The organism is Thermovenabulum gondwanense (assembly GCF_001601575.1).
GTDB classification, from domain to species: domain Bacteria; phylum Bacillota; class Thermosediminibacteria; order Thermosediminibacterales; family Thermosediminibacteraceae; genus Thermovenabulum; species Thermovenabulum gondwanense.
Genome location: NZ_LOHZ01000019.1, coordinates 1 through 57,671, shown reverse-complemented (window position 1 = coordinate 57,671; position 57,671 = coordinate 1). Strand labels below are relative to the sequence as shown.

Sequence of the window (57,671 nt, the reverse complement as noted above, 5' to 3'; positions counted from 1 at the left end):
CATCCAAAAATATTATAGTGGGGGCCTTCTTTTTAGCTTCCTCAAATACCTGCCTGAGCTTTGCCTCGCTTTCACCGTAGTATTTGTTCATTATTTCCGGACCGTTAACCAGTATAAAGTGAGCTTCCGTTTCTGCGGCGATGGCTCGAGCAATAAGGGTTTTCCCGGTACCAGGAGGACCGTATAAGAGTATACCCTTTGGAGGCTCTATTCCCAGTTCGTGAAAAATGTTAGGGTATTTTAAAGGGAGTTCCACAATTTCTCGAATTTTTTTAATCTCCTTTTCCAATCCTCCGATATCCTCATAGGTGATATTTCCCCTGCGACTCTGAGAATTTTCCGTTCCTTTTATTCGAACGATGGTTTCACGGGTTATTATTACCGCACCTTTTGGGGAGGTACCTTCTATGGTAAACGCTTCATCTGTTCCACTGAACTGGGTTATGGACACCTGATCCCCTGCGATTACTGCCCTGCCCATAAGAAATTTTTTTATAACCTGAACTTCCTTATCTGACCCCTGCCATCCGGTTAAAACCGGAGAAAGAACGATGAATTTGGCTTCCAGTGCTTCACAGGGAGCTATTTCCACCAGGTCCCCGATTCCTGCCCCGGAATTAAACCTTATTACACCATCCATCTGAATGCAGCCGGGAAGACAGCTTTCGGGGAAGCCGGGGACTACCCTTGCTACAGTAGTGCGCTTTCCCGTAATTGTAACCACATCATTTGGCTTTAGCCCCAAGGCTGTCATCGCATCGGCAGGTATTCTGACCATACCCTTTCTTGCATCCTGAATTTCCGCCTCTATCACCTTAAGCTTGAAATTTTCGGGGAATATCAAATTTTACTCACCCCCTGATTTTTTTTGAGAAAATAAGCCTCCCGGGATTTCTCAATATGTTTCCGGGCTATTTCTTCTGCAAGTACAAAATCGCCTTCGGCTATGGCTTTTGCAAGATTTTCGTGTTCTTCAGTAGCCGCCTGCATACGTCCAGGGACGCTGTATCCTATTTTTGTAAAGGCGGCAATGTAGTCCACCAGAAGGTTTATCATTTGATAGAGCCGGGGGCATTCCGCTGCTTCGTAAATGATATTATTGAATTCTAAGTGAAGGACCTGTAAAGTCTTTTCATCCTTTTGCTCTAAGGCTTTTTTCATTTCTGTGATAATTTCGTTAAGCCTGTTAAGTTTTTTAGGACTTATCCTTTCTGCAGCAAGCCTTGCTGCCAGCCCTTCTAAAACCGCCCGAATGGCATAGATATCCTGAATATCCCGCTCGGAGATATTAGATACGATTACGCCCTTTCTGGGGATATGGCGGACAAGTCCTTCCTGCTCGAGTTTGCGAATGGCTTCCCTGACGGGTGTGCGGCTCACACCCAGCTGCCGGGCAATATCCCGCTCCACAAGCTTAAGGCCCTGGGGCAGTTTGGCGTTTAAAATGTTTTCTCTTAAGATTCTATAAACTTCTCTGCTAATGGGTGGGTATTCTTGAAGCTCTATGGGGCCTAATAGGTTTTCCATTTTTTCACCCCTTTTCTCAGCTTTTCAAAGGTAGCAGGTTGTCTTGTAAACCCAGTACAATTTATACTGAATATAAGACTCCGATATTCCAGGAAATAATCAAATAAAAATGGAATAATATTACACATTTTATAGGAGGATTTTATAAGAGCAATGTCGAAAAAAATTAAAATAATAAATGTGGAAAGGAGAATTTTTGCTGAAATTAAGAAATATTTATCGAATTTTGGTCTTTTTTGTGATATTTATAGCTTTATTATCGTATTCAAAATCGTCGGAGGCCGGGGATGAAAAGAGGAAATTATATATCTCAAGAGGGGAATTTGCCAAATTGCTTGTTCAGGCGGCTTTTCCCGAAGCAAACTCTATAAACGGAGGAAATATTATTTTCAGGGATTTAAAGATGAATTCGATACATGCCCCTTTCATTTTGTTCCTTTATCATAAGGGAATTATAAAGGGGTATCCCGATGGCACGGTAAAACCTGAAAAACTCATTACATACCCCGAGGCCCTTGCTCTGATTTTAAGAACGCTGGGGATAAAGGATTTGGCAGGGGAAAATGCAAATTGGGAAAAATCCTGTGTGGAATTGTCGGTAAAAGAAGGGTTAATAAAAAGCTGGACTTATAATAGCGAAAGAAAAATATTAAGCCAAAAGGATGCGGAAGAATTAGTAAAAAATATTTTTTCTGAAAACAGTTATGCAAAAACCACGGTAATGGAAGCATTGAAAAATAAAAATGCCCTGGAAAATTATAAAAGAAGAGATGTAATGGATTTGGTCTATATAAAAGGAAGGGAAGAGCTTTCTTTTGAGAATGAGCTACAAACAACCCTTATAAATAAGGTTTTTCATCAGAAAATGATGACAAAGGCTGAAAACGGCATGATATATAATGATGGCATCAATGGTATGGAGATATATATTGATGAAAATTACAATTACATTAATCTAAGCGATACGGCGAATATGGGAAATAATAAATGGATCAGGGTCAATACAAGTGTAAAAGATTTTAATATTCCTGTTTTCATTGAAAATTTCGATTTTAAGGAGGGCTTTTTTATTTTAGAAGACCGGCCTTCCGAAGGTGTTTCAAGGATTAAATATTACCTGCCTTCTATTGAAAATAATGGGTTAAAGGATTTAGAAAAAATCGGGATACTACCGTCCTCTATTTTACAGTCTCAAAAGGATTTTACTGTGGAAAAAATCCAGGGGGAACTTTTCATAGATGAAAACAGGAACCTTTTAAAGGAGATTTTCGAAATAAAGATAATCATAAATTCTACCGATAGTATTACATTAAATGGATTTAATGAATATTTTAATACAGGGGAAGAGGAGCAAATAATTATTCCTGATGAAGCTAAATACGCTCCTTATTATATAGATATGAATTAATCAATATTTTTGGGCTGAAAGGGGATAAAATATGAAAAAAACCATGGGGAAATTTAAGTACATATTGACAACTCTTATAATATTGATTTTCTGCTTTTCTACCTATACCCCGTCCTATGCGGCTACCGCCAGCGTAATATTAGATGGAAGCCTTTTGAAATTTGATGTAAATCCAATTTTAAAAAATAACAGGGTTTTCGTCCCTTTCAGGGCAATAAGTGAAAAAGTGGGTGCAACCGTCAACTGGGATAATAGGGAAAGAAAGGTTACGGCTTTTAACAGCGAGTTTACGGTGGAGTTGAAGCTGAACAGCAAGGTTGCTTTAGTAAACAATAAAACCTTCACTATGGATGTTTCTCCAATACTGTATCAGGGGAGGGTGCTTGTCCCGTTGAGATTTTTTTCCGAAGCCTTTGGCGCTACTGTGAACTGGGATGAAAAAAGCAGAACGGTTAATATAATTTCAAAGCAAAAGGTTTTAAAACACATCCTGGGGTATTATTACTCCTATTCATTTCAGGATTTTTTAAACAACGCTGACAGATTAACCTCCGTGGCTGTAAAATGGTACACCTTGGATGACAATGCCAGGTTGACCAATTACGATAATAAAAGATTTATAATGACTCCCCAGGACTATCAAGAAGTATTCCGAATAGCAAAAGAGAAAGGGATATACGTTTACGCCCTCGTTTTTGAGAGTGACAGGCAAAAACTTTCTCAAGCCCTCGCCACACCGGAAAAAAGAAAGGAAATTGTCCAAAGCATAGTGTATGAAGTTCAAAAAGAAGGGTATGATGGAGTAAACTTAGACTTTGAATACTTAAGTCCCTCCGACAAGGATAATTTCAATGAGTTTGTTAAATCCCTATATAATGCCTTGAAAGAAAAAAATAAATCTTTGAATCTCTCGTTGCCGGTAAAGACCGAGGAAAGGGACTGGTGGCCCGGCTACGATTACGAGACTCTTGGTAAATATTCCGATTTTGTCGTTCTCATGGCTTACGATAAAAACCCTGCAAATCCGGAACCGCAGGCAGGAGTGGACTGGGTAGAGCAAATACTTGATTACACATTAAAAAGAATCCCTGCAGAAAAGGTGGTTCTGGGCATAGGTTATTACGGATACGCCTGGGCTAATGGGAAAAAATACACGGTGCTGCCTTCAAGGATGGGATTTAATTACACCGGTACCCTTTATGCCGATGAGCTACAGTCAAAATACGGGCTGAAGTTTAATATTGATGAAAAAACTTTAATGGCTTATGGAAAATTTACCGATGAAAACAATGTTACCTATCAAATATGGATGGAAAGCGACGTGGCGGTAAAGAACAAAGTAATTAGCGCGGTGTCTAAGGGGCTAAAGGGAGTTGCGGTTTGGAGGCTGGGTTATACTACAAACGGTTTCTGGGATGCGGTTGGTGAAAAAATGGTACCGTTGAAAAAGTAAATTTATCCCGCTTTTGGCGGGATTTTTTTTATATAAAAAAATGCCTTTTTGTGATATTATTTACTTTAAGGGTGATCTTATATGGTTATTGCTCTTATAGGGAAAAGCGGAACTGGAAAAAGTTATAAAGCCCTGATGATTGCAGCTTTAAATAATGCGGAAATAATTATCGATGACGGACTTGTTATATACAATAACAGCGTTGTAGCGGGAACCTCGGCAAAAAAAGAAAAAACCAGGATTGCGGCGATAAAAAGGGCGCTGTTTAAAGATCCTGCCCATGCGAAAGAGGCGAGGGAAAAATTGCGGGAAATAAGCCCGGGTAAAAATATTCTGGTTATTGGCACTTCCGAGAATATGGTCAGGGAAATTTGCAGGACTCTTTCGCTGGACCTTCCCGATAAAACCCTTTACATTGAGGAAATATCTTCGGATAAGGAAATTGAAACAGCGAGGTTTCTAAGGAGCAAGGAGGGAAAACACGCCATTCCTGCTCCCACTCTTGAGGTGAAAAAGTATTTTTCCGGATATCTCTTGGATCCTATGAAGATATTTTTTAGAAGGGGAAAGGTAGAATTTGAGAAGGAAAGTACGGTGGTCAGGCCTACTTACAGCTACCTGGGAAAGTATACCATCTCCAACGTGGCGGTAGAGCAGTTAGCGCTTTTTACAGCTAACAGCATCAGCGGTGTTGCAAAAGGTGGAAGGGCTATACTGGAAAATTACGAAAGCGGCATTGTAATAAATTTGGAACTAAATTTAGAATACGGATATAAAATTGATGAGCTGCTTTCGAAGGTTCAAGAAGAGGTAAAAAAAATTGTGGAATACTGCACAGCTTTAAATGTGTTAAGGGTGAATGTAACGGCTAAAAAACTAATTATATAAATATTATTACTTTATAGAAGGAATCTTCAATTTGTTTGTAGAATATTTTTTTGTATTTTGTATATAGTATATATTTTTCAAAGTATATATTTTATTTACGAAAGGGTGAAAAGAATGAAATGCAATAACTGTGAAGAACAGGGTCTGGAAAAAAGATTTAAGGATGATGAAGTGGACCTTTCGGTATTAAAGGAAGCATTGAAGGATTACCGGGAATCCAGAAACAATTTAATCACAGCCCTTCAAATAGCCCAGGAAATTTACGGGTATTTACCCAGGAAGGCCTTATACTTCATTGCTGAAGAGATGAAGGTAAAGCCGGCAAAGGTTTTCGGGGTAGCTACTTTTTACACCCAGTTTCGTTTAAAGCCTATCGGTAAGCATCTAATTTTACTGTGCCAGGGTACGGCCTGCCATGTAAATGGTTCGGAATTTATCCTGAGCGCTCTTTGCGATGAACTGAAGATTGAAGAGGGAGAGACTACCGATGACGGACTGTTTACTCTTCAAAATGTAGCTTGCTTAGGGTGCTGCAGTTTGGCCCCCGTCATGATGATTGATGGAGAGGCCTATGGCAAGCTGACACCGGACAAAGCCAGGGAAATTATACGGGAAATTTACAGTAAAGAAAAGGTTTGAAAAATTTGGAGGTGTGCAGGGTGAAGGTATTGGTAGGCCTTGGAAGCTGCGGAATAGCAGCCGGGGGGAATAAGGTTTTACAGGTGCTGGAAGAGGAAGTAAAAAATTCGGGGATTAATCTTGAGATAAAAAAAGTCGGTTGTATTGGTCTTTGTTATTTGGAACCCATAGTAGAAGTTATTGACGGGGAAGGGAAAAAGACCACCTATGTCAGGGTTACTCCCGAAGTTATGAAGGGCATTTTCAAAGAACACATTTTAAACAATAAGGTAGTTGAAAATAATGTGATTTCCGGAGAGGATATCGAATACCTGACGGGGCAAAAAAGGATAGCTTTGAGAAACTGCGGAATTATCAATCCCGAATCTATCGATGAGTATATAGAAAGCGGCGGTTATAAAGCCTTAGAAAAGGTTTTAAAAGACATGAGCCCCGAAAGGGTTATAGAAGAAATGAAAATTTCCGGTCTAAGGGGCAGGGGTGGGGCCGGCTTCCCCACATGGTTTAAATGGAATGCCGCAAGGCAGGCACCGGGATCTCCCAAATATGTGGTCTGTAATGCGGATGAAGGAGACCCGGGCGCTTTTATGGATAGGAGCATTCTGGAGGGTGATCCCCATTCGGTTATAGAAGGTATGGCCATTGCCGGCTATGCCATCGGAGCGGAACAGGGGTATATTTACGTAAGGGCTGAATATCCTTTGGCTATCAAAAGACTCCAGATAGCTTTAAAACAGGCAAAGGAAAAGGGCTTTCTCGGGAAAAACCTTTTTGGAACGGATTTTTCTTTTGAAATAAAGATTAAAGCAGGAGCAGGTGCTTTTGTCTGCGGTGAAGAAACCGCGCTTATTGCCTCCTTGGAAGGAGAAAGGGGTATGCCCAGACTTAAGCCACCTTTCCCGGCTCAGAAGGGTTACCTGGGTAAACCCACAAACATTAATAACGTGGAAACCTTTGCCAATGTGCCCTGGATAATACTCAACGGCGGAAGCGCCTTTGCAAAAATTGGCACGGAAAAAAGTAAAGGGACGAAGGTATTTGCCCTTGCCGGTAAAATTAAAAAAGGCGGACTGGTGGAGGTCCCAATGGGAATTTCCCTCAGGGAAGTTATATTTAACATAGGAGGCGGCATAAAAGGAGACAGGAAGATTAAGGCTGTTCAGCTGGGGGGTCCGTCGGGAGGATGTATACCCGAGGCTTTGCTGGATACCCCGGTGGATTACGAATCTATTGTAAAAACGGGTGCCATCATGGGATCGGGTGGTATGATTGTTATGGATGAAACCACCTGCATGGTGGATATGGCAAGGTATTTCCTTGCTTTTACTCAGAAGGAATCCTGCGGAAAATGCACTCACTGCCGTATTGGAACAAAGCGAATGCTGGAAATCCTTGAAAGAATAACAAGCGGTAACGGTAAAGAAGGAGATATTGAGAAGCTTGAGGAATTAGCCCTTAATGTTAAAGAGGGTTCCCTTTGCGGTTTAGGCCAAACGGCTCCCAATCCGGTGCTTACTACCCTGAAGTATTTCAGGGACGAATACGAGGCTCACATTTACGATAAAAAATGCCCTGCTAAACAGTGCAAAGCTCTTATAACTTTCATCGTGGAGGCAGAGAAGTGTAAGTCCTGCGGGCTGTGCGCCCGTAAATGCCCTGCAAATGCCATCGAGGGAGAAAAGGGGAAGCCTTATAAAATTATCCCCGAAAAATGTGTAAAATGCGGCACATGCATTCAGGTCTGCCGTTTCAACGCAATTAGAGTAGAATAGGTTTGGAGGGGGAAAAATGGAAGAAATCAGGCTCAATATAAATGGACGGGAAGTGAAGGGCCGTAAAGGTCAAACCATCGTTGAGGTAGCCCGGGAAAACGGCATTGAAATTCCTACCATGTGCTACGATGAAAGGGTAAAAATTTACGGCTCCTGCGGAGTATGCCTTGTGGAAGTGGAAGGAGCCCCCAAGCTTTTAAGGGGTTGCGCTACGGAAATTTCCGAAGGAATGATAATAAGGACAAATACCGACAGGGTAAGAAAGGCGAGAAAAATAGCCTTTGAACTTCTGCTGTCAAACCATATAGGAGATTGCCGGCCACCATGCCAGCAGGCATGTCCTGCCCATACGGATTGTCAGGGTTATGTAGGGTTAATTGCCAACGGCCAATACGAGGAAGCGGTTAAACTCATTAAAGAACAGCTGCCGCTGCCTGCCAGTATAGGAAGGGTTTGTCCTCATCCCTGCGAGGATGCTTGTCGCAGGCAGCTTCTCGAAGAACCCGTTGCTATCGCATGGTTGAAACGGTTTGTGGCGGATGTAGACCTATCCTTAGATAGCCCTTACATGCCGGAGATTGACCTACCTACCGGCAAGAAGGTAGCGATAGTGGGTGGAGGCCCGGCAGGACTGAGTGCTGCATATTACCTTGCAAAGGCCGGGCATAGGGTCGTCATATATGAGGCAATGGAAAAACTGGGGGGGATGTTGAGATACGGCATACCCCAGTACAGGCTTCCAAAAGAAGTGCTGGATAAAGAGATAGAACTCATTTCCCGAATGGGAGTTGAGTTTGTCACAAACTGCAGGATAGGAAAGGATGTTTCGCTGGATTATTTGAGGAAAAATTTCGATGCCGTATTTGTGGCAATTGGAGCATGGAAAAGCTCCAAACTGGGCTGCCCGGGTGAAGAGCTGGAAGGAGTGCTCGGCGGGATAGAATTTTTAAGGGCTGTAACAAAGGGCGAGCCTATTGAAATTGGCGATAGAGTAGCCGTTGTAGGTGGCGGAAATACCGCAATGGATGCAGCAAGAACCGCACTGCGTTTGGGAGCAAAAGAGGTATACGTGCTGTACAGGCGAACAAAAGAGGAAATGCCCGCAAATGAAGTGGAAATTGTGGAAGCTGAAGAAGAAGGAGTTAAATTTATATTCCTGGTAGCTCCAAAGGAAATAATCGGCGAAAACGGTAAGGTTATTGCAATAAAACTTCAAAAAATGAGGCTTGGAGAACCGGATGCCTCGGGCAGGAGGAAACCCGAACCGATTCCCGGAGAAGAAATGATCCTGGAAGTGGAGACGATAATTGCCGCCATAGGGCAGGAGGTAAATGCCGAAGGCATTGAAGGACTTTCTCTAACCCGCAGGAAAACCATAAGTGCCGATGAAAAAACTTATGCTACCAATTTACCGGGTGTGTTTGCCGGCGGAGATGCCATTAACGAAGGTCCGGGAATTGCTATTGAAGCAATAGCTGATGGTAAAAACGCAGCCGAGGTTATAAAAACTTATCTGGAAGGCCAAATTATACCCATCAAAGAAAGCTATATAGTTAAAAGGGAAGGCTTGACCAGAGAAGATTTTGCCGATAGGGAAATAGAAAACCGGGTGCATATGCCTCATTTATCACCCCAGGAAAGAAAAGGGAATTTCCTGGAAATAGTGAAAGGTTTTACCGAGGAAGAAGCACGGAAAGAGGCAATGCGGTGCTTGGAATGCGGGTGCAAGGATTACTTTGAATGTAAATTGATAAAATATGCCAATGAGTACGAGGTAAACCCCGAAAGGTTTAGCGGTGAGGCCAAAAAATACAACTATAAAGACGAACATCCCTTTATAATAAGGGACCCTCAAAAATGTATACTTTGCGGCTTATGTGTAAGGGTCTGCGAAGAGGTAATGGGCGTTACTGCATTGGGGTTTGTAAACAGAGGATTTGAAACGGTAATAAAACCTGAATTTGAACTACCCCTGAAGGATACCTCCTGTATTTCCTGCGGACAATGTGTGGCCGTTTGCCCGACGGGTGCACTTCAGGAAAGATTCTTCGTTAAAAAACCGGTACCGGTAAAGACTGAAAAGAAGGAAACGGTATGTTCCTTCTGTGGTGTGGGATGCAGTACTTTACTTGATATGTCAGGAGAAAAGGTTTTAAGGGTACTACCTGATAAGGAAAGCAGGGTGGATGAAGGGCATCTTTGCGTTAAAGGGCGTTTTGGCTTTGACGCATTGTTAAAGCAAGAATTAATAAAAACTCCGATGGTCAGGCTGAAGGATGAAATTAAAGAAATAAGCATTGATGACGCCGTAAATTATGTAAACAGAAAAATTCAAGGCATAAAAGCCCGATATGGGGAAGACAGCATTGCTATTTTTGCATCACCCGGGATGACCAATGAGGAATTGTATTTAATTAAGGAACTGGCTCAAACAATTAAAACTCCTTATGTGGCTTCTTTTGGAAATTCTCCCGGGGGAATTAAAGAGGTTCTCGGTGTTGATGGTTCGACGGTAACCCTGGAAGAGGTTACTGCAGCGGATGTAATACTTTTAACCGGGTGTCATTTAATGGAAGATTATGCCGTCGTGGGGGTTAAGGTAAGGAAGGCACTGGGTCGCGGCGGAAAACTAATTGTGGTGAACGAAGTAAGGACGATAGCCGATGATTGGGCTGATCTTGCAGTAAGACCGCAAAACAACACCGAATTTATCAAAGCCCTGATAAAAGGGTTATTAGAAGAAGGAGTGAATCCCGGTATTATTAACCTTGAAGGTTTAGAAGAATTGAAAAAATCCGTGGAAGATGCTTCCATCACCGATGAGGTAAAAGAAGTTGTCAAACTCTTCGGTAAGGCAAAAAATGCCGTAGTTATTTTTGATCACGACAGATTAACAAAAGAAGCCGAAAAACTTCTCGCTCAGTTAGCGGTGATCTCCGGACATTTGGGCAGGCCCAGGAACGGGTTGTTGATGTTGAGGAGTAAAAACAATTCTCAGGGAATCTCCGACTTAGGATTGAATCTGGATAATGAATTCCTGTTGAAATTAATAGAAGATGGTAGAATAAAAGCCGCCCTTATTTTTGGAGAGGATCCGGTAGCTGAAGATAATTCATTGAAAGATATTTTTGCAAGACTTGAATTTTTAATGGTTCAGGACTCAACCCTTACGGAAACTGCAAAACTTGCTGAAGTGGTGGTGCCTGCCCAATCGATTCTTTCCAAAAAAGGAACCTTCACCAGTTTTGAGGGCAGGATTCAGTGGTACGAAGGACCGAATAAGGTGGAAAACATCGAGGACTGGAAATTCATTCTGAAGCTTGCCAATTCTTTGGGTTACGGCAAAAACTTCTCTAAGGTGGAGGAAATAGATTTTGAAATTTCATATCGGGTGCCGGCTTATAAGGATATCAGGCTTGCAGCTTTGAGAAAGGGCGGAGTGATGAAAAAAGCCGGGATTGACGGTATAAGGCTTTCAGCAGCTCGGAATACGAAAATGTTTAAAGAAAGGAAACTGACCGATGCCCTGGAGAGAAAATTTATTAAAAAATTAATTGAAACAGGGATTCTCAAATAGTATAATTTTATAAAAAAAGAGCCCGTATTTTTGCAAAAAAATACGGGCTCTCCTTGTTAATTTTTTGTAAAAAAAGAGGAATTCTCCTAAAGCCGTTGAATATTAATATGTTATGAAATTAAGCTGGGAAAGGGATGTTACTATGAAGGTCGGGGTACCAAGGACACTTTTTTATTATGCTTATTCGCCGTTTATTTGTAGTTTTTTTGAAGAACTCGGCGTGGAAGTGGTGGTCTCCGAGCTGACTTCAAAAAAAATAATAGATGAAGGAGTAGAGGATGCGGTTTCCGATGCATGTGTTCCAATAAAACTTTTCCACGGTCATGTAAAGAATTTGTTAAATAAAGTCGATTTCGTTTTGGTCCCCAGACTCGTCAGTGTAAACGATGAGTCGACTTTTTGTCCAAAATTTTTAGGACTACCCGATATGCTGGAAAGCTCCCTACCCGACTTTGATAACATGCTGGAAGTCAGGGTAGATACGAAAGGTAAAAGAAGTGAACTTTTCAAAACCTGTTTAAAAACTGCCGGTACCCTGGGAATTGGTTTTTTTAAAACTTTAAGAGCTTTCAATAAGGCCTTAAAAAATTATGAAGAATACAAACGGAAATTTAGGGAGGGAACCATACCATATCTCGGTGTGGAATCTCGGGACAAAAATAGCGACGTAATCATCGGGGTGGTAGGTTATCCTTACATATTATACGATTCCTACCTCAGCCTTGATATCATAAAAAAATTAATCTCAATGGGATGCCATGTGGTAACTCCCGAAATGCTTGCGGAAGAGGAAAAAAGGCGGGAAGATTTGAAATTAAGAAAACTGCTTTTCTGGACTTTTAGCAACGGGGTATTGAGGGCTTCCTACAATTTTATAAGGGAAAATAAGGTAGATGGAATTATACATGTGACAGCTTTCGGGTGTGGTCCTGACTTTATAGTGGATAAGCTTTTAGAATTGGAATGCAAAGAAAAAAATGTTCCTTTTCTTACCGTTACCTTAGACGAACACACCGGACAGGAGGGCGTAAATACCCGATTGGAAGCTTTCGTCGATATGATAAGAATTAAAAAGGCAAGAAAAGAGGCGGCAGTGTCATGAGAAAGGTCTCCTTTCCTTTTGTGGGAACGGCAAATATACCCTTTGAAAATCTTATGAGAGCCTTCGGCAATGATGTTATACTGCCTTCAAGGCCAACAAAAGAAACATTAAGCCTCGGGACAAAGTACGCACCGGAATTTGCCTGCCTACCCTTTAAAATAGTTCTGGGCACATACATCGAGGTTCTGGAAAAGGGGGCAAATACCCTTGTCTCCACCGGGGGGGTGGGGCCCTGCAGGGCCGGGCTGTATACCGCATTGCAGGAAAAAATTTTAAAAAGCCTCGGATATGAATTTGAGATGATTACTCTGGAACCCCCCAGCCGTTATCTTAAAGATTTAATTCAAAATATAAAAAAATTAATAAATGTAAAATTGAGCTTTAAAGATTATATAAGAATAGCAAAATTTATCTGGAAAGAGCTTCAGTTACTCGATAAAGCCGAAAAACTAAGCCATAAGGTCAGGCCTTTAGAGGTGAAAAAAGGGGAGGCTTCTCTTGCCTATAAAAAAGCCGTGGATCTGGTGAGAGAGGCAAAGGATTTGAAAGAGCTTTTAGAAGTGGAAAGAGAGATTGAAAACCTTTTTGATAAAATTGATAAAAAAGATATTGACCCGATAAAAATCGGCATAGTGGGAGAAATATACGTACTTCTTGAACCTTCAGCAAATTTAGAGATAGAAGAAATGCTCGGCGATCTGGGAGTATATGCCGAAAGATCCATGTTTCTTGCAGGATACACCTTTTATAATGCCATTATGGATTTATTTAGAAGGCCCGGAGAAATGGATGTAAAAAAGGAGGCTATGCCTTATTTTAAAGAAATGTGTGGAGGGCATGGAAGGGAATCTGTAGGAAATGCGATTATTTTTGCAAAAAGGGGATTTGACGGAGTTATTCAACTTTCACCTTTCACATGTATTCCTGAAATAGTTGCAAAGAGCATCTTACCCAGGGTGTGCGAAAAATACAACATAGGTTTTTTACCCGTTACTTTGGATGAACAGACCGGCAAGGAAGGGTTAAGAACCAGAATAGAAGCTTTTGTGGATCTACTTTCGGCCAGGAAGAAGAAAAATTTCATAAAAGGAGATGCTAAAAATGGCGCATTATTTGGGTATTGATGTGGGCTCGGTTAGCACAAATATTGTTATAATTGATGACAATGGAGAGGTAAGGGAAGCCATATATCTCAGGACCCAGGGACAGCCTATAAAAGCTGTCCAGGAAGGGCTCAGAATGCTTGCCAATAAGGAAAAGGAGTACTGTATTAAGGGTGTGGGTACAACGGGCAGCGGAAGGCAATTGGCAGCGGTAATAGTAGGTGCGGATGTGGTTAAAAACGAAATTACAGCCCATGCGGTGGCTGCCCAGAAGGAAGTTCCTGATGTACAAACAGTAATAGAAATCGGTGGACAGGATTCAAAAATCATAATTTTAAGGGATGGGGTTGTAACGGATTTCGCTATGAACACAGTATGTGCGGCGGGCACAGGATCCTTTTTGGACCAGCAGGCTAACAGGCTCGGAATACCTATTGAAGAATTCGGTAGTTTGGCGCTAAAATCTCAAAATCCTGTAAGGATTGCAGGAAGATGTGCCGTTTTTGCCGAATCGGATATGATACACAAACAACAACTGGGACATAAATTGGAGGATATTATAAGAGGTTTATGCCAGGCATTGGTCAGAAATTACTTAAACAATGTGGGAAAGGGGAAGGAAATACTGCCCAGGGTGGTATTTCAGGGAGGGGTAGCTGCGAATCTGGGTATGAAAGCTGCTTTTGAAGAAGCCCTTCAAATGGAGGTTTACGTCCCAAAATACCATCACGTAATGGGCGCTATAGGTGCAGCCCTCCTCGCAAAGGATGCCGGAGTAAAAAACACTAATTTCCGAGGGTTCAGAGCCAGTGAATTATTCTTTACAGCGGACAGCTTTGAGTGCCGGGGTTGTTCCAATCGCTGTGAAGTGGTAAACATCAAGATGGATGGTAAGATAATCGCCCGCTGGGGGGACAGATGCAATAAATGGAAGACAATGGAAAATAGCTTCTAAAGGCAATAGAGCCTGCTGATGGTTAACTATCGATACCCATGCTTTACGGTACCTTGCTAATCATCAGCAGGCATTAATATTTTTCCTCCTTGGGCTTTGAGTTATAAAAGTAAATTTTAGCAATTCTGTAGAAAGTCGACAGGAAAATTAAATACTAAAAAAAGGAAATAATAAAAAAAGGTCAAATACTAATAATAATCCCTTTTACCTAAAATTTAGAGGTGATGCTACCGGTGTATGAATTATTGGCCCAATTAGCAAAGTACCTGATTATTGGGCTTTTATATTATCTATTATATAATTTTTTAAAGATAATGATTATGGATATAAGAGAATACGACCAGGAAGGACCGGGATATTTTTTACAAACCGAGGAGGGAAAGGAGATTCCTTTGTTAAAGGTTACAACCATCGGCAGGGCTGTGGATTCCGATATTGTGATTGATGATCCTTATTTATCCAGCAAACATGCCTTAATATACAAAAAAGGCAATTCGCTTTATATTCAGGATTTAAAAAGTACAAACGGAACTTTTTTGAACGGAGTAAAAATTAGAAAACCGGTGAAATTAAAAGAGAATGACGTGCTGGTCCTGGGCAGTAAAAAGTACATCTTAAAGAGGAGGGAGTTAAATGAGCCCTCAGATTGAAAATATTTATAATAAATCGGCTGCAGTATTTGCAATCACCGGTATAGTGAATTTTCTACTCCTCTCTTATTTCAATAAAGCCCTGGGACTTGGGATTTTTTACAGTGCGTTAATTTTTTTAGCGGTGTTTTTCCTTTGCTATATTGTAAATTATAAATTTATTGAAAGTTCGGATACTTATTTATTCATTATTCCAAGTCTTTTAGTGGAGCTGGGACTTACAATGCTCTGCAGAATAAACCCAGACCTGTTTAAAAGACAGTTATTGTTTTATATAGCCGGTAGTTTCCTTTTTATTTTTTCTACATTGCTTACTAAATATTTTATTAAAAAAATTAATAGCCCAATGTTATTTTTTATTCTAACTTTTATTTTTTTACTATTACCCGTATTGTTTGGTGTGGAAAGGGGCGGAGCCAGAAACTGGATTTTAATTAATGGGTATTTTTCTTTTCAACCTTCCGAAATAGCCAAATTATTTTATGTATTTTACCTTGCTTCAAACCTAAGGGAAGGAAGGATAGAAAAATTACATAGATTAATATTGGAAATATTTTCAATTATAGTATTATTGATTTTAACCAGGGATTTAGGAGGAGCGATGCTGTTTTACTTGACGGCATTATTTATGATATTTATAGCCACCTCCAGGTATGATTACTTTTTGCTGGGATTCATAGTAATCGTACTGCTGGGAGGAGCAAGCTTTTACCTTATGCCTTATGTCAGAGCAAGGGTTCTTGCATGGCTGGATCCCTGGCAGGATGTTCCTGGAAGGGGTTACCAGATAGCCCAGTCATTGTTCGCCATCGCTCAAGGAGGTTTTTTCGGTACGGGGCTGGGGTTGGGACATCCCGACTATATTCCGGCGGTAGCTACCGATTTTATATTTTCGGCCTTCACCGAGGAGTTCGGATTCTTGGGCGGGCAGGCCCTTATATTATTGTATTTTTTGCTTGTTTACAGAGGAGTAAGAATATCCCTTTTTTCCAAGGATCCGTATTTGTCCTTAATATCGGCGGGATTGACAGTGTTCTTCGGTTTACAGGTTTTTACCATTATAGGCGGGGTGATAAAGCTTATCCCGGTAACGGGGGTTACACTTCCCTTTATGAGTTATGGAGGCAGTTCAATGATCATTAGCTTTACGGCTTTCGGAGTATTAAATGGAGTTTGGATATCTACGAGACGGGAGGAGGTGATGGAATAATAAAAATGAATAATTTAAAAAAAAATATCAAAACTACCTTTTATATATTCTGCCTGTTATTTTTATCTTTAATGTCTTATTTAACCTATTTTCAGCTCTATGAAAGGCAAAAACTTATAGAAAGCTCCTACAACAGGAGGCTGTGGGAGCAGGAGACAAAAATTAAAAGGGGTACAATTTACGATAGAAACGGTGTTACCCTTGCAGAGACAATAGATTTAGGTACCGAGAAAAAGAGAATATATATAAGCGGTGAAGCTTTTGGCCCTTTGCTGGGTTATTCCTCGATGAAGATAGGGCGCTCGGGGCTTGAAAGCGCATTGAATGGAGAGCTTCTCGGGATTGCCCAGAAGGAACCCTTATCTTTGTTGAGACAAAAAATATACGGTTTATCTCAGGGGAATGATGTGTACCTTACCGTAGACGCAGAGCTTCAAAAAAAGGCTTATAGTCTATTGGAAGGGAAAAGGGGGGCGGTAGTAGCTTTAGAGCCTGAAACGGGAGCCGTACTTATAATGGTAAGTTCACCCGGTTTTGACTCAAATAAAGTAGAGGAACAATGGGAAAAACTGAAAGGCGATAGGGGCCTTCCTTTGTTAAACAGGGCTTTAACCGGACTTTATCCTCCGGGCTCTGCTTTCAAGGTGGTTACCCTGAGCGGGGTGCTTGAGAATTTTACCGGTATAGAAAAGGAAAAATTCGAGACAAAGGGTTACATAAAAGTGGGTGGCAGGGTTATAAAGGATGATAATTCAATCAAACCGGGAGAATACAGCCTTAAGGAGGCTTTTGCAGTATCCAGCAACGCTATTTTTGCAGGGCTGGGATTGAGGCTGGGGAGGGATAAGCTTTTAAAGATAGCCGGGGATTTTGGGTTCAATTCAAAAATACCTTTTGAAATGTATGTAAAAAAGAGTCAATTTCCAGGGCATTCCCTGATGGATAGCGATGTACAGTTAGCCGAGGACTCCATAGGTCAGGGGAAGGTTCTGACCACTCCGCTGTTAATGGCATCGATAGCTCAGATAATTGCAAATCACGGGGTTTACCACAGCCCCTATATAATTGATAAAGTAAAAACCCCCTTGGGACAGGTGAAGGTAAATAATTTAAGGACTGTAAGGAAAACGGTGATTTCACCCCAGACGGCGGATATTGTGAGAGATTATATGGTGGAAGTAGTGGAAAAGGGTACGGGTAAAGCGGCAAGAATGAAGGATATTAAAGTGGCGGGTAAAACGGGAACGGCGGAGAATCCCCATGGAGAGCCTCATTCCTGGTTTATCGGATTTGCTCCGGCCCAGGATCCGGCTATAGCCATAGCCGTTATAGTGGAAAATGGTGGCTCAGGGGGCAAAGTCGCTGCTCCTATAGCACGAGAAATTATAGAGTATTATTTTAAGATTAGAAATAGAAAATAGTTTCTCAGGAGGTATTATGTATGAAGAAAAGCCTGCTGGCTGACGGCGCACTCCTTTTCGTAACAATGGGGTGGGGGCTCAATTTCGTAGTAATGAAAAATGTATTTTTGAAATTGACGCCGTTCATGTATTTAGCGGTAAGGTTTCTTATTGCCTTTCTAATACTTTCGGGGATTTTCAATGAAAACCTTTGCAATTTTTCAAAGGAAGATATCAAAGGTGGGCTTTTGGCAGGATTATTCCTATTCTTAGGTTTTGCTTCCCAGGCAGTGGGGCTTTTATACACCACGCCTGCAAAATCCGGGTTTATTACGGGAAGCAGTGTGGTGATGGTACCCTTTTTTGCCTATTTTGTAACCAAAAAATTTCCCGGCTGGTCTCAGGTAACCGGAGCGTTACTGGCATTTCTCGGGCTTGCGGTAATTTCCGTTGAAGGTAACCTTAAAATAAACCCGGGGGATTTAATAACCGTTTTTTGTGCCATTTTTTTTGCGTTGCAGATAGTTGTAATAGAGTATTATGCAAAAATAGCCGGTTCCGTCAACCTTGCTATCCTTGAAACCGGCATTGCGGGGATACTATCCCTTATAACCGGTGCTATGTATGAGCCCATGCCCGCCAAACTCGATCTAATGAGCTGGGCAGCAATTTTATACGCATCGATTTTCTGCACTGCCGGTGCCTTCGTAATTCAAAATATCGCACAAAAGTACACCACTTCTACCCATGCAGCGGTGATTATGTGTATGGAATCGGTTTTTGCAGGGGTTTTTTCTTATATTTTCTGGCACGAGCCCATTACATTAAAAACCCTTTCGGGATTTTTTCTGATTCTGGCCGGTGTTTTAATTACCGAACTTTTACCCACAGGTAAAATGAAGAAGGCTGACCTGCCGGGCTAATCTCCGTCGATATGCCTCAGGGAAAAGGATGAGATAAGCCCGCATACCAGGAAAATTTCGGCAAAAAGGAACATAATTATATATGAAAAATTTTCGATTATTACCCCTCCCAGCAGAGGGAGAAAAGTAGTGGGAGCGGTAAGGGTATTAATCAATCCAATATAAAGAGGTCTTTTCTCCTCGGGGGCTATTTTAAGTAAGTAATTGAAAATGCCTACCCATATTCCGCTGTTAGTGGCGCCGATGAGCATAAAGGTCATAATGTAAAGCGGTATATATGGTAAATGTTTTAAAAATAGCAAATTTGATAATAGTGCCAGAACGGGCGGAAGTGTAATGAGGTAACCGGTAATTTTTATAACCTTTTTACTTCCGAATATATCGTTGACCCTGCCGAAAATTAACCCGGCGATAATGAAGCCCACCATCTGGAAAGAAACAAATATCCCCACCATATCTTCGGGAAGTCCAAGATTTGTCCTCGCATAGGTAATATAAAAGGGAAGCGGTAAAAAGAAAAACCTGAAAAGGGTGTTAACCAGGATAAGCCTGGAAAAGTCCTTATCGCTTTTAAAAACCAACGGAATGCCTTTCAGATATTCTGCTAAGCTCGGCGCATTGTTTGTTTTACTTTTTTCATCCTCTATTAAGCGGGAAAAGGAAAAAAATGAAAGGAGTGCAAAAAGCAGCGCTAAGGAGAATATTATTATGTAATTATATGGAAAAATTATGGTCTTAACGTTTAAAATACCTTTTATAATAAAACCCGTTAAAAATGAAAGGCTGCCGCTTAAAAACTGAGTTTTAGAATAGTAGCGCCCCCTCATAGGTACCGGTATGGATTTAGCAAAAAGGTCAATCCACGGGACCCCTGTTATCCCATCGGCAAAGGACATAAGGGTAAAAAATAAGAAAAATAAAATAAGAGCTAAGTTGGGGGTTTTTACCGCCAGAAATGCCGATAATATTATTGATAAGAGAGCAAACCTGTACAAAATTGCACCAATTAAGACGAGCGGTTTTTTATAAGGGAGGCCCTCGGCCCTCCTGGCTACCAGCAGCTGGGGCAAAAACCATCCGCAGTTTCGTATGGTGGTAGTAAGTCCTATAAGAACCGGAGAAGAGGTCAGCATGCTGACAAAAGAAGGTATGATGGTGCCCGGATCTATAAAGGATGTAGAGATATTAAAAAAAATTGAATCGTAGCTTAAAGCATTGAAGTTATTTTTTACTTTTTTTTCCTTGAGGTTGTATTGTTCCTGCAGATTTTGCAATTTTTATCCCCCCCCGATATTTCAGTATAACATAAATTAAAAAGGGCGGATACCCTAATTATTTTTTAAATTTCGTATTTTAATTATTTTATTGAAGGATAAAGTTTTTTTTTGTAGAATAATTTAAACTAAGGATTATTACGGGAGTGAGCATGGTGTTATTTGAAGTAAAAAGTGTTAAGGAAGCGGTTAATATCATAGAAGAAAATATAAATATTACCGATAAAGGTTTTGAAGAAGTGGATTTATTTGAAGCAGCAGGAAGGGTGGTTTATTCGGAAGTACAGGCCACGGAAGATGTTCCTGCCTTTAATAGATCCACGGTAGACGGTTATGCGGTAATTGCTAAGGATACCTTCGGTGCCGGCGAAGTTGTACCCGCTATACTTGAAGTGATCGGTGAAGTAAGGATGGGTGAAAAAACGGAACTAAAAATAAGTCCGGGGCAGGCTGTAAGAATTTCTACCGGAGGAATGCTTCCCGAAAATTCCGATGCGGTCGTTATGCTTGAATATACACATCCCCTTGATGACAAAACACTGCTTATCGAAAAACCGGTAGCTCCCTTTGAAAACGTAATAAAAAAAGGCGAGGATATTGCGACGGGGGAGGTCCTTTTTAGGAAAGGTCACACCCTGAGAACCCAGGATGTGGGAGCATTAGCGGCACTGGGTATCACGAGGGTCAAAGTGTTCAAAAAGCCCAAAATTGGCATTATTTCTTCCGGGGATGAGGTAAAAGAGCCCGATGAAAAAGTAGATATGGGAGAGATAAGGGATGTCAACACCTATACCCTGTTTTCCGCTTTAAAAGCCCTCGGTGCAGTGGGAATACCTCTCGGAATTGTGAGGGATGATTTTGATCAAATAAAAAACACCTTGAAGCTTGCTCTGGAAAACTGCGATGCGGTAATTATTTCGGGTGGAAGTTCCGTGGGCACCAGGGACCTCACCTTAAAAGCTATAAACAGTTTGGGAGAACCGGGATTAATTTTCCACGGTTTGTCGGTAAAACCCGGGAAACCCACGATTTTTGCTGCTGTTAAAGGAATTCCTATCCTTGGACTTCCCGGACATCCTGTATCTGCTCTGGTGATTTTCGAACTCATCGGAAGGCCTCTGGTAAATTTACTCATGGGCAGGGACAAAGATTATGGCGTATATGAAATTTTGGCAAAATGCGATAAAGATTTATCATCGGCTGCAGGAAGGGAGGACTATATCAGGGTAAGGCTGGAAAAAAGGGAAGATGAACTATGGGCTGTCCCGGTTCTGGGGAAGTCGGGAATGATTTGCACGATGTCAAAATCGGATGGCCTTTTAAAGATTCCCCCGGAAAGGGTAGGGATATCGAAAGGAGAAATGGTAGAAGTAATTTTATTAAAATAAGTAAAATATTATTTACCCTATTTTTAAAGAGGTGTTTACTGTGAAGAAAAAGGATATATATTTGGATGCCCTTCCATTGGAAGAAGCTAAGGACGTTTTTTTTGGAGAACTGGAGAGAGCGGGTATTTTTTCAAAAAAATCTGTGGAAGAAATTAATGTATCGGAATCCCTGGGGAGAATTACCGCCGAGCCAATTTTTTCTAAGATATCGTCTCCCCATTACAATGCCGCTGCTGTAGATGGAATTGCCGTTTTATCGGAAAGGACTTACGGGGCATCGGAAACAACGCCGATTATTTTATCAAAAGGCGAATTTGAAGTGGTGGATACGGGGGACCCGCTCCCGCCCAATATGGACAGCGTAATTATGATGGAGGATGTGAATTTTATTTCCGATGAGAAAGTTGAAATAATCTTTCCCGCATTACCCTGGCAAAATGTAAGGCTAATAGGGGAAGACGTGGTGGCAACAGAACTTATAGTTCCGGAAAACCACCGACTTCGGCCACAAGATATAGGGGCTATACTTGCAGGGGGGCACGTAAACATAAAGGTTTACAAAAAACCGGTTTTTGTCATAATCCCTACAGGTACGGAACTTGTCAATCCGGGGGAGGAGCTAAAGCCGGGCGATATAATAGAATACAATTCAAAGGTATTTAAAGCTCTTTTGGCCGAGTGGGGAGCGGAGGCCCTGATATTCGAAAAGCATAAAGATGATTATTACCGAATAAAAGAAGCGGTGGAAAAAGCTTTAAAGATCGCCGACGGAGTAATAATAAATGCCGGTTCGTCCGCGGGGAGGGAAGATTTTACTGCAAATATAATAAAGGATCTGGGCAAGCTCCTGGTTCATGGGGTTTCCATAAAACCGGGCAAACCCGTTATCCTCGGGCTGGTGGAGAATAAGCCCGTTCTCGGCATTCCCGGTTATCCCGTTTCTGCTTTTTTAACCATGGAGCTTTTTGCAAAGCCTCTGGTTTTAAGGATGCAAGGACAGTCCTTTACGGAAAGAGAAAAAATACGGGCAATATGTACAAGAAGAATTGTTTCCAGCATAGGAAGTGAAGAGTTTGTCAGGGTAAAAATAGGAAAGATCGGCGACGAGTTCGTTGTATCTCCTTTGCACAGAGGGGCCGGGACTATTACCTCATTGGTCAGGGCGGATGGAATTTTGAGGATTCCCGCAAATAAAGAAGGAATAGAGGCGGGGGATTGCGTAGAAGTTGAGCTTTTAAAGGACAAAAAGGAAATAGAAAATACCGTTGTGATAATAGGAAGCCACGATGTGGCGATTGATATACTTGCCAATGAGGTCAAGAGGCGGTATCCGGAGATTAATTTATCTTCTGCAAATGTAGGAAGTATGGGTGGAATAATGGCGCTGAAAAGAAAGGAAGCCCACGCAGCAGGAATGCATTTGCTCGATGTGGATACGGGAGAATATAACATTCCTTATATAAGGCGTTATCTTAGAGATGAAAAAATAGTCCTTGTAAACCTTGCCTTTAGAGAACAGGGATTAATTGTTATGAAGGGCAATCCCAAAAATATAAAAGGGATAGAGGACTTAAAGAGAAAAGATATTACCTTTGTTAACCGGCAAAAAGGGGCAGGGACCAGGCTTCTTTTGGACCTGAAATTAAAACAGCTGAATATTTCACCGGAGAAAATAAGAGGTTACGATAGAGAAGAATTTACCCATTTGGCGGTGGCTGCCCAGGTAGCGGGAGGAACCGCGGATTGCGGGCTTGGTATTCTGTCGGCGGCCAAGGCATTGGACTTGGATTTTATACCCGTTTCGCCGGAAAGATACGATCTGGCTATTTTATACGAATATTTCGAGATGGAGGCGGTTCAAAAAGTACTGGAGGTATTAAGAAGCGTAGAATTTAAGGAAAAATTAAAAGTCCTTGGGGGGTATGATACTTCTCTTACAGGTGAGATTATTGGGGGTGATTAAATGATAGATAAGTGCGGTAGAAAAATAAATTACCTGAGAATATCGGTTACGGACCGGTGCAATTTCCGGTGCCGTTACTGTATGCCGGTAGAAGGGGTAAAAGCTTTAAGACACGAAGAAATACTGAGCTTCGAAGAAATTCTTCGATTTGTAGAGGCTGTGGCCCCCCTTGGGATTGAAAAGGTCAGGGTTACCGGAGGCGAGCCGCTTGTCCGAAAAGGAATGGTGGAATTTATTTCTGCACTTTCCTCGATCGAGGGTATATCGGATATTTCGATGACCACCAACGGTTCGCTTTTTAAAGAAGTGTCGCATGACCTCAAAAAAGCAGGTTTAAAGAGGGTAAATTTTAGCCTTGATACGCTGAATCCCGAAAAATTTTCCTATATCACTCGATGGGGTAAATTAAAGGACGTGTGGGAGGGCATAGAAGAGGCGCTGCGCCTGGGTTTTAATCCCGTAAAGATAAATACGGTGGTTGCTCGGGGTTTTAACGATGATGAGGTTGAAGATTTCGCAAAACTCACAGTAGAATATCCTGTTGTGATACGTTTTATTGAGCTGATGCCGCTGGGAGATGGAGGATGGACAAAAGGAAGATTTATCTCAGCCCAGGATATAAAGGCAAGGATAAAAAGCGAGCTATTAAAGGTAAATAATATCGAGGGCAATGGACCCGCCGAGTACTTCCAATTGAAAAATGCAAAAGGGGTAATCGGTTTTATTACCCCTATAAGCCGGCATTTCTGCGAAAGCTGCAACAGGGTAAGGCTTACCGCCGATGGAAAGTTAAAACCCTGTCTTGCTTCTTCAGCGGAGCTCGATGTAAAGGGTTTGATGAGAAGCGGTGCCGGTATTGCAGAAATTAAAGAGGTTTATAAAGAAGCCCTATCTATAAAGCCTTACGGCCATAATATGAGTTATGATAAAAATGATGAGGGGCGGAATTTAAAAAGAAAAATGTGGCAAATAGGAGGTTAGCAGGGTGGAGTTCACACATTTTAACGAACAGGGCCGGGCTAAAATGGTGGATATTGGCGAAAAAGATGTAAGTTTCCGGGAAGCTCTTGCCTGCGGATATGTTTACATGAAACGGGAAACCTTAAATATGATCGTAGAGGGCAGGATAAAAAAAGGCGATGTGCTTGCGGTAGCTCAGGTAGCCGGAATAATGGGTGCCAAGGAGACATCAAGGTTGATACCCATGTGCCATAATATTCCGCTTACCGGTGTAGACATAAATTTTCAAATAATGGAAAAAGAAAGCGCCATAAGGGTAGAAGCACGGGTAAAATGCATCGGAAGAACCGGCGCGGAAATGGAAGCTCTGACTGCGGTGTCCATAGCATGTTTAACGATTTACGATATGTGCAAAGATGTGGACAAAGGTATGGTAATTAAAAACATCCAGCTTTTGGAGAAAACCGGTGGGAAATCCGGAAATTTTAAAAGGGAGGAAGAAAAACCATGGGAATAGTAGTGGCTGTTTCTTTAAGTGAGAAAAAGGGTGAAAAAAAGAGAAATGTGGAATTTGTGAATGTTTTAGAAGACTACGGTATTGAAGGAGATGCCCATGCAGGGGGCTGGCACCGCCAGATAAGCCTGCTGGCATTAGAAAGTATAAAAAAAATGCGAGAGAAGGGGTTAGATGTAAATCCGGGGGATTTTGCCGAGAATGTAACCACTGAAGGTATTGATTTTTCTGAAATTAAAATAGGCACTAAGTTAAAGGTGGGAGAGGTCCTCCTGGAAATCACCCAGAAGGGCAAGGTCTGCCATGAAAGATGTGCCATTTACTATCAAGCCGGTGATTGTATAATGCCGAAAGAAGGTGTTTTCGCAAAGGTCTTAAAAGGTGGCAAGATATATCCGGGAGATTCCATAGAGGTGATTGAAAATGATTAGAGTTGGTGTGATTACAGCCAGTGACAGGGGATACAGGGGAGAAAGGGAGGATATAAGCGGCAAGGTTATCGAAGAAATGGTAAGGGAAATTAATGGCTTTGTGGAAGAATACAAGGTTTTACCCGATGATTTAGAAGTTATCAAAAAAGAGCTTATTAATATGTCCGATAAGGGTATCGATTTAATTTTGACGACCGGGGGGACGGGTCTATCTCCCAGGGATAATACGCCCGAGGCTACTCTTTCGGTAGTGGAAAAACTCGTACCCGGAATTCCTGAGGCAATGAGGATGGCAAGCTTAGTAAAAACCCCCCATGCCATGCTTTCCAGGGCAGTTGCCGGCATCAGGGGGAAAACCCTTATTGTTAACCTCCCCGGAAGCCCGAAGGGGGTTAGGGAAAACCTATCGGTAATTTTACCCGCTCTTCCTCATGCTGTAGAGGTATTAAGGGGAGAAGTAAAGGATTGCGGAAAATAGTCTAATAGCCTGTATTTTTTTGCTAAAAATGGATATTATAAATTTAAGATTATTAAAAAATGAGATTTAATAAACTAAAAGTATAAAGAGAAATTTAAAAATAACGGAAGAAAGAAAATAAAAAAATTACAAATTGAACTTTTTCAGCCCTAAATTCTTAAAAAAAATTTGAGAGGGGGGATTGATTTTTATACATAAATTGGTTATTATTTGAATTGTAATTAGCACTCATTAAAGTTGAGTGCTAATAAAGCTATTAAAAGCCAAGACGAAGGAGGGTTTAGAATGGCTTTAAGACCTCTCGGAGATAGAATTGTTGTTAAGGTGCTCGACAAAGAGGAAAAGACAAAGGGTGGGATCGTTATTCCCGATACCGCAAAAGAAAAGCCCCAGAAAGGAGAAGTTATTGCAGTAGGTACCGGGGAAATTGTAGATGGGCAGAGGGTACCCCTGGAAGTGAAAGTGGGAGACAAGATAATTTTCTCAAAATATGCGGGTACCGAAGTAAAAATTGATGAACAGGAGTACTTAATATTAAGACAAAGCGATGTCCTGGCGGTAATAGAATAATTTTAACAGGGGGGAAGAAAAATGGCAAAACAGATTTTATTTGATGAAGAAGCTCGCAGGGCTCTTTTAAGGGGAATTGATAAACTGGCCAATACCGTTAAAGTCACCCTTGGACCAAAAGGTCGCAATGTGGTTTTGGACAAGAAGTTCGGCACACCTACTATTACCAATGATGGTGTTACAATTGCAAGGGAAATTGAATTAGAAGATCCCTTTGAAAATATGGGAGCCCAGCTTATTAAAGAAGTAGCTACAAAGACCCAGGATGTAGCGGGTGATGGTACCACTACCGCTACACTGCTTGCTCAGGCTATAATCCATGAGGGCATGAAAAACGTCGTTGCCGGAGCAAATCCCATGCTCATAAAGAAAGGAATTGAAAAAGCGGTTAAAGCTGTTGTAGAAGAACTCAAAACCTTCAGCAAACCCGTAGAAACAAAAGAAGCTATTGCTCAGGTAGCTTCCATTTCGGCAGCTGACGAAGAAATCGGAAGCCTCATTGCCGAAGCTATGGAAAAGGTAGGAAAAGATGGTGTAATTACGGTAGAAGAATCCAAAACCATGGGCACCACCCTGGAAGTTGTAGAAGGAATGGAATTTGACAGGGGCTACATATCCCCATACATGGTAACTGACACGGAGAAGATGGAAGCAGTTCTCGATGAACCATTCATATTGATTACCGATAAAAAACTTTCAAATGTTCAGGATCTTATCCCCATTTTGGAAAAAGTTGTACAAAACGGCGGAAAACTCTTGATAATTGCCGAAGATGTAGAAGGCGAAGCCTTGGCAACCTTGATAGTCAATAAACTCCGCGGAACTCTGCTTTCAGTAGCTGTGAAAGCTCCCGGCTTTGGTGACAGGAGAAAGGCAATGCTGCAGGATATCGCCATATTAACCGGCGGCCAGGTAATCTCTGAAGAACTCGGATTTGATATCAAAAATGCCACAATTGATATGCTCGGAAGGGCAAGACAGGTAAAAGTTGGCAAGGAGAACACCATAATTGTCGATGGATACGGCGATAAGGAAGAAATCAAAAAGAGAATTAATTCCATTAAAGCCCAGATCGAGGAAACTACTTCCGATTTCGATAGAGAAAAACTGCAGGAAAGACTTGCAAAACTTGCCGGCGGCGTAGCCGTTATAAAGGTTGGCGCAGCTACCGAAACCGAACTGAAAGAAAAGAAACACAGGATTGAAGATGCTCTTTCTGCTACAAAGGCTGCTGTGGAAGAAGGTATTGTACCCGGCGGCGGCACCGCTTTCATCAATGCTCTACCCGTGCTTGACAAGGTAGAAGCCGAAGGCGACGAAAAGATAGGTGTGGATATCATCAGGAGAGCATTGGAAGCACCTGTAAGGCAAATTGCTTACAACGCCGGTAAAGATGGCTCTGTAATTGTTGAAAAACTGAAGACTATGGAAAAAGGTATAGGCTTTGATGCCTTCCGTGAAGAGTTCTGCAACATGATCGAAAGGGGTATTGTGGATCCGACAAAGGTAACCCGCTCTACCCTCCAGAACGCCGCAAGTGTTGCCGCTATGGTCCTTACCACCGAAGCTGTTGTTGCAGAAATCCCTGAAAAGGAAAAGAACCCTCCGATGCCCAATCCTGATATGTATTAATGAAAAAGGGCCCGCTTTTAGCGGGCTCTTAAAATTTTGCAAGCGGCATAAATATTAATTTATTATCTTACCATCTATAGAAACCGTGACTTCCGAATAAGGTATTATTTTATCCGAGAGAGCCATTGCTTTCCTTACTGCATAGCTCATTCCGTTACAGCAGGGCACCTCCATTTTTATCACCGTGATACTTTTTATATCGTTATTTAATAATATATCCTTAAATTTCTCTATATAGCTTTCTAAGTCGTCCAATTTTGGGCATCCTATCAGAACCACCCGGTTTTTTAAGAAATCATTGTGAAAATTGGGATAGGCAAAGGCGGTGCAGTCCGAAGCTATAAGAAGGTCGGCATTTGCAAGAAATTTTGCTTTTGGATGAATAAGGTGTATTTGTACCGGCCAGGAATTAAGGTTGATGTTTTTATTAATTATTTCATTATTTATTGATTCATTAGTTAATGGCTTTCTTTGAGCTTGGGATTCCGCTTCTATTATTTCTATTGCATTTTCAGGGCATACAAGACAGCTTCCCATGCCATCACAAAGGTCTTCGCTTACGAGTCTTGCCTTACCGCCGATAACTTTTATTGCTCCCTCATGGCAGGCTTTTTCACAGAGCCCGCATCCGTTGCACTTTTCTTCGTTTATCCTTATTATCCTGCGCTTCATATCCTTCCTCCTGAAATTTAATATTTTTATATTCTTAAATCCAAGTATATCAGTAGGAATTAAAAAAATAAGTAACATGCGTTACCAAAATAAAAAAACTTTTACCGGGGCGGTAAAAGTTTGAGGATTAATATTCTTCAATTTGCTCTTTTATAATTTCATCTATGGAATTTAGTACCTGCTGATTTTCCTCTAAATTGAGAAGGATTTTTATTATTTTTTTTACATCCTCATTGACTACGGAATAAATAACCTCAACACCGGCTCTTTTCCCTTTTATAATTCCTTTTGTTTTTAATGCAGCAAGGTGCTGGGAAACCGTAGATTGAGGTAAATCCAAACAATCTTGAAGCTCGGTTACATTGCAGTCTTTACACAGTAATTTGCAGACAATGCATAGCCTTGCCGGGTGTCCTAAGGCTTTGAAAATCTCAGCGGTTTTTTCAATCTTTTTTTTGAATTCCTGTTTATCCATGTCATCCTCCAAAAAATTATTTTATATTATTATATTATTATAATATTATTATATATCAATAGGGAAAATTACTGTAAAGTATTAGTGAAAATAATAATATTAACAAGAACCCAAATTTTTATAATATTTTATATAAACCTGAAATTAACAAAATAAAATATAAACTTTGTAGAAAATTATCGAACAACAAATTATATTAATATTATACATCCTGTTTAGTCACAAGACAAGACAGTTTTATTTTTTAAATAAAAAAAATTTAATAATGTATAGACAACTATATATTATAATGATAAAATAATTATGGTGATGCAAGATGATAGATAAAAAAAGTCCGATTCCCGTCTACTTTCAATTAATGAATTACATTAAGGAAGAAATTAGAACAAAGAAATTAAAGCCCGGAGACCTTTTACCTTCGGAAAGGGAGTACTGTGAGAAATTTAACATAAGCCGGATGACTGTCAGACAGGCCCTGAAAGAACTGGAAAGGGAAGGGATAATAAAAAGGGAAAGGGGCAGGGGCAGTTTTATAGCTTCCTACCCTATTGAACAAGAAGGGATAATGAGCTTTACCGAAATAGCTCAGAAGGAAGGCCTGGTGGCTACTACCAGGGTGCTGGAATTTACTAAGGAAAAGGCTAAAAATTGTGCTAAATTTTTAAATATTGATGAACAGGAAGACGTGATTAAAGCCACAAGACTAAGAATAGCCGACGGGATTCCCGTTGCTCTCGAGACGGTTTATATGTGGGAGAAAAGGGTACCAGGTATAAGTATGGACAAATTGACGGGGTCTCTGCACAGGGTTTTAAGAGAAGATTACGGTATAAATATTACGAAATCGAAACTTACCTTTTTTGCTGTTTTCCCAACTCTTGAATTAATGAAGACCCTGGATATGAAAGAAACGATTCCCTTGTTGAAAATTGAGAGTGTATATTCAAGAGAAGAGCCGGTATATTATGAAGTATCCTTTTATAGATCCGACCTTTTCAAAGTAACGGTGAATTTGACTAAAAATCTGAAAGGGGAGTGATGGGCGTGAAAGTAATAGTTGTGAAGGACTATGCGGAATTAAGCAAAAAAGCGGCATTGTTTGTTGTGGAAGAAATAACGAAAAAACCTGACCTGGTGCTGGGTCTGGCTACCGGGAACACTCCTCTTGGAATGTACCAGGAACTGGTAAGGCTTTTCCAAAAGGGAAAAGTAGATTTTTCAAAAGTTGTCACATTCAATTTGGATGAATACGTAGGGCTCTCACCTGAGGATAAAAACAGTTACCATTACTATATGTTTGAGAATTTTTTCAAACATATAAACATTCCACCGGAAAACATACATATTCCCAACGGAATCGCTGATGATATAGAGGAGGAATGCAGAAGTTACGATGAAGAAATTTTAAAATACGAAAGGATTGACCTTCAAATTCTGGGCATAGGAATTAACGGGCATATAGGTTTTAACGAGCCCGGGGATGAATTGATTACTTCCACTCATGTTACGGAACTTTCTGAAGAGACAAGAAAGGCCAATTCTAAGTTTTTTGAAAACCCGGATGAAGTCCCGAGATTTGCCATTACTATGGGGCTCGGCACTATAATGAAAGCAAGGAAAATTCTTTTGCTGGCGAGCGGCAGGGAAAAGGCAAAAATTATTGCCGAATTCTTGGGGGAAGAATCTGTTTCCACAAAGGTTCCGGCGTCTTTCCTTCTTATTCATCCCGATGTTACCTGTATAATTGACGAAGAAGCAGCACAATTGATTAAAGGGCAGGGGTAATACCTCCTTGCCCTTTTTAAATTAAAATGGTATAAAAATTTTATAAAGGAAAAAACACAGCAGGGAGAATAAAGCTATGGAAAAGAAGGAAATAAGGAGAAAAATGATAGAAATGAGGGATACCCAACCAAAGGAGATCATTAAAGAAAAAAGCCGGGTAATCCTGGAAAAACTCTTTGAATTAAACTACTATAAAAAAGCAAAAAACATTATGTTTTACGTTGATACGAGAAATGAGGTTAGGACCCTGGATGCAATAAAAAAAAGTATATATTTGGGCAAGAAGGTTTTTGTACCGAAGGTTATTAATAAATGCGATATGCTGGCGGTAAGGATAAAAAGCCTGAATGAATTAAAAAAAGGGCATTTTGGGATATTAGAGCCCGTTTCCGGAGAAATGATAAACCCAAAAGAACTGGAGGTTGTGGTTATACCCGGAGTGGCTTTTGACAAAAGTGGTTGCAGGCTCGGATACGGGGGAGGGTATTACGATAGGTTCCTGCAAAACCTCAAGGCCGATGCGGTTAAAATTGCCCTTGCTTTTGAATTTCAAATTTTAGATGAACTTCCCAAGGAAGAGTATGATATACTTATGGATATTATAATAACCGAAAAACGGATTTATTTCATAAATAAAAAAGACCAATATTATTTAGAGGAGGTTTATTGATGGATTTGAGAGAAAGCGTTATCATTCTTGATTTTGGCGGGCAATACAGTCAGCTTATTGCAAGAAGGGTAAGGGAGTCACAGATTTACTGCGAGATATTGTCTTATAAAACTCCTGTAGAAGATATAATGCGAAAAAACCCCAGAGCCATAATTTTTTCCGGCGGACCGGCCAGCGTATATTCGGAAAATGCCCCTGCCTGTGATAAGAGGATATTCGAGCTGGGAATACCAATTTTAGGAATATGTTACGGGATGCAGCTGATGTGCCATCTACTGGGCGGTAAGGTAAAAAGAGCGGGAGTAAGGGAATATGGAAGGGCAAGGCTTTATGTGGAGGAAGAAGATGGTATTTTTTACGGTTTGGAAGATAATTTCGATGTATGGATGAGCCATGGCGATTCCATTGAAGTACTTCCTCCCGGTTTTAAGACCCTTGCGAGGACTGAAAATACTCCTCATGCGGCTGTAAGTAACGGTAAAAACCTTTTTGGTGTTCAATTTCATCCTGAAGTTGTGCATACCACCAGGGGCAGGGAGATATTGAATAACTTCTTGTTTGGTGTGGCAGGATGTAAGGGTACGTGGACCATGAAGGCTTTCATAGACGAACAGGTGGAAAAAATAAAGGAAAGGGTGAAGGATAAAAAAGCCCTTTGCGCTTTGAGCGGAGGGGTTGACTCGTCGGTAGCGGCTGTTTTAACCCATAAGGCTGTAGGCGATAATCTGGTATGTATTTTCGTCGACCACGGCCTTTTGAGGAAAAATGAAGCAGAAAATGTGGTAAAGATTTTTAAAGAGAAATTTAACATAAATCTCATTGCTGTGGATGCAAAAGAAAGGTTTTTGAAAAGGCTAAAAGGAGTTACCGAACCGGAACAAAAGAGGAAAATAATTGGAGAGGAGTTTATAAAAGTATTTGAAGATGAAGCGAAGAAGCTCGGCAGCATAGATTTTCTCGTGCAGGGGACCCTTTATCCCGACGTGATAGAAAGCGGCACCGAAACCGCGGCCGTAATAAAAAGCCATCACAATGTGGGAGGGCTTCCAAAGGATTTAAAATTTGAACTTATAGAACCTTTAAGAGATCTTTTTAAGGATGAAGTGAGGAAGGTGGGATTAAAACTCGGGCTCCCGGAAGAGATAATATTTCGGCACCCTTTTCCGGGCCCAGGCCTTGCTATAAGGGTTATCGGGGAAGTAACCGAAGAAAAGTTGAATATCCTGAGGGAAGCCGATGCAATTGTTATGGAAGAGATGAAAAAAGCCGGTCTTTACAAAGATTTATGGCAGGCTTTTGCGGTTTTGACGGATATAAAAAGTGTGGGAGTAATGGGAGATGAGAGGACATATTCTTATACTGTCGCCGTTCGGGCCGTAAATAGTGAAGATGGGATGACCGCCGACTGGGCGAGATTACCCTATGATGTTCTCGACCGAATTTCTGCAAGAATAGTAAATGAGGTGTGGGGTGTTAACCGGGTGGTTTACGATATTACCTCAAAACCGCCGGCGACCATAGAGTGGGAATAGGAATTAACATAAAGTTAATACTTATTTTAAAGAGACTTTACAATGCACCTTTATTCTTTTAATTGAAGGGTAAATTATAAAAATTAGAAGGGATAATAAAGATGGAGGTGCATTGTAAAATGCCAAAGAAAAAAATTGCGACCATTATTGCTCTGTGTTTGGTTGGCGCACTGATTTTATCCGCCTGCTCCGGTCGGGAGAAACAGGGTGAGAAGCAAAATGTTTCCGGAACGATAATTGCAGCAGGGTCTACCGCAATGCAGCCATTAGTGGAAGAAGCGGCAAACCAGTTTATGGCAAAAAATCCGGGGATTCAGGTTCAGGTGCAGGGTGGAGGAAGCGGAACGGGTCTTAAACTTGTATCTGATGGGACGGTTCAAATTGGGAACTCGGATGTGCCGGCGGAGGATAAGTTAGATAAGGAAAAAGCCAAGGAACTTATACCGCATAAGGTATGCGTCGTAGGATTTGCGGTGATAGTAAACCCGGCGGTTAAGGTGGATAATTTGACAAAAGACCAGCTCATCGGTATTTTTACTGGGAAAATTACAAACTGGAAAGAAGTGGGAGGAGATGACCTGAAAATAGTAGTGATAAATAGACCTGCCGGTTCTGGAACCAGGGCAACGTTTACAAAGTACGCCCTGGATGGAAGGGAAGAAACCCAGGGGATGGCTTTGACTCAGGATTCCTCCGGTACGGTAAAGAAAGCCGTTGCGGATACTCCCGGTGCCATAAGTTATATTGCCCTATCGTATGTGGACAGCAGTGTAAAAGTCGTGAAACTCGATGGAGTGGAACCTTCCAAGGAAAATATTGTAGAGGGCAAATACCCCGTATGGTCCTATGAATATATGTACACTAAGGGGGAGGCTGCGGGAGTGGTAAAAACCTTTATCGATTATATGCTTGGCGATGAGGTAAAACCGATTATAGAGAAATTGGGGTATATACCTATAGGAGATATGAAGGTCACAAGATGAGTAAAAGCCGGGGATAAAAACCCGGCTTTTTAACATTTTCTTAACAGCAATTTAACATAATATAAATAGGCGAATGATATCCTTTATTTGAAAGTTAAGATTTAAAAGGGGAATTTTTAATATGAAGCCGAAGATGATGGACAAACTGGGTAGTTTTTTTGCTTTTTTTTGCGCTTTGCTATCGGTACTTATCACTATTTTTATCCTTGTGTTTATTTTTTTTAAGGGTATTCGGACTTTTACGGTAGATAAAATATCAATTTTTCATTTTCTTTTCAGCGCAAACTGGAATATGGAAAATCAAAACGGACAGGCAGGAGCCCTTGCTTTTTTACTCGGTTCGATTTCGGTTTCTTTGCTTGCTTTGCTTTTAAGCCTGCCTTTAAGCCTTGGACTTTCCGTATTTACCGCAGAAATTTCAAGGAAGATAGGGGAAAATTTCCTTCAGCCGGTAGTGGAAATGTTTGCCGGAATTCCGTCGGTGGTTTACGGATGGATGGGGCTGAGCATTCTCGTGCCTATTATTAGAAAAAGTTTCGGAGGCACGGGCTTTTCTCTGCTTGCCGGGGGCATAGTACTTGGCATAATGATTTTCCCCACCATCACGAGCATTTCGGTGGATACCCTTAAAGCACTTCCCCGGGACCTCCGGGAAGCTTCGTTAGCCCTGGGAGCTACCCGATGGCAGACCATCAAGCACGTTTTACTTCCTGCCGCCCTGCCGGGGATATTGACCGGGGTTGTCCTGGGATTGGCCAGGGCTTTCGGAGAAGCTCTGGCGGTGCAAATGGTAATAGGCAACAGCGTGAGGATACCCGATTCCTTAATTAATCCGGTACACACGTTAACAAGTATTTTGACAATGGAGATGGGTAACACCACCTGGGGAACCCTTTGGAATGATGCCCTATGGTCCATTGCATTACTTTTATTGATGATTTCACTTTTCTTTATCGGTTTAATCAGATTTTTTGCAAAAAGGAGGGTTTTCCGGTGAGCCCCAGGTTAGAAGATAAATTGGCAACCTTTTTATTGTACATCCTGGCAGCACTTGCGGTTATGTTTTTATTGGCGATAATTTTCATTCTCTTGAATGCGGGTATTAGGGTAATAAATATCAATTTTTTGATATCCCCTCCCAAGGCCTTTCAAAGCGGCGGAGGAGTAGGCCCTCAAATAGCAAATTCTTTTATGATTCTCTTTTTGACTCTGATATTTACTGTCCCCATAGGAATGGGAGCGGGCATATACCTTTCAGAATATGCTAAAGAAAATGCGATTACGGCTGTATTGAGGTTAAGTATTGAAACCCTGTCCAGCCTTCCTTCGGTTATAATAGGTCTTTTCGGACTGCTGGTGTTTGTAACCACCTTTGGGTGGGGGTTTTCAATGATTTCAGGGGCTATGACCCTGACGGTTTTAAATTTGCCGTTGATGACACGAATTACCGAAGAAGCATTGCGGGATGTTAAGAGGGATTTAAGGGAAGCAAGCCTTGCCCTGGGAGCGACAAGGTGGCAAACAATTACCCGGGTGGTAATGGTATCGGCAATACCCAGGTTAATCACGGGCATAATTCTTGCTTCGGGGAGAATTTTCGGAGAAGCCGCTGCTCTTATTTTTACAGCAGGGATGACATCTCCTAAATTAACCCCCGATAATTTTTTCAATATTTTAAGACCCGCGGAGACTTTGGCGGTTCATATCTGGAAGGTTAACGCCGAAGGACTTGCCCCTGATGCCAGGCGTATTGCGGATGGATCATCGGCTCTGTTAATTATTATAATTATTGCGTTTAATTTTTTAGCCAGGTCTTTAACCAAAAAGCTGTATAAAAGGCTTACCGGTGCATAAGTTAATCCTCTTTCAGGACCCGATAAAGGGTCTTTCTTCATTTAAAATGACATATAATTTAGATAAGGGCATATTATTTAAAATTACAAAGCTGAGAAAAATTTTAAATAGTATAGCATAATAAATAATATATATAAAATTATCTATGCATAAATGAAGTAAAATGATATAATATTTCTGTAATTATTAATAATAATGGGGGGTCTTTGATGTCAAAAATCACTTTTTCGGTAATAAAGGCGGATATCGGGGGATTTGTAGGGCACAGCAGTGTACATCCGGATTTATTGAAAGTTGCAGAAAAATATTTGGGAGAGAAAGGAAAGGATTTGCTGATAGATTTTAAAGTATCCCACGTGGGTGATGATATAAATTTGATAATGACCCATAAAAAGGGTGTGGACTGCGAAGAAGTACATAAACTCGCCTGGGATACCTTTTTAGAATGCACCAGATTAGCCAGGGAATATAAACTTTACGGAGCGGGACAGGATTTGCTTTCCGATTCCTTTTCGGGCAATATTAAGGGCATGGGTCCGGGAGTGGCGGAAATGGAATTTGAAGAGCGCCCCAGCGAACCCGTAATCGTCTTCATGGCAGATAAAACGGAACCGGGTGCATGGAACTTGCCGCTTTATAAAATGTTCGCTGATCCCTTCAATACCATCGGCCTTATAATAGACCCCAAAATGCACGACGGTTTTATTTTTGAAGTCATGGATACCGTCGAAAATAAACTGATGAAATTTTCAAGTCCCGAAGAAATATACGACCTTCTGGTCTTTCTGGGAGCCTTCAATAGGTATGCTGTAAAAGCGGTTTATAACAAAAAAGGAGAGCCGGCGGCAGCATCTTCAACTCAGAGGATGAACCTCATGGCGGGAAGGTATGTGGGGAAAGACGACCCGGTGATGATAGTCAGGTGTCAAAACGGTTTTCCGGCTGTAGGAGAGGCTTTAGAGCCCTTTGCCAACCCTCACTTGGTTTCCGGATGGATGAGGGGATCTCATTTCGGACCGCTAATGCCCGTATCGCTTCAGGATGCAACGCCTACGCGCTTTGATGGACCGCCAAGGGTAGTGGCTCTGGGATTTCAGCTATCTAACGGAAAACTAATCGGGCCTCAGGATTTCTTCGCGGATAAGGGTTTTGATAGAGCGCGCCAAAAAGCGCTGGAAATAGCGGATTATATGAGAAGCCATGGGCCTTTTGAACCCCACAGGCTTCCTTTAGATGAAATGGAATATACAACCCTTCCCCGGGTAATGGAAAAGTTAAGTCAAAAAAATCTATAATGCCCTGGAGAAGGGCTTTTTTTCTCAAAAATTTAATATTGAAATAATCGGCGGAGAGAATATAATAGAATAAAAGAGTGAAAAAATATAAAACATTACTGCCTTTTTGGCGGGTTTTTGGCTAATAAATATAAAAATCCCGTTTTAAATATAAATAGTGAAAATTATTCAGAAAATGCAAGTTGTTACAAAAATATCAAATAAATTTTTTTATCGAATAATATAAAATAAGAAGGAAAATTCATTAAAGTGTAGAAAATATATATAATATACTGGGTAGTCCACTTTAAAAATTTAATATAGAATGAAGGGGGATGAGAGAAAGCCTTTTTGGGAAATTTTATTCGAGCGCGAAAATCCTCAATTAAAAAGGAGGTAAAAAAATGACGGAAAAGCGCGAAGAATGGGGTAGCCGAATAGGTTTTATTCTGGCTTCCATAGGTATGGCGGTGGGCACCGGTAATATCTGGCGATTCCCCCGAATGGTAGGTACCAACGACGGAGGAGCTTTCCTGGTAGCCTACCTGATAGCAAACTTAGTATGGGCCGCACCCTTAATCATGTTAGAACTTGTAATAGGTAAAAATACACGGCTGGGGACAATCGGTGCCTTCAGGGACTTTATGGGAAGAAAGTTCACCTGGATAGGTGCATGGATTGGATTTACGTGCATTGCTATAATGTTTTATTATGCCGTCATTCTTGGATGGGCATTGAGGTATTTTGTATATGCTGTTACCGGAGCTTTTAAGGTAGGAATGGATTCGGAAGCTCTGTGGAACAGCTTTATCCACAATCCATCTCAAACAATCTTATTTCAGTTTATTGCGGTTTTAATAGGCGGCTATATAGTTTACAGAGGAGTTCAGGGCGGGCTCGAAGCCGCAAATAAAATAATGATTCCTTCACTATTTGTATCGCTCCTGATTGCTGCCATATGGGCTATTATGCAGCCGGGATCTGCCCTTGGCTTGCAGTACATGTTCGTGCCCAAATGGGCATCTCTTGGTAACCCTAAGGTTTGGTTAAACGCCTTTGCCCAATCTTCCTGGTCTACCGGAGCAGGCTGGGCTCTTATGCTTACCTACGCTAACTACATGAGGGAAAAAGACGATATCGGCGTCAACAGTATGATGATAGTATTCGGAGATGCCTGCGGAGCAATGCTCGGCGGTTTGGCGGTTCTTCCTACTGTATTTGCCCTTTCGGCAACTCCTCAGGCTGCCATGGATGCATTAAAAGCTGGCAATACCGGCCTCACCTTCATATACTTGGCAAAACTCTTCCCAACCATGCCCGGAGGTCAAATTGTGGCCGCTGTATTTTTCCTTGCCCTTTCTCTGGCAGCTCTGTCATCTCTGCTTCCTATGTTTGAAGTGGGCGTGAAGAATTTCATAGATGCCGGGTATGACAGGAAAAAAGCGACTTTAATTGTCTCAGTTGGTGGATTTATACTGGGTATTCCTTCGGCTTACAGCGCTACATTCCTTGACAACCAGGACTGGGTATGGGGCGTTGGGCTATTAATCAGCGGTTTACTTTTTGCTATAGCTGCATATAAATACGGAATTGAAAAAATCAGAACTGAGATTATCAATAAAACCAGCGATATCTACGTTGGTCGCTGGTGGACCTACTGCATAGCCCTCTTCCCCGTAATGTTTGCAATACTTTTTGGATGGTGGGTCGTGCAGGCTATCAGCTGGTACCCCGACAACTGGTGGAACCCCTTTGAGACCTTCAGCGTAGGAACTATGGTGGTGCAGTGGGTAATTTCTGCAGTTGTCTGGTTGGCATTAAATAATTGGTTAGCGGATTGGATCAAAGCAAAGTCACCGTACATCTCTGTGGATATTACAAAATCCGCTGCTAAGGAGGCGAAGTAAATGGACGCCCAAACTGCATTCTGGATGATAGTGATGCTTTTAATTTACTTCGGAGGTTTTACTTACTTTGCAAGCATCGCCTCAAAATCGGAGAGAAATAAATAAAAATAAAAAGGGCCTCTTTAAAGGAGGCCCTTTTTATATACCCTTCTTAAAGATTTGTTATATAATATATATGCCAAATAAATTCTAAATGTTATCCCTTTTGAATAAATAATTTACAAAAGGCCGGTAATTTATATTCAAAGGGGGTAAAGGCTTTGCCCAGAGTTAATGTCTTGTGCTTGGATGAGGCGTTAAGCGGGCAAAAAAGGCTTTTAAACAGGGCTCAGCACCTTATAAATCTCCCAAATTTGAAAGGCGTAAGATATATGCTGGAAAAAAGCAAATTGGAAGAAATAAAAAATAAACTTGACCTGAAAATGCCAGGTATAGTCTACTTGGGGTCTGGAGATTTCCACCATTTTTCCAAGTTAATGATAGAAATGACTCGAAAAAAACCTGTTCTCGTACTGATTGACCACCATTCCGACATGTTTGAAAGTCCAGGAGAAGTCATTACATGCGGTTCCTGGGTAAGAGACCTCGTAAAGGAAAATAAAATAGAAAAGTGTGTGATAATAGGATTAAATAGAAAGGATTATGAATTTTTTAGATACAGCGAATATAAAAAAGTTTTTTTTATACCCGAAGATTTACCCCAGGAGGTAAGGATTTACTATTTAATGAAAGAACTTTCCGACCAGGATGCTCCGGTTTACATCAGCATAGATAAAGATGTTTTATCAAAAGAATACGCAGCAACCAATTGGGATCAGGGCACCATGACCTTGGAAGAACTTTTAGAGATAATAGAAATCATTGCCGGGACCAAAAGACTTATCGGAGTTGATGTTTGTGGGGAATGGAAGCAGGCAACCGGTAATTACGTATTGGGGATGCTTGATAAGGAAAAAAATTTAAAAAATGAAGAAAGTAATATAAGAATATTAGACAAACTTATAAAAGTATGGTAAAAAATTAATTATAAAGATGATTATACTATATTCAGGGAGGTAATAATATGGATATCCGTGCCGATGTGGCGGTAATTGGAGGGACCGGGTTTTATGCTTTTTTGGATGATGTAAGGGAAATTACGGTAGAAACTCCTTATGGACCGCCCAGCGATAAAATTGCTATTGCTAAGATTAAGGATAAAAACGTAGCTTTCCTGCCAAGACATGGAAAGGACCACAGGATTCCACCCCATATGATAAATTACAGGGCAAATATTTACGCATTAAAACAGCTCGGGGTAAAGAGAATACTGGGTCCCTGTGCCTCCGGCAGCCTCCAGCCTCATGTAAAACCGGGAGATTTTGTTATTTGCGATCAATTTGTGAACAGAACCTGGGGCAGAAAAGATACTTTTTACGATGGACCGATAACCACCCATATTGGAGGGTCGGAACCCTATTGCCCGCAGCTAAGGAAAATAGCAATTGAAGTGGCAAAGGAAAAGGGTCTTCCTGTACACGAAAGGGGCACCGTGGTGGTAGTTCAGGGGCCGAGATTTTCCACAAAAGCTGAAAGCAAAGAATTTTCCAGCCATGGCTGGGAAGTAATCAATATGACCCAATACCCGGAAGTGGTGCTTGCAAGGGAACTGGAAATTTGTTATGCTAATATCACCCTTGTTACGGACTATGACGTGGGGCTTGAAGGACATCCTGATATAGAACCTGTCAGCCATGAAATGGTGCTGAGAGTTTTTAATGAAAATATAGGTAAACTCAAGGATTTAATATATACTATTATCGAAAAGATTCCTGAAGAAAGGACTTGCAGGTGTAAGGATGAATTAAAACACGCGAGGATGAACTGATAATAATTCGAGGAAGGTGTAAAATAAGATGCTTCTTTTAAAAATAAAACAAATGGTGGTAGAATACGGAGAAAAGATCGTCAAAGAAGGCCTTGTGGTGGCAACCTGGGGGAACATCAGCGCCAGAGAAGAGGGCGAGGATATCTTTGTAATAACCCCATCGGGAATGAACTATATGAGCTTAGAACCGGAAGATATTGTAACGGTGGATATTAACGGAAAACAGGTTTGTCCGGGAAGAAAACCCTCGGTAGAGACACCCCTTCATGCAGCCATATACAGGGCAAGGCCGGATGTGGGGGCAATAATACATACTCACAGCACCAATGCCAGTGCCTGTGCGGCGGCCAGGGTTGATATCCCCTGCATTATGGAGGATTTAGCCTCAATGGTGGGAGGACCCGTAAAGGTTGCAGAATACGCTCTAACGGGTACAGAAAAACTTGCAGAAAATGCTGTAAAAGCTTTGGAGAACAGGAATGCGGTGCTTCTTGCAAATCACGGTGTAGTAAGTGTTGGGAGGAATTTAGAAGAAGCTTTTAAAATAAGCCTCCTGGTAGAAAAAGGTGCCGAGATTTTTCTAAAATCCCGGATTCTCGGCGGGCCGGTTTCCTTGGATGAAGAGGAGGTAAAATATTTAAGGGAATTCTATATTAAATCGTATGGGCAAAAATAAAAAAATATATTATAATTAGGTAGAATAATTTACCTTTTGCTGGTTTGAGGAAGGAGTACGAAATGCCGAAAAAAAACTGCGAGATTTCTTCCAAAGTAGATTACAGCCTTCTGGTTAAAAAACAAATTATTGAATTTCTTGAAGGACTTAAAGGGAAAGACTATACGGTTAAAGAATTGAACCGTTCTATGAAAAAATTATTTAAAATGGGCAAAATGGTGGTGCCAGTTTGCTTATCCAAGTTAAAGGAAAGTGATGAAGAACTGGCACCAATAATTTGTTACGCTTTAGAATACGCCAATGATTATGCCCTTGTAAGTCCTCTAATGGATATATTGATTATGCCCGGCGTTTCGGACAAGGTCAAAACAAGGATACTTTCCGTGCTTGCTCATTACGGAGTGGATGCAACAGAGCTGCCCTTAGAATACATCTTAAAGGATTACAATAGAATTACCCGGGTATCCATGATGGAAATGCTTGAGGATATAAACAGGGATTATTTTTTAATTCCTTATATACTGGAGGACCTTCAGGATTTCCCTTTAGAATCTAAGTTAAACTATATTTACGATATAGGTTGTTACAGGATGGAAAAATCGATCCCTTTGCTGGAGGTTCTTGCAAAAGTGGATGAAACCCCCGTAGCAGAAGAAGCAGTAAAAGCAATAAGTAAAACAAAAACGGGGAAGGCTTTGTTTGTTTTAAACAGGTTGCTAAGTCAGGTAAAGGATGAAAAGGTAAAAAAGATAATAGAGAGGGAAATTCTAAGGCTAAAATTTTCCGGCATTTGCGAAAGCACTTTCGAACGACCTTTTAAAATTCAACAACCCTATAAAATATTGCTTACCGCCATAGATGGGCTCGGAAGCAGGGCATTATGGATGGTTTGGAAACACCCTCTTTTAAAAAGAAAATACTGTTCCGTCAGCTTTCTTATAAATATTTCTTCGGGAATAAAGGACTGCTGGAGCGTTTCCCGCTTAAGCTTGAAGGAGTTCAAGGAATCGTCAAAAGACCTGTCGAGAACCACTGTTATTGCCGAAATAGATGGCAATTATGCAATAAAACTTTTGGAGGATGCCATATGGCAGAATAATAAATCGGGAAATCCTCTGCCCTATCAGTATTATTTCTGGCAGGGGGTAATTGAAGATAGCTTATCCACTGAAATAGCTCCAACCCCTTATATACCTGGCTTTAATGAATACGATCTAAGTGAAATAAAATTGAACCATAATTATCTAATAAAAAATTTCGAACTGCTAAATTACCCTTTGTTTGAAGATTGGTTTTTCTCGGAACCAAGGGTATACGATTTTGCAGAAGAATATAAATCTAAAAAAGGATTTTTTCTTAAAAAACTTACTTTGGAAAAAACAGAAAAATTATTTTTTCAGTTTACGGAAGAAATAATTTTGCCCCGGTTGGATATTTTAAAAAGAATGCTGGAGCTTTCTGCAGATTTTTTGAGACTTTTGGATGAGAAAGAGTTAGTAAAAGTAGTGCTGTCGGCAATACTCCATTTGGATATGCAGCCTATATATTATCATCCACTAATACAGAGAATAATAATTGAAAGCCTGAAAGTTGCCTTGACAAACTTGAAAAATGGTTTTGATATAAGATTGAACCCTGAAGTCTTCGATTAATTTATACTACTATGAAATACGAGGAGGTATGACTCTTGGCAAAAAGATATCTTTTTACATCCGAATCCGTAACTGAAGGACATCCCGATAAGATTTGCGACCAGATATCCGATGCAATACTTGATGCAATTTTAGAGAAGGACCCGATGGCAAGGGTTGCCTGTGAAACTGCTGCAACGACTGGACTTGTACTGGTAATGGGGGAAATCACCTGCGAATGCTATGTGGATATACCCAAAATTGTGAGAGAGACAATAAGAGAAATAGGGTACACAAGGGCAAAATACGGATTTGACTGCGATACATGTGCGGTAATTACTGCTATTGACGAACAGTCCCCGGATATAGCTATGGGGGTAAATGCTGCTCTTGAAATCAGGGAAGGTGAATTTCAGGACGAACTTGACAAAATCGGTGCCGGGGATCAGGGCATGATGTTCGGGTTTGCGGTGGATGAGACCCCGGAATTAATGCCCATGCCGATTATGCTCGCCCATAAACTGGCCAGAAGACTTGCGGAAGTAAGAAAAACAAAACTCTTACCCTATTTAAGGCCTGATGGAAAAACCCAGGTAACTGTGGAATACGAAGATGGAAGACCGGTAAGGGTGGATAAAATAGTAGTCTCAGCCCAGCACAAATCCACCATTGACCTTGCTACGCTAAAGCAGGATATTATAGAAGAAGTAATAAAAAAGGTTGTTCCTGAGGAGCTGATGGACAAGAATACTAAATTTTATATTAATCCTACAGGAAGATTTGTTATCGGAGGTCCTCACGGAGATTCGGGATTGACGGGAAGAAAGATAATAGTTGATACTTATGGGGGTTATGCAAGACATGGCGGCGGTGCTTTTTCAGGGAAAGATCCTACAAAGGTGGACCGCTCCGCCTCCTATGCTGCAAGGTACGTTGCAAAAAATGTGGTAGCGGCAGGACTTGCGAAAAAATGCGAGGTACAGGTAGCTTACGCCATAGGTGTAGCTCATCCCGTATCTATTATGGTAGATACTTTTGGTACAGGGGTAATTCCCGATGAAAAGATTAAAGACCTTATATTAAAGCACTTTGATCTGCGCCCCGGTGCTATTATAAGAGACCTTGACCTCAGAAGGCCCATTTACCGCCAGGTAGCGGCTTACGGACATTTTGGAAGAACCGACCTGGATGTTCCCTGGGAAAAAACCGACAAAGCGGATATATTAAGAAATGAAGCGAGCAGCCTTTAAACGGGCTGCTAATTTTTTTTTCAATTTTTCCGGTGCTTTAGAATATAAATAAGATATATAAAAATTTTTAGGGGGCTTTTCTATGTTAGTGGAAACATTGTTAGAAAAATACGGGGCTTTTGTTGTAATTTTTTTTGCAATCATAGGAGTACTTTATATAATGCACCTTTTCAGCTTAATATTTTTAAGAAAAAAAGCAGGGAAAATTATGCCCGCATTATTTATTCTTGTGGAGAATGCTCAGGATGAAATAGAAGGTTTCATCAGAAATTTGTTTAATGCTGGCATAATGGAAAGGTTTCTTGAATTAAACGTGATTGACGTAGGTTCAGGGGATGAAACTTTAGAAATTTTAAAACGATTATCCGAAGAAATAGGAATTAATGTATTTGAAGGAATTAATGGGCTGGAAAACGAGATTCTAAAATACCCCTATATGATATTGATGGATTTAAGAAAAATGAAACCTGTGGAGGCTTTAAATTGCCTTCTGTCGAATTTTATAGAAAAAACAAAAATTAGGACGAATATCCCAGAAAAAATAGGACCTTAGTCGACTATTTTTTACAAAAAATTTGTTTAGCATATATATTAAAGGACCCTGAACTAAAAATTTAGTGCCCCCCTTTCTTTCTGAGGAAAGGCCCATAACCATGTATGGGCCTTTTTATTTTATGGCAAAAATGGAAGGAATTATCAAATTCATATAGAATAATATATTAAAAAATCTTTTTGGGAGAACAGGTTATGAAAGAAAAAATAAGAAAACTTTTCAGGTTCGCAGTGATATCAGCCGGAGCGTTCTTACTTTTCAGGGCTTACGAAGAAATAAATTACACCGCGTTAAATACGAACCTGTCAACGGGTTTGTTATTTTTAGCTGCAATGATTGCGGCAGAATTATCCCAGGTAAACTTGGGCAAATACAGGGTCAGCTCGGAGTTTGGACTTTTATATTCAATGATTTTTATTTTTCACCATCAAATTGCTCTAATTATAAAAGTTATTTCTGCTTTTTTGAGCGAAATCTACTACAGGGTAAGAAGCGGCAATGATAAGGAAATTGTTTCAATGTCCTTATTCAATACGGCTCAATACGTTTTAAGTTTCTTATCCGGTATTTATACTTATATGGCCCTTAAAAAATATCTATATAATCCCTACCAAAATGTGATATTGACGGAAATGCTGATACAGGGGATGGCAATATTCTGTTATTACTTCACCAATATGGTTCTGGTAAACACCTATTTATTCTTTGATGGCAGAAAATTCGAAAAGGGCGAAATAATTAGATTGGCTTTGGTTGACCTCTCTTCTTATTTTGCTTTAGTACCCGGAGGCATTTTAATAATACTTTTCAATAATTTATTCCAGAATTTTATCGGCCTGTTTTTAGGATTTTTTATATACTTTTTAATAGTATATATCTACAGGCTTTATTTTGATTTGGTGTCATTAAATGATGAATTGACCGCGCTTTATGATATAGGGGTTTCTTTTATTTCCACGCTAAATGAAGAGGATTTAGTAAAAAAATTGATGAATGCTATTAAAATTTTAATTCCCCGGGATGTAATTGTCTTATTTTTATATAAAGATGGAAAGCTCGTTCCCGAAGCTTTTGAAGGTGTCATATCAGCGCCGGTTCCCGATAAAGAGGGACAGGAATTATTATGGAAGGTTTTTTACAGCGGAAAGGGGGAAATAATAAAAGACATAACAAAATGTAAGGAGTGTACCAAATACTTCGGTGACGGTAAAAGGGGCTCCGCTCTTCTTGTGCCTCTTGTAAATAAAGATGATAAATTCGGCGTGCTAATGATAGGCAGTAGGAGAAAAGGAATTTACAAAGAAAAGCACTTGAAGATAATTAGCATTATTTCCCATCAAGCTGCTGCTGCCATGACCAACGTCCATTTGTTCCTGGAAACAAAAGAAATGGCGATTACGGATAGCCTCACGCAACTTTACAACAGAAGGTATTTATTCAGTGAATTTAAAAAGATTTCGGGAAGGGAAGATTACAAAGAAGAAATCAGCATTATTATTTTCGATATAGATTATTTTAAACAGATTAACGATGAATACGGCCATCTAATTGGAGATGAAATTTTAAAAAAGGTAGCCTTGTGCATAAAAAATAACGTAAGGGAAAACGATATCGTTTGTAGATATGGAGGGGAAGAATTTGTCGTACTTCTTCCCAATATGGGATGTGAGGAAGCTTTTAAGGTAGCTGAAAGAATAAGAAAAATCATAGAGCGCACGGAAATGGCTAAGTCGGAAGATGGTTTGGGAATTTATGTCACCGTTAGTGCCGGAGTTTCCTCCATTTCGGTAGAAGATGATATGGAAAGATTTTTGAAAAAGGCTGATGAAGCTCTTCTCTTCGGTGCAAAGAGGATGGGCAGGAACAGGGTGGTAAATTTTAAAAATATTGATATGCCGCTATAAAAGCGGTATTTTTTATTGCTAAGAAAGACAAAAAATGTTATAAAAGATTAAAGGGAAACGCAAGGTTATAAAGGAGAAAAATTATGACGACTTTTATAACGGAAGATTTATCTACCGTATATGAATTTCTTGCTTCCGGGTTCATAAGGGGCATAGGGGAATCTACCGCAAGAAGGATAATCGAACATTTTAAAGAAAATACCTTAGAAGTCCTTAAATATAACCCCGAAAGGTTAATGGAAATTGATGGTATAAAGAAGAAAAAATATAAAATGATTTTGGAATCCCTGCAAAGTTTCCAGGGAATTTTAGATGCAATAATTTTCTTAAGAAAGTACGATTTAAAGGTTTATACCGTACTGAAAGTTTGTAATATACTCAAGGAAGAACCTTTAGGATTAATTAAAAAAAATCCTTACCTGCTTATGGGAATAGATAATATTGATTTTTTTATTGCGGACAGGATTGCAAGGTCCTTGGATATGCCCGGTGACGACGAGAACAGAATAGCGGCCGGGATTAGACATATCCTTTTGAAGGCTACTGAAGAAGGGCATGTCTTTCTACCTTTAAAGGACCTCCTTTTACAATTGGGGTCATTGCTTTCCTTAGATATAGAAAAATTAAGATATATTTTAAAAGAGGGACAGGATAAAATTACGTTTGAGGATATTGCATTTGTCAAAATAAAAGAAGAGGATAGGGTTTACCTTAAATCCTTTTACAACATGGAAAAAAGCATTGCCCGGAAAATCTTTCTAATCAGCAGCGAAAACCATTCCATAAAAATTGATGGGGAAGAAATAGAAGAAATTGAAAAAAGTGCCGGAGTGAAACTGGCGGAAAAACAACGGCAAGCCCTCTTCAAAGCTGCGGAAAATCGAATAATAATTATAACGGGGGGGCCAGGCACGGGAAAAACTACCCTGATAAAGTGTCTCAACGAGTTTTTCAGAAGAAGAAAAATGAAGGTGGCCCTCTGTGCGCCAACGGGCAGGGCGGCCAAGAGAATAGCAGAAGCTACTTCCTGCAAAGCATTCACCCTTCACAGGTTACTGGAATACGGTCAGGATAATTTGGGAAACTTTGCAAGATCAAAGGAAAACCCTCTTGAAGAAGATGTAATTATCGTAGATGAGATGTCAATGGTAGATGTGAGTTTGATGTACCATCTTTTATCAGCTTTGAAGGAGGATGCCAGGATTATACTTGTGGGAGATAAGGACCAGCTTCCTTCCGTTGGTCCCGGATGCGTTTTAAGGGACCTGATAGCATGCGGTAAAATAGAAACGATTTTTCTGGACCAGATATTCAGACAGGCCGGCGATAGTCTTATTGCGGTTAATGCCCATAGAATTAATAAAGGGTACATACCCTATTTAAACAGAAAAAACAGCGATTTTTTTCTTTTACAGGCAGAGTCTCCCGAAGAAATATTAAAAAGAATAATAGAGCTGGTATGTGAAAGAATCCCTGCGTTTGGTAATTATAGCCCTATGGAAGATATTCAGGTTATAACTCCGATGAAAAAAACATTGATTGGAGTTGAAAACCTTAATAAAAATTTGCAGGAAGTTTTAAATCCTAAGGGGCAAAACAAAAAAGAACTGATATATAAAGGAACCGTATTCAGGCAAAGTGACAGGGTAATGCAGATAAAAAATAATTATCAAAAAGATGTTTTTAACGGAGACATAGGAAAGATTGTGGATATAAAAAAAGAGGGGGAAATAGTAGTAGTTTATCAGGATATGGAGGGCGAAAAAGAGGTTGCGTATAAAAAAGAAGAGATAGAAGAACTTACCCTGGCTTATGCCCTTTCGGTGCACAAAAGTCAGGGAAGCGAATATCCGGTAGTGGTAATGCCAATTTCTTTTGCGCATTATTCAATGTTAGACAGAAATCTACTTTACACTGCCGTTACCCGGGCTAAAAAACTGCTGGTACTTGTGGGAACAAAGCAGGCGTTATTTTACGCCGTTAAAAATGTTAAAAACATTAAAAGATACAGCGGTTTAAGAGATTTTTTAGAAGAAAAATTCGAGCTATAGGGGGTATTTGCAATGGATGAAAAATTCAAAAAGTTAGAGGAGTATTTAATCAATCTAAAAAAAGTTTTAATTGCCTTTTCGGGGGGCGTAGACAGCACCTTCCTTTTGAAAGTTTGTTTGGACGTGCTCGGGAAAGAGAACGTCCTGGCGGTGACCGCCCGCTCGAGCACCTATCCTTCAAGGGAATTGGAAGAAGCAAAAGAACTTGCAAAAAGTTTAGGGGCAAACCACGAGATTATAGTATCCGAGGAACTGGAGGTGCCCGGATTTTCGGAAAATCCACCCGAGAGGTGCTATTATTGCAAAAAGGAACTGTTCGGTAAGCTCGTAAAAATAGCCCGCGAGAGGGGTTTTAACTTCGTGCTGGATGGCTCAAACGCTGACGATGCCGGGGATTTCAGGCCTGGGATGAAGGCTAAGGATGAGCTTGGTGTAAAAAGCCCGCTGAAGGAGGCGGGGCTTACGAAAGCCGAGATCAGGGCGCTATCCCAAAAAATGGGACTTCCCACGTGGAACAAGCCATCGTTTGCCTGCCTGGCTTCACGCTTTCCGTACGGAGAAAGGATAACCGGGGAAAAATTGGACAGGGTTGGAAGGGCAGAAGAGATTTTAAGAGGACTCGGGTTTTCCCAGTACAGGGTAAGGAACCACGCGGACCTTGCCAGGATAGAGGTATTGCCGGAAGAGATAGAAAGGTTCTTTGAAAGAAGCTTGAGGGAAAAGGTGGTAGCAGAATTCAAAAAGCTGGGCTTTGTCTATGTTTCGCTGGACCTTACCGGATACAGGACCGGCAGCATGAACGAAGGGCTTAAAGAGGAGGAGAAAGCGCTTTGGAAAAGCTAAAGGACCTTCTTTTAAAAGTTCAAAAAGGCGAGCTTTCCGTTGAAGAGGCCATGAAGTTTTTAAGAGACCTGCCATACGAGGACCTGGGATTTGCAAAATTGGACCACCACAGGGCTTTGAGAAGGGGAGTGCCCGAAGTCATCTTCTGCCAGGGCAAGACCCCTAAGCAGGTGGTGAGAATTACGGAGCGGATGATGCAAAAGGGCACTAACATAATGGGCACCAGGGCAAGCTTAGAAATTTTTGAAGAAGTGGAAAAAGCGATCCCCGAAGCCGTATACTACCCCGAAGCGAGGATTTTCGCGGTGATAAAGGAGCCGGTACCGAAAAACAAAGGCCTCATCGCCGTAGTCTCCGCCGGGACTTCTGACATCCCCGTGGCGGAAGAAGCGGCGGTGACCGCGGAGCTTTTTGGAAACAATGTGGAAAGGCTTTACGATGTTGGAGTTGCAGGAATTCACAGGCTTTTCATGAATATGGAGGTTATAAAAAGGGCACAGGTGATAATAGTGGTGGCCGGAATGGAAGGCGCCCTTGCCAGTGTGGTGGCGGGGCTGGTGGACAAACCCGTAATAGCTGTGCCCACGAGCGTGGGATACGGTGCAAATTTTTCAGGCCTTTCGGCATTACTCACCATGTTAAACAGTTGCGCCGGAGGCCTCACCGTCGTTAATATAGACAACGGGTTCGGAGCGGGATTTGCAGCCCACCAGATAAACAAATTAGGAGGGCAGGTAGAATGAAGATTCTTTATCTTGATTGTTTTTCAGGAATAAGCGGCGATATGTTCCTGGGAGCGCTTTTGGATTCAGGAGTAAATGTGGAGGAGTTCCTGAGGGAAATTAAAAAACTTCCCTTAGAATTTGAAATTGAAGTGAAAGATACATATAAAAACGGAATCCGAGGAAAGGATGTCTACATAAAAACCCATGAACATCATCCCCATCGGGGGTTAAAGGAAGTAACGGAGGTAATTAAAAAAAGTGAGATAAAGGATAAGGTAAAGCATAATGCATTGAAAGCTTTTGAAAAATTGGCAAAGGTGGAGGCAAAAATTCACGGGGTTTCGGAAAATGAAATACATTTTCACGAGGTGGGCGCAGTAGATTCAATAGTGGATATTGTTGGGGCCTTCATTCTTGTAGATCTTATTTTACCTGACAAGGTTGTCTTTTCCCCGGTAAATGTGGGAAGCGGTACGGTCAAATGCGCTCACGGCATTTTGCCCGTCCCTGCTCCTGCCACCCTTGAGCTTTTAAAAGGGGTTCCGGTTTACTCCCGGGGAGAAGGAGAACTTACAACTCCGACAGGGGCTTTGCTTTCGGTAATGCTTTCTTCAGAATTCGGCAATCTACCGGAGGGGAAAGTAATCTCTTTTGGATACGGTTTCGGGAAAAAAGATACCGGTAATTTAAATGCTTTAAGGGCGATAATAGTAGAATCAAAAGAAGAGACGGAAAAATCATCTTTAAATACAAGCCGGGATAGGATTTTCGTGATAGAAGCAAATATCGATGATATGAACCCACAACTTTACGATTCTGTAGTGGAAAAGCTTTTTAAGGTGGGAGCTTTGGATGTTTATTTAACCCCGATTATAATGAAAAAGGGAAGGCCGGCAATTAAGATTTCCTGTCTTGTTGAGCTGGATAAAAAGGATGAAATAATAAATACTATATTTGATGAGACTACTACAATAGGTGTAAGATATTACAATGTAGAGCGAGAGAAAGCCGAGAGGTTTTTCCGAAAGGTAAATACTTCCATTGGGGAGGTTACAGTAAAAGTATCCACTTTCGGCAAAAACCGACAAAAGATAACCCCCGAGTTCGATGATATAAAAAAACTTGCCCGTGAAAAAAATATCCCTGTTAGAAAGGCCTATGAGGTAATTCTTTCGGAAATCCTGAAAAATGAATAAAATTATTTTTTAAATGTTACAAATTCTCTCCGATATGTTATAATTTTCAAGGAAAATAATGAAGCGGGAGTGTGTGAAATGGAAGAAAAGGTTAGGGTAAGATTTGCGCCAAGCCCTACAGGAAGCTTACATATTGGCGGCGCAAGGACTGCGCTTTTTAATCTATTGTTTGCAAGGCACAATAACGGTACTTTTATACTTCGCATAGAGGATACAGATACGGAAAGGTCTACGGAAGAATCCGTAAAACAAATAATAAGGTCCTTGAAATGGCTTGGGCTTGATTGGGACGAAGGCCCCGATAAAGGCGGGGAATACGGGCCCTATTTTCAGTCCATGAGGCTGGAACTTTATAGTAAGGAAGCACAAAGGCTTGTGGAGGAGGGAAAGGCCTATTACTGCTATTGTACGCCGGAAGAGCTGCAGGCAAAAAGAGAAGAGGCATTAAAGCAGGGTAAGGCTCCCAGGTACGATGGCTGCTGCAGAAATTTAACCCAGGAGCAAAAGGAGCAGTTTGAAAGGGAAGGCAGGAAGCCGGTTATCAGGTTAAAAATAAATGAAGAAGGACAAACCGTAGTGGAAGATATTATAAGAGGGACGGTAATATTCGAAAATTCCGTCCTGGATGACTTTATTATAATGAAATCCAACGGAATTCCCACCTATAACTTCGCCTGTGTGGTGGATGACCATGCCATGAAAATTACCCATGTAATAAGGGCGGAAGAACACCTATCCAATACCCCAAAGCAGATAAAAGTTTACGAAGCCTTAGGTTATGAGATGCCCAGGTTTGCCCACGTTCCGATGATCCTGGCTCCTGATAGAAGCAAACTGAGCAAGAGGCACGGAGCTACATCGGTAGAGGAATTTCGCGATCAGGGGTATTTACCCGAGGCTATTGTAAATTACCTTACCCTTTTAGGATGGTCGCCGGAGGGTAATGAAGAAATATTCGGGATGGATAAAGCTATAAAGGAATTCACCTTAGAAAGGGTAAACAAAACCGCTGCCATATATGATGTAAAAAAACTCACATGGATAAACGGCCACTACTTGAGGGAATTAGACGGGGGATATATTACTGACCAGACTATACCCTTTTTAATAAAGAAGGGGATCATTGAAGAAAAAGAAGTTGAGAAAAATTACGACTACATAAAGGAAGCGGTGATGCTTTCCAGGGATAGAGCGCGAACCCTGGAAGAATTGGCGGATATGATTTCGTTTTTCATTAGAGATTTCGATGATTACGAAGAAAAGGGTGTTAAAAAACATTTTGAAGACATAAAAACTGCGGAGCTTTTGGAAAGGACGGCTCAAAAACTGGAAGGGATTGTAGAGTTCTCAAAGGAAAACGTGGAGTTAAAGATAAGAGAATTGGCTGAAGAAATGGGTATAAAAGCTGCAGAAATCATACATCCAACAAGGCTTGCTGTAACCGGACGCACAGTAGGCCCAGGACTTTTCGAGATACTCGCCCTTCTTGGAAGGGAAAAGACCGTAGAAAGACTGAAAAAGGCAGCTTTGTGGATAAAAAACAGAATTTAAAGGCGGGGTAAATTCCCGCCTTTAAATTTGTTCTTATGCATTAATAATTTTTTCCTCCACTTTCAAAAGATTTTCCCGGGCAATTTTCAAGTAGTCTTCAGGTTTTAAGGTTTTTATTTCCTCCATTGAGGCGCATATTTCCAATGTAAGCATACCTTTATATTCTTTGGGGAAATCAGCTGCAAAGCTCTCCCAGTCAATACTTCCTTTAAAAGGAACGAAATGATTATCCTCCTTTCCGCAGTTATCCGATATATGAGTGCAAAAAAGTCTACTTTTCCATCTTTTAAGTGCAGTAAAACTTCCCTTTCCCGTGAGAATATCGTGAGAGGCATCGTGGCAAAAACCAAGATTTTCATCATCTATATTTTCTAAGATTAAATCAAGATATTCATTTTTCCGGGTATTTTCTACGGCCAATTTAATATTATATTCTTTTGCCTTTTCTACAATTTTCCGCATATTATCAATACCAGCGAAATTTGGCGAAATTTGAGGATTGTCTTCCACATGCAAAACTATCAAATTAATACCTTTTTCGATACACTCCTCGAACCATAGGGAATACCGGTCTATAATTTTACAAAAAATATTTTTTTCGATATGCCATATAGAGTTACAATGTTCATAGGGGAAATGCACGTAATCCACGTCCAATCCTATTTCTCTAACAACTTCTGGCATCTCGGTTCTTTTTATTTCCCTTTCATCCTCCCACCAAAGGGAAATAGCGTCAAAACCGGCTTTTTTAATATGATACGCCCGTTCAAAAAAAGGCATGATATAACCGAACCATGAAAAAATACCCTTTTTATAGTTTTTTTGCATTAATAGTACCTCCAAATCATTACGATTCGCACATTCGTTCGTTTATTCGTATTGCTTTATTATTCTTTTTGATATATAATATAATAGCAATAAAAGCTTTAAATTTACAGGGGGGCGTTTGGTTTCGACGGGGGCAGCGGAGATAAAAGCTGCAGGTCGAGCTTTCCGACTCGTTAAACCGGAAGCACGTATAAGTGCCAACGAAGAATTAGCACTTGCTGCTTAATTAACGCAGCACGCCCTTTTTGAAAGCGCCCGGCTTTCAAAAAAGGGTGTCAAAATACCGGGCTTTTCTCTAAGGGTTAGCTTTGGCCCTTCAGAGAGAACTCAAACAAAGCTGGTCGGTTTTTAATCCTGCCCCTGGGAGTGAAACCGGCGAGATCCAAAACAGGGGATAAACCTGTAGAGGCTTTTATCGATGTGCCTTCGGACAGGGGTTCGATTCCCCTCGCCTCCACCAAAATTGAACGTTCCATTGATACGATAGATAGAAGCCTTGAGAAATCAGGGCTTTTTTGCTTTTTGGGAAAATAAAATTCAAGTTATATTGGGTTTAAGAAGATTTACAGATACGGATGCACACCCTTTTTAGTTATGAATGAGGGGTGTGCTTTTTTATTATGTTTTTCTTACCCCCTTGTCTTTTTTACATCTATTTTACTTTGCCATATTTTTTTAGATTTTTTACCAAAGTTTTGAATAAAAAATGATCTTTAAAAGGATTTTTAAAAAAAATATAGAAATAAAATAATGTTTTGCAAACACAAAAATATCACATAATACTTATAACACCCCAATACCTTAATAAAAATACCTGTCAATGAATTCAGTGAGTTAATTTTTAACCTTTTTAATAAAATAATAATAAATTAAGAAAGGAGTTTGAAAAATGAAAAAAATAATTAGTTTACTTTTGATCCTCTCAATTTTAAGTTTTTCGGCTGTTGCTTATGCTTACACCACAATTGAAATCTATATTAACGGTGTTAGATACGAACCCGATGTTAAACCTTTTATTGACGCATCAAACCGCACAATAGTGCCTATAAGGTTAATTGCAGAAGGGTTGGGCTGTAAGGTCGACTGGAACGAAAAACAGCAGTTGGTAACAATAAGCAAAGGCGATAAGGTTGTAAAACTTACTATTAATAAAAGAGAAGCGCTTGTAAACGGAAAAACCGTCGAAATGGATACCCAGGCTGTTATAAAAGACGGAAAAAGGACGATGGTACCCCTTCGTTTTGTAAGCGAAAACATGGACTGTACAGTAGATTTTAAAATAGAATATACTACTCCTACTATTTATATTAAATCAAACGATCCAAATTTATTGAGCGTAGAACATATAGGTTTTAGTGCATTTTCAGATAATGATCCTACCACTAATGGTGTAAAATACTCTTTAGGTTTTAATGTATGGAAACAGGAGCAGGTTGATGAAGCAAAAAAATTACTTGAAAAATTTGTGAAAGACAAAGACGCATTAAACCAGATTTATACGCATATTGAAAAAAAATCAAAGGATGTTTCCTTTTATGAGGCATTTGAGACGTACACATTCTGCATCAACGGTAAAAATTACAGAACCAAAATGTATATTACTGGAGGTAATCCAATAATTTCATTTAAAGCATTTATTAAGTAAAGGGGGAATAAGGTGAAAAAAATAACTGCACTTATCATTATTGCAGTTTTTTTGATAACAAATACAGCCTATGCAAGACCTTCTAACTACTATATCGTTCCTAATGCACCGTATATAGGTAATGTAGAAAATTTTATTAAATTGCAGAACGATTTTATAAAAGATTACTACAATTATACGGGTGACTATTTTAAAATAAAAAATAAAAACAATAAAGATATAAACACTTGGTTATTTGAGACTAGAGGGTTATTAGTTTACGGACAGCCTTTTGCACTAGAGGAAAGGGATTATAGAAACGGGTATTACAGGTTTTTGGGTTATACCATGTATGACGATTATTATACCAATGAACTTTTCCCTGATGATGTGGTTACTCCGGGAAGGTTTGACCAAAAAAACTGGGTTGGAAATCCGTGGGATAAAGAATATATATTCAGAGGGAAAACAATACCATGGAATTATTTTGACAACCTAATAATCAATGGCAAACCAATATTAAGGGAATCAATTGTAAAAGGAATGGCTTACTTTTATGCAGATGAAGGGAAGTTCCCCAAAATAGGCACACCTGAGTATGAAAATGCAAAAAACAATATAGAATGGGAAAAATATGTCCACGTTTTCCAGCCACCTACAAAGTATGCGTGGGGTGTAGGGATTGCATGGCATCAGACAAATGAAGGGACGTATTATAAGACGATACCGATGGCACCAATACTTATGCCAGTGTAATTGAATAATCCGCAGTGCGCATTGGAAAAGCAGTGGCAAATAGGCCATAGTTTAAATCTGGTATAAAATAGTAGCTTGATTTAAGTATTGTTTAAAACATTCAAACAGAATTGTTTTTGTAAATTCATAGTAATTTATATCAAAGAAAAAAACATAAATAAATCAGTCAGGCTGTGTTTTTACTATAATTTTTACAATATTAACGATGATATTGTCATAATAGATAGAAGCCTTGAAAAATCAGAGCTTTTTGATTTTTGGTTCTTTGTCAATAGTTGGGATGGGTATTCGATTAGAATGCCAATCCTTCCTTAGGTTGAGTGTAATTTTAGAAAGCTATGTTAGATGGGGGAGAGCATCCCGTAAAATTTGTTCACCACTGTCATTTTGTTTTAATCAATGGAGAAAGTTACAGAATGAAAGAAAAGGAAAAATTTTTAACTGAGATTAAAAAGTTAAGAAGGTTAATTTTTTATTATCAAAGGTGGGGAATTTTTCTTCCCTTTTTTGGGTAAATTTTATTGACGTTAACAATAAGACCCCAAAAACATTATAAAAAGAAATACATGCTAAAGTAAGGGCTATATTAGAGGCACCGGACACTAAAACGGCAAGAATTTTGTTAAATCAAGTAATAGAGGGATACAGAGCCAAAGCACCAAAAGCTATGTATGTATTTAGAAACGGGATTTGAAGATGCTATAACAATACTAGAAAATCTGGAACATTATAGAAAAAGGCTTCGGATTATAAATGCTTTAGAACGGCTAAACGAAGAGATACGCCGACGGGAAAGAATTATTAGGATATTTCATAACCGTGAATCAGCCATTTGTCTAATTAGAGCATTACTTATGGAGCAGGACGAAAAACGGACTTCCGGCAAAAAGTATTTGGATATGGTTGAATACTTTGAGTGGCAAAAAGAGAATGCCAAAAAAGCAAAAGAGAAAATCGTATCTATAAGTTAAATTTATATTTATCTTTTAATTCCAACCAGAGGGTATTTTACACAAAAAATTGGACTTGATCTTATAATTGGTAAAAATATAATTTAACCATCCATGTTTAGTAAAACACAACCATTTATGAAAATAGAATTTGAGTTTCAAAAAAGTTTACTTTCTGTTAAATTAATAATAACAGGGTCAAAGGTTGATTTTATTTTGATGGATTTTATACCTCGAAATTTAACCTAATCTGATTACCTTTGAGCACAGCCAATTGTCGCCCCATATTATTTTAAT

Annotated in this window: 50 protein-coding genes, 1 other RNA gene and 2 pseudogenes (1 of these 53 running past the window's edge); 47 read left to right on the top strand and 6 right to left on the bottom strand. The window is 40.3% G+C overall.

The window, feature by feature from the left end; translation table 11 throughout:
- On the bottom strand, window positions 1-844 hold the beginning of the coding sequence (locus ATZ99_RS01665; protein WP_245641277.1) for a CDC48 family AAA ATPase. The gene continues 1,262 nt to the left of window position 1, outside the view; 844 of the gene's 2,106 nt are visible here — the first part of the coding sequence; it begins with the start codon at window positions 842-844; its stop codon lies off the left edge, out of view.
- The gene (locus ATZ99_RS01660; RefSeq protein ID WP_068747506.1) at window positions 841-1,527 is read right to left on the bottom strand and encodes a GntR family transcriptional regulator; all 687 of its coding nucleotides are present in this window, start codon (window positions 1,525-1,527) and stop codon (window positions 841-843) included. The genes ATZ99_RS01665 and ATZ99_RS01660 overlap by 4 nt, the downstream gene beginning before the upstream one ends.
- A gap of 196 nt (window positions 1,528-1,723) precedes the next feature.
- Between ATZ99_RS01660 and ATZ99_RS01655 the strand changes: the two genes are divergently transcribed.
- From ATZ99_RS01655 to ATZ99_RS01595, 13 genes are all read left to right on the top strand, one after another.
- Window positions 1,724-2,935 carry an S-layer homology domain-containing protein gene (locus ATZ99_RS01655; RefSeq protein ID WP_068747505.1) on the top strand — a complete coding sequence of 404 codons (1,212 nt, stop codon included), beginning with the start codon at window positions 1,724-1,726 and terminating at the stop codon, window positions 2,933-2,935.
- Between the two features lie 31 nt (window positions 2,936-2,966).
- Window positions 2,967-4,388, top strand: coding sequence for a stalk domain-containing protein (locus ATZ99_RS01650; protein WP_245641276.1), 1,422 nt, complete (start codon window positions 2,967-2,969; stop codon window positions 4,386-4,388).
- 81 nt (window positions 4,389-4,469) lie between these two features.
- Complete coding sequence (locus ATZ99_RS01645; protein ID WP_068747504.1) at window positions 4,470-5,276, top strand: Asp23/Gls24 family envelope stress response protein; 807 nt, start codon at window positions 4,470-4,472, stop codon at window positions 5,274-5,276.
- Window positions 5,277-5,390: 114 nt separating this feature from the next.
- A complete protein-coding gene (gene nuoE / locus ATZ99_RS01640) occupies window positions 5,391-5,915 on the top strand; it encodes an NADH-quinone oxidoreductase subunit NuoE (protein ID WP_068747503.1) in 525 nt (174 codons plus the stop codon).
- 20 nt (window positions 5,916-5,935) lie between these two features.
- The gene (nuoF, locus tag ATZ99_RS01635) at window positions 5,936-7,687 is read left to right on the top strand and encodes an NADH-quinone oxidoreductase subunit NuoF (protein ID WP_068747502.1); all 1,752 of its coding nucleotides are present in this window, start codon (window positions 5,936-5,938) and stop codon (window positions 7,685-7,687) included.
- Window positions 7,688-7,703: 16 nt separating this feature from the next.
- A complete protein-coding gene (locus ATZ99_RS01630) occupies window positions 7,704-11,264 on the top strand; it encodes an NAD(P)-binding protein (RefSeq protein ID WP_068747501.1) in 3,561 nt (1,186 codons plus the stop codon).
- A 142-nt stretch (window positions 11,265-11,406) separates the two neighbouring features.
- The gene (locus ATZ99_RS01625; protein ID WP_068747576.1) at window positions 11,407-12,366 is read left to right on the top strand and encodes an acyl-CoA dehydratase activase-related protein; all 960 of its coding nucleotides are present in this window, start codon (window positions 11,407-11,409) and stop codon (window positions 12,364-12,366) included.
- Window positions 12,363-13,490 (top strand): 2-hydroxyacyl-CoA dehydratase, encoded by a 1,128-nt coding sequence (locus tag ATZ99_RS01620; protein ID WP_068747500.1) that lies wholly within the window; start codon window positions 12,363-12,365, stop codon window positions 13,488-13,490. The genes ATZ99_RS01625 and ATZ99_RS01620 overlap by 4 nt, the downstream gene beginning before the upstream one ends.
- Window positions 13,468-14,424 carry an acyl-CoA dehydratase activase gene (locus tag ATZ99_RS01615; RefSeq protein WP_068747499.1) on the top strand — a complete coding sequence of 319 codons (957 nt, stop codon included), beginning with the start codon at window positions 13,468-13,470 and terminating at the stop codon, window positions 14,422-14,424. Before ATZ99_RS01620 ends, ATZ99_RS01615 begins: the two co-directional genes overlap by 23 nt.
- A 224-nt stretch (window positions 14,425-14,648) precedes the next feature.
- Window positions 14,649-15,074, top strand: coding sequence for an FHA domain-containing protein (locus ATZ99_RS01610; protein ID WP_245641275.1), 426 nt, complete (start codon window positions 14,649-14,651; stop codon window positions 15,072-15,074).
- Entirely contained in the window at window positions 15,058-16,284 is a 1,227-nt protein-coding gene (locus ATZ99_RS01605; RefSeq protein WP_068747497.1) for an FtsW/RodA/SpoVE family cell cycle protein, read from the top strand. The genes ATZ99_RS01610 and ATZ99_RS01605 overlap by 17 nt, the downstream gene beginning before the upstream one ends.
- Window positions 16,248-17,705 (top strand): peptidoglycan D,D-transpeptidase FtsI family protein, encoded by a 1,458-nt coding sequence (locus tag ATZ99_RS01600; RefSeq protein ID WP_245641274.1) that lies wholly within the window; start codon window positions 16,248-16,250, stop codon window positions 17,703-17,705. The genes ATZ99_RS01605 and ATZ99_RS01600 overlap by 37 nt, the downstream gene beginning before the upstream one ends.
- Before the next feature lie 20 nt (window positions 17,706-17,725).
- Entirely contained in the window at window positions 17,726-18,607 is an 882-nt protein-coding gene (locus tag ATZ99_RS01595) for a DMT family transporter (RefSeq protein ID WP_068747495.1), read from the top strand.
- On the opposite strand, the gene ATZ99_RS01590 is transcribed toward ATZ99_RS01595, so the two are convergent.
- The gene (locus ATZ99_RS01590) at window positions 18,604-19,881 is read right to left on the bottom strand and encodes an MFS transporter (RefSeq protein ID WP_068747494.1); all 1,278 of its coding nucleotides are present in this window, start codon (window positions 19,879-19,881) and stop codon (window positions 18,604-18,606) included. The genes ATZ99_RS01595 and ATZ99_RS01590 overlap by 4 nt on opposite strands.
- A gap of 152 nt (window positions 19,882-20,033) precedes the next feature.
- On the opposite strand from ATZ99_RS01590, the gene ATZ99_RS01585 reads away from it, so the two are divergent.
- From ATZ99_RS01585 to groL, 8 genes are all read left to right on the top strand, one after another.
- Window positions 20,034-21,269: a molybdopterin molybdotransferase MoeA gene (locus ATZ99_RS01585; RefSeq protein ID WP_068747493.1), complete on the top strand. Its 1,236-nt coding sequence runs from the start codon at window positions 20,034-20,036 to the stop codon at window positions 21,267-21,269.
- A 40-nt stretch (window positions 21,270-21,309) separates the two neighbouring features.
- A complete protein-coding gene (locus ATZ99_RS01580; RefSeq protein ID WP_068747492.1) occupies window positions 21,310-23,232 on the top strand; it encodes a molybdopterin biosynthesis protein in 1,923 nt (640 codons plus the stop codon).
- Entirely contained in the window at window positions 23,233-24,213 is a 981-nt protein-coding gene (gene moaA, locus ATZ99_RS01575; RefSeq protein ID WP_068747491.1) for a GTP 3',8-cyclase MoaA, read from the top strand. It begins immediately after the preceding gene.
- Window positions 24,214-24,217: 4 nt separating this feature from the next.
- Window positions 24,218-24,709, top strand: coding sequence for a cyclic pyranopterin monophosphate synthase MoaC (gene moaC / locus ATZ99_RS01570; protein ID WP_068747490.1), 492 nt, complete (start codon window positions 24,218-24,220; stop codon window positions 24,707-24,709).
- Complete coding sequence (locus ATZ99_RS01565; RefSeq protein WP_068747489.1) at window positions 24,700-25,137, top strand: MOSC domain-containing protein; 438 nt, start codon at window positions 24,700-24,702, stop codon at window positions 25,135-25,137. The genes moaC and ATZ99_RS01565 overlap by 10 nt, the downstream gene beginning before the upstream one ends.
- Window positions 25,130-25,615, top strand: coding sequence for a MogA/MoaB family molybdenum cofactor biosynthesis protein (locus ATZ99_RS01560; RefSeq protein ID WP_068747488.1), 486 nt, complete (start codon window positions 25,130-25,132; stop codon window positions 25,613-25,615). The genes ATZ99_RS01565 and ATZ99_RS01560 overlap by 8 nt, the downstream gene beginning before the upstream one ends.
- A gap of 285 nt (window positions 25,616-25,900) precedes the next feature.
- Entirely contained in the window at window positions 25,901-26,185 is a 285-nt protein-coding gene (groES, locus tag ATZ99_RS01555; RefSeq protein ID WP_068747487.1) for a co-chaperone GroES, read from the top strand.
- A gap of 21 nt (window positions 26,186-26,206) precedes the next feature.
- Entirely contained in the window at window positions 26,207-27,817 is a 1,611-nt protein-coding gene (gene groL / locus ATZ99_RS01550) for a chaperonin GroEL (protein ID WP_068747486.1), read from the top strand.
- 54 nt (window positions 27,818-27,871) lie between these two features.
- On the opposite strand, the gene ATZ99_RS01545 is transcribed toward groL, so the two are convergent.
- Both ATZ99_RS01545 and ATZ99_RS01540 read right to left on the bottom strand, forming a co-directional pair.
- Window positions 27,872-28,489 (bottom strand): ATP-binding protein, encoded by a 618-nt coding sequence (locus ATZ99_RS01545; RefSeq protein ID WP_068747485.1) that lies wholly within the window; start codon window positions 28,487-28,489, stop codon window positions 27,872-27,874.
- Window positions 28,490-28,616: 127 nt separating this feature from the next.
- Window positions 28,617-28,964, bottom strand: a complete 348-nt coding sequence (locus ATZ99_RS01540; RefSeq protein WP_068747484.1) for an ArsR/SmtB family transcription factor — start codon at window positions 28,962-28,964, stop codon at window positions 28,617-28,619.
- A gap of 316 nt (window positions 28,965-29,280) precedes the next feature.
- On the opposite strand from ATZ99_RS01540, the gene ATZ99_RS01535 reads away from it, so the two are divergent.
- The 21 genes from ATZ99_RS01535 to gltX all read left to right on the top strand — a co-directional run bounded on the left by ATZ99_RS01535 (window position 29,281) and on the right by gltX (window position 53,216).
- Window positions 29,281-30,003 (top strand): GntR family transcriptional regulator, encoded by a 723-nt coding sequence (locus ATZ99_RS01535; RefSeq protein ID WP_068747483.1) that lies wholly within the window; start codon window positions 29,281-29,283, stop codon window positions 30,001-30,003.
- A 5-nt stretch (window positions 30,004-30,008) separates the two neighbouring features.
- Complete coding sequence (gene nagB / locus ATZ99_RS01530) at window positions 30,009-30,749, top strand: glucosamine-6-phosphate deaminase (RefSeq protein WP_068747575.1); 741 nt, start codon at window positions 30,009-30,011, stop codon at window positions 30,747-30,749.
- Between the two features lie 76 nt (window positions 30,750-30,825).
- Window positions 30,826-31,419 (top strand): 5-formyltetrahydrofolate cyclo-ligase, encoded by a 594-nt coding sequence (locus tag ATZ99_RS01525; protein WP_068747482.1) that lies wholly within the window; start codon window positions 30,826-30,828, stop codon window positions 31,417-31,419.
- A complete protein-coding gene (gene guaA, locus ATZ99_RS01520; RefSeq protein ID WP_068747481.1) occupies window positions 31,419-32,951 on the top strand; it encodes a glutamine-hydrolyzing GMP synthase in 1,533 nt (510 codons plus the stop codon). Before ATZ99_RS01525 ends, guaA begins: the two co-directional genes overlap by 1 nt.
- Window positions 32,952-33,070: 119 nt before the next feature.
- Window positions 33,071-33,934 carry a phosphate ABC transporter substrate-binding protein gene (locus tag ATZ99_RS01515; protein WP_068747480.1) on the top strand — a complete coding sequence of 288 codons (864 nt, stop codon included), beginning with the start codon at window positions 33,071-33,073 and terminating at the stop codon, window positions 33,932-33,934.
- A gap of 121 nt (window positions 33,935-34,055) precedes the next feature.
- Entirely contained in the window at window positions 34,056-34,931 is an 876-nt protein-coding gene (gene pstC / locus ATZ99_RS01510) for a phosphate ABC transporter permease subunit PstC (protein ID WP_068747479.1), read from the top strand.
- Complete coding sequence (gene pstA / locus ATZ99_RS01505) at window positions 34,928-35,788, top strand: phosphate ABC transporter permease PstA (RefSeq protein WP_068747478.1); 861 nt, start codon at window positions 34,928-34,930, stop codon at window positions 35,786-35,788. The genes pstC and pstA overlap by 4 nt, the downstream gene beginning before the upstream one ends.
- A 209-nt stretch (window positions 35,789-35,997) precedes the next feature.
- Window positions 35,998-37,083, top strand: a complete 1,086-nt coding sequence (fbp, locus tag ATZ99_RS01500) for a fructose-1,6-bisphosphate aldolase/phosphatase (protein ID WP_068747477.1) — start codon at window positions 35,998-36,000, stop codon at window positions 37,081-37,083.
- A gap of 383 nt (window positions 37,084-37,466) precedes the next feature.
- A complete protein-coding gene (locus ATZ99_RS01495; protein WP_068747476.1) occupies window positions 37,467-38,969 on the top strand; it encodes a sodium-dependent transporter in 1,503 nt (500 codons plus the stop codon).
- Between the two features lie 260 nt (window positions 38,970-39,229).
- Window positions 39,230-39,985 carry an arginase family protein gene (locus tag ATZ99_RS01490; RefSeq protein WP_068747475.1) on the top strand — a complete coding sequence of 252 codons (756 nt, stop codon included), beginning with the start codon at window positions 39,230-39,232 and terminating at the stop codon, window positions 39,983-39,985.
- Window positions 39,986-40,032: 47 nt separating this feature from the next.
- Entirely contained in the window at window positions 40,033-40,836 is an 804-nt protein-coding gene (locus ATZ99_RS01485; RefSeq protein ID WP_068747474.1) for an S-methyl-5'-thioadenosine phosphorylase, read from the top strand.
- Between the two features lie 28 nt (window positions 40,837-40,864).
- Window positions 40,865-41,512, top strand: a complete 648-nt coding sequence (locus ATZ99_RS01480; RefSeq protein ID WP_068747473.1) for a class II aldolase/adducin family protein — start codon at window positions 40,865-40,867, stop codon at window positions 41,510-41,512.
- Window positions 41,513-41,574: 62 nt separating this feature from the next.
- The gene (locus ATZ99_RS01475; RefSeq protein ID WP_068747472.1) at window positions 41,575-43,164 is read left to right on the top strand and encodes a hypothetical protein; all 1,590 of its coding nucleotides are present in this window, start codon (window positions 41,575-41,577) and stop codon (window positions 43,162-43,164) included.
- A 35-nt stretch (window positions 43,165-43,199) separates the two neighbouring features.
- The gene (gene metK, locus ATZ99_RS01470) at window positions 43,200-44,393 is read left to right on the top strand and encodes a methionine adenosyltransferase (protein ID WP_068747471.1); all 1,194 of its coding nucleotides are present in this window, start codon (window positions 43,200-43,202) and stop codon (window positions 44,391-44,393) included.
- A gap of 82 nt (window positions 44,394-44,475) precedes the next feature.
- On the top strand, window positions 44,476-44,946 hold the full coding sequence (locus ATZ99_RS01465; protein WP_068747470.1) for a glycosyltransferase family 2 protein: 471 nt from the start codon (window positions 44,476-44,478) through the stop codon (window positions 44,944-44,946).
- 194 nt (window positions 44,947-45,140) lie between these two features.
- On the top strand, window positions 45,141-46,850 hold the full coding sequence (locus ATZ99_RS01460) for a sensor domain-containing diguanylate cyclase (RefSeq protein ID WP_068747469.1): 1,710 nt from the start codon (window positions 45,141-45,143) through the stop codon (window positions 46,848-46,850).
- An 83-nt stretch (window positions 46,851-46,933) separates the two neighbouring features.
- Window positions 46,934-48,901, top strand: a complete 1,968-nt coding sequence (recD2, locus tag ATZ99_RS01455) for an SF1B family DNA helicase RecD2 (protein ID WP_068747468.1) — start codon at window positions 46,934-46,936, stop codon at window positions 48,899-48,901.
- A 12-nt stretch (window positions 48,902-48,913) separates the two neighbouring features.
- Window positions 48,914-49,744, top strand: a complete 831-nt coding sequence (larE, locus tag ATZ99_RS01450) for an ATP-dependent sacrificial sulfur transferase LarE (protein ID WP_068747467.1) — start codon at window positions 48,914-48,916, stop codon at window positions 49,742-49,744.
- Window positions 49,732-50,487 carry a nickel pincer cofactor biosynthesis protein LarB gene (gene larB / locus ATZ99_RS01445; protein WP_068747466.1) on the top strand — a complete coding sequence of 252 codons (756 nt, stop codon included), beginning with the start codon at window positions 49,732-49,734 and terminating at the stop codon, window positions 50,485-50,487. The genes larE and larB overlap by 13 nt, the downstream gene beginning before the upstream one ends.
- Entirely contained in the window at window positions 50,484-51,665 is a 1,182-nt protein-coding gene (gene larC, locus ATZ99_RS01440) for a nickel pincer cofactor biosynthesis protein LarC (RefSeq protein WP_068747465.1), read from the top strand. The genes larB and larC overlap by 4 nt, the downstream gene beginning before the upstream one ends.
- A gap of 78 nt (window positions 51,666-51,743) precedes the next feature.
- Window positions 51,744-53,216 carry a glutamate--tRNA ligase gene (gene gltX / locus ATZ99_RS01435; protein ID WP_068747464.1) on the top strand — a complete coding sequence of 491 codons (1,473 nt, stop codon included), beginning with the start codon at window positions 51,744-51,746 and terminating at the stop codon, window positions 53,214-53,216.
- A 33-nt stretch (window positions 53,217-53,249) separates the two neighbouring features.
- Here the strand turns inward: gltX and ATZ99_RS01430 are convergent, their stop codons facing one another.
- The gene (locus ATZ99_RS01430) at window positions 53,250-54,044 is read right to left on the bottom strand and encodes a sugar phosphate isomerase/epimerase family protein (protein WP_068747463.1); all 795 of its coding nucleotides are present in this window, start codon (window positions 54,042-54,044) and stop codon (window positions 53,250-53,252) included.
- Between the two features lie 110 nt (window positions 54,045-54,154).
- Between ATZ99_RS01430 and ssrA the strand changes: the two genes are divergently transcribed.
- The 5 genes and pseudogenes from ssrA to ATZ99_RS01410 form a co-directional block, all read left to right on the top strand.
- Window positions 54,155-54,504, top strand: a transfer-messenger RNA (tmRNA) gene (gene ssrA / locus ATZ99_RS01425).
- 429 nt (window positions 54,505-54,933) lie between these two features.
- On the top strand, window positions 54,934-55,689 hold the full coding sequence (locus tag ATZ99_RS01420) for a copper amine oxidase N-terminal domain-containing protein (protein WP_068747462.1): 756 nt from the start codon (window positions 54,934-54,936) through the stop codon (window positions 55,687-55,689).
- Window positions 55,690-55,701: 12 nt separating this feature from the next.
- The gene (locus tag ATZ99_RS01415; RefSeq protein ID WP_068747461.1) at window positions 55,702-56,424 is read left to right on the top strand and encodes an Athe_2463 domain-containing protein; all 723 of its coding nucleotides are present in this window, start codon (window positions 55,702-55,704) and stop codon (window positions 56,422-56,424) included.
- Window positions 56,425-56,759: 335 nt separating this feature from the next.
- Window positions 56,760-56,939, top strand: a pseudogene (locus ATZ99_RS12360) (hypothetical protein); the annotation flags it as partial.
- 59 nt (window positions 56,940-56,998) lie between these two features.
- Window positions 56,999-57,395 (top strand): annotated as a pseudogene (locus ATZ99_RS01410) (transposase); the annotation flags it as partial.
- Window positions 57,396-57,671 lie beyond the last annotated feature (276 nt).

Coding starts and splice junctions, on each gene's coding strand:
- ATZ99_RS01515 (WP_068747480.1), top strand. CDS start 33,071: ATGCCAAAGAAAAAAATTGCGACCATTATTGCTCTGTGTTTGGTTGGC.
- ATZ99_RS01495 (WP_068747476.1), top strand. CDS start 37,467: ATGACGGAAAAGCGCGAAGAATGGGGTAGCCGAATAGGTTTTATTCTG.
- ATZ99_RS01485 (WP_068747474.1), top strand. CDS start 40,033: ATGGATATCCGTGCCGATGTGGCGGTAATTGGAGGGACCGGGTTTTAT.
- ATZ99_RS01630 (WP_068747501.1), top strand. CDS start 7,704: ATGGAAGAAATCAGGCTCAATATAAATGGACGGGAAGTGAAGGGCCGT.
- ATZ99_RS01540 (WP_068747484.1), bottom strand. CDS start 28,964: ATGGATAAACAGGAATTCAAAAAAAAGATTGAAAAAACCGCTGAGATT.
- ATZ99_RS01565 (WP_068747489.1), top strand. CDS start 24,700: ATGGGAATAGTAGTGGCTGTTTCTTTAAGTGAGAAAAAGGGTGAAAAA.
- ATZ99_RS01595 (WP_068747495.1), top strand. CDS start 17,726: ATGAAGAAAAGCCTGCTGGCTGACGGCGCACTCCTTTTCGTAACAATG.
- ATZ99_RS01625 (WP_068747576.1), top strand. CDS start 11,407: ATGAAGGTCGGGGTACCAAGGACACTTTTTTATTATGCTTATTCGCCG.
- fbp (WP_068747477.1), top strand. CDS start 35,998: ATGTCAAAAATCACTTTTTCGGTAATAAAGGCGGATATCGGGGGATTT.
- ATZ99_RS01615 (WP_068747499.1), top strand. CDS start 13,468: ATGGCGCATTATTTGGGTATTGATGTGGGCTCGGTTAGCACAAATATT.
- ATZ99_RS01545 (WP_068747485.1), bottom strand. CDS start 28,489: ATGAAGCGCAGGATAATAAGGATAAACGAAGAAAAGTGCAACGGATGC.
- ATZ99_RS01605 (WP_068747497.1), top strand. CDS start 15,058: ATGAGCCCTCAGATTGAAAATATTTATAATAAATCGGCTGCAGTATTT.
- pstC (WP_068747479.1), top strand. CDS start 34,056: ATGAAGCCGAAGATGATGGACAAACTGGGTAGTTTTTTTGCTTTTTTT.
- ATZ99_RS01460 (WP_068747469.1), top strand. CDS start 45,141: ATGAAAGAAAAAATAAGAAAACTTTTCAGGTTCGCAGTGATATCAGCC.
- ATZ99_RS01560 (WP_068747488.1), top strand. CDS start 25,130: ATGATTAGAGTTGGTGTGATTACAGCCAGTGACAGGGGATACAGGGGA.
- guaA (WP_068747481.1), top strand. CDS start 31,419: ATGGATTTGAGAGAAAGCGTTATCATTCTTGATTTTGGCGGGCAATAC.
- ATZ99_RS01465 (WP_068747470.1), top strand. CDS start 44,476: ATGTTAGTGGAAACATTGTTAGAAAAATACGGGGCTTTTGTTGTAATT.
- ATZ99_RS01475 (WP_068747472.1), top strand. CDS start 41,575: ATGCCGAAAAAAAACTGCGAGATTTCTTCCAAAGTAGATTACAGCCTT.
- groES (WP_068747487.1), top strand. CDS start 25,901: ATGGCTTTAAGACCTCTCGGAGATAGAATTGTTGTTAAGGTGCTCGAC.
- ATZ99_RS01525 (WP_068747482.1), top strand. CDS start 30,826: ATGGAAAAGAAGGAAATAAGGAGAAAAATGATAGAAATGAGGGATACC.
- ATZ99_RS01610 (WP_245641275.1), top strand. CDS start 14,649: ATGCTACCGGTGTATGAATTATTGGCCCAATTAGCAAAGTACCTGATT.
- ATZ99_RS01535 (WP_068747483.1), top strand. CDS start 29,281: ATGATAGATAAAAAAAGTCCGATTCCCGTCTACTTTCAATTAATGAAT.
- nuoE (WP_068747503.1), top strand. CDS start 5,391: ATGAAATGCAATAACTGTGAAGAACAGGGTCTGGAAAAAAGATTTAAG.
- ATZ99_RS01420 (WP_068747462.1), top strand. CDS start 54,934: ATGAAAAAAATAATTAGTTTACTTTTGATCCTCTCAATTTTAAGTTTT.
- larC (WP_068747465.1), top strand. CDS start 50,484: ATGAAGATTCTTTATCTTGATTGTTTTTCAGGAATAAGCGGCGATATG.
- recD2 (WP_068747468.1), top strand. CDS start 46,934: ATGACGACTTTTATAACGGAAGATTTATCTACCGTATATGAATTTCTT.
- groL (WP_068747486.1), top strand. CDS start 26,207: ATGGCAAAACAGATTTTATTTGATGAAGAAGCTCGCAGGGCTCTTTTA.
- ATZ99_RS01660 (WP_068747506.1), bottom strand. CDS start 1,527: ATGGAAAACCTATTAGGCCCCATAGAGCTTCAAGAATACCCACCCATT.
- ATZ99_RS01430 (WP_068747463.1), bottom strand. CDS start 54,044: ATGCAAAAAAACTATAAAAAGGGTATTTTTTCATGGTTCGGTTATATC.
- moaA (WP_068747491.1), top strand. CDS start 23,233: ATGATAGATAAGTGCGGTAGAAAAATAAATTACCTGAGAATATCGGTT.
- ATZ99_RS01645 (WP_068747504.1), top strand. CDS start 4,470: ATGGTTATTGCTCTTATAGGGAAAAGCGGAACTGGAAAAAGTTATAAA.
- larE (WP_068747467.1), top strand. CDS start 48,914: ATGGATGAAAAATTCAAAAAGTTAGAGGAGTATTTAATCAATCTAAAA.
- ATZ99_RS01585 (WP_068747493.1), top strand. CDS start 20,034: ATGGTGTTATTTGAAGTAAAAAGTGTTAAGGAAGCGGTTAATATCATA.
- ATZ99_RS01480 (WP_068747473.1), top strand. CDS start 40,865: ATGCTTCTTTTAAAAATAAAACAAATGGTGGTAGAATACGGAGAAAAG.
- gltX (WP_068747464.1), top strand. CDS start 51,744: ATGGAAGAAAAGGTTAGGGTAAGATTTGCGCCAAGCCCTACAGGAAGC.
- ATZ99_RS01650 (WP_245641276.1), top strand. CDS start 2,967: ATGAAAAAAACCATGGGGAAATTTAAGTACATATTGACAACTCTTATA.
- ATZ99_RS01620 (WP_068747500.1), top strand. CDS start 12,363: ATGAGAAAGGTCTCCTTTCCTTTTGTGGGAACGGCAAATATACCCTTT.